This is a genomic window from Streptomyces sp. NPDC053513 (assembly GCF_044544765.1).
GTDB lineage: Bacteria > Actinomycetota > Actinomycetes > Streptomycetales > Streptomycetaceae > Streptomyces > Streptomyces litmocidini.
On record NZ_JBITXP010000013.1, the window covers coordinates 56,625 to 111,288 of the forward strand.

The 54,664-nt window shown below is 71.8% G+C and carries 56 protein-coding genes, 1 tRNA gene and 1 pseudogene (2 of these 58 only partly in view); 30 read left to right on the top strand and 28 right to left on the bottom strand.

What is annotated here, in order from left to right; all coding sequences use genetic code 11:
• The 3 genes from ACIGW4_RS22725 to ACIGW4_RS22735 form a co-directional block, all read left to right on the top strand.
• Positions 1 to 147, top strand: partial view of a TerD family protein gene (locus tag ACIGW4_RS22725; RefSeq protein ID WP_041129058.1) — the final stretch only. Its footprint begins 429 nt before the window's first position; only the last 147 of its 576 coding nucleotides appear in the window; its start codon lies beyond the left edge, outside the window; the stop codon is at positions 145 to 147.
• A 28-nt stretch (positions 148 to 175) separates the two neighbouring features.
• Entirely contained in the window at positions 176 to 1,318 is a 1,143-nt protein-coding gene (locus ACIGW4_RS22730; protein WP_399582528.1) for a DUF475 domain-containing protein, read from the top strand.
• 116 nt (positions 1,319 to 1,434) lie between these two features.
• Positions 1,435 to 2,172 (top strand): Tellurium resistance, encoded by a 738-nt coding sequence (locus ACIGW4_RS22735; protein WP_123451936.1) that lies wholly within the window; start codon positions 1,435 to 1,437, stop codon positions 2,170 to 2,172.
• A gap of 62 nt (positions 2,173 to 2,234) precedes the next feature.
• Here the strand turns inward: ACIGW4_RS22735 and ACIGW4_RS22740 are convergent, their stop codons facing one another.
• The gene (locus ACIGW4_RS22740; protein ID WP_399582648.1) at positions 2,235 to 3,092 is read right to left on the bottom strand and encodes a TerD family protein; all 858 of its coding nucleotides are present in this window, start codon (positions 3,090 to 3,092) and stop codon (positions 2,235 to 2,237) included.
• A 176-nt stretch (positions 3,093 to 3,268) separates the two neighbouring features.
• On the opposite strand from ACIGW4_RS22740, the gene ACIGW4_RS22745 reads away from it, so the two are divergent.
• The 3 genes from ACIGW4_RS22745 to ACIGW4_RS22755 are packed head-to-tail and all read left to right on the top strand — an operon-like array spanning position 3,269 to position 7,926.
• Positions 3,269 to 4,477 (top strand): HpcH/HpaI aldolase/citrate lyase family protein, encoded by a 1,209-nt coding sequence (locus ACIGW4_RS22745; RefSeq protein WP_399582530.1) that lies wholly within the window; start codon positions 3,269 to 3,271, stop codon positions 4,475 to 4,477.
• Between the two features lie 18 nt (positions 4,478 to 4,495).
• A complete protein-coding gene (locus tag ACIGW4_RS22750; RefSeq protein ID WP_399582532.1) occupies positions 4,496 to 7,105 on the top strand; it encodes a phosphoribosyltransferase in 2,610 nt (869 codons plus the stop codon).
• A complete protein-coding gene (locus ACIGW4_RS22755; RefSeq protein WP_399582533.1) occupies positions 7,102 to 7,926 on the top strand; it encodes an HAD family hydrolase in 825 nt (274 codons plus the stop codon). Before ACIGW4_RS22750 ends, ACIGW4_RS22755 begins: the two co-directional genes overlap by 4 nt.
• A gap of 36 nt (positions 7,927 to 7,962) precedes the next feature.
• On the opposite strand, the gene ACIGW4_RS22760 is transcribed toward ACIGW4_RS22755, so the two are convergent.
• From ACIGW4_RS22760 to ACIGW4_RS22770, 3 genes are all read right to left on the bottom strand, one after another.
• A complete protein-coding gene (locus ACIGW4_RS22760) occupies positions 7,963 to 8,175 on the bottom strand; it encodes a zinc ribbon domain-containing protein (protein WP_030688048.1) in 213 nt (70 codons plus the stop codon).
• 224 nt (positions 8,176 to 8,399) lie between these two features.
• On the bottom strand, positions 8,400 to 9,674 hold the full coding sequence (locus tag ACIGW4_RS22765; RefSeq protein WP_399582535.1) for a hypothetical protein: 1,275 nt from the start codon (positions 9,672 to 9,674) through the stop codon (positions 8,400 to 8,402).
• A gap of 160 nt (positions 9,675 to 9,834) precedes the next feature.
• Complete coding sequence (locus ACIGW4_RS22770) at positions 9,835 to 10,590, bottom strand: DUF4097 domain-containing protein (protein ID WP_260174340.1); 756 nt, start codon at positions 10,588 to 10,590, stop codon at positions 9,835 to 9,837.
• Between the two features lie 163 nt (positions 10,591 to 10,753).
• Here ACIGW4_RS22770 and ACIGW4_RS22775 point away from each other — a divergent pair.
• Positions 10,754 to 10,828: transfer RNA gene (locus tag ACIGW4_RS22775), tRNA-Val, on the top strand.
• A gap of 711 nt (positions 10,829 to 11,539) precedes the next feature.
• Here the strand turns inward: ACIGW4_RS22775 and ACIGW4_RS22780 are convergent.
• Positions 11,540 to 11,863, bottom strand: a complete 324-nt coding sequence (locus tag ACIGW4_RS22780) for a hypothetical protein (protein WP_386336920.1) — start codon at positions 11,861 to 11,863, stop codon at positions 11,540 to 11,542.
• Positions 11,860 to 13,071 carry a Shedu anti-phage system protein SduA domain-containing protein gene (locus tag ACIGW4_RS22785; RefSeq protein ID WP_399582537.1) on the bottom strand — a complete coding sequence of 404 codons (1,212 nt, stop codon included), beginning with the start codon at positions 13,069 to 13,071 and terminating at the stop codon, positions 11,860 to 11,862. Before ACIGW4_RS22785 ends, ACIGW4_RS22780 begins: the two co-directional genes overlap by 4 nt.
• Before the next feature lie 1,207 nt (positions 13,072 to 14,278).
• On the opposite strand from ACIGW4_RS22785, the gene ACIGW4_RS22790 reads away from it, so the two are divergent.
• Positions 14,279 to 14,527 carry a hypothetical protein gene (locus ACIGW4_RS22790; protein ID WP_399582539.1) on the top strand — a complete coding sequence of 83 codons (249 nt, stop codon included), beginning with the start codon at positions 14,279 to 14,281 and terminating at the stop codon, positions 14,525 to 14,527.
• An 88-nt stretch (positions 14,528 to 14,615) separates the two neighbouring features.
• Here the strand turns inward: ACIGW4_RS22790 and ACIGW4_RS22795 are convergent, their stop codons facing one another.
• Positions 14,616 to 15,149 (bottom strand): SMI1/KNR4 family protein, encoded by a 534-nt coding sequence (locus tag ACIGW4_RS22795; protein ID WP_399582541.1) that lies wholly within the window; start codon positions 15,147 to 15,149, stop codon positions 14,616 to 14,618.
• Positions 15,150 to 15,269: 120 nt separating this feature from the next.
• On the opposite strand from ACIGW4_RS22795, the pseudogene ACIGW4_RS22800 reads away from it, so the two are divergent.
• The 4 genes and pseudogenes from ACIGW4_RS22800 to ACIGW4_RS22815 all read left to right on the top strand — a co-directional run bounded on the left by ACIGW4_RS22800 (position 15,270) and on the right by ACIGW4_RS22815 (position 19,156).
• A pseudogene (locus ACIGW4_RS22800) lies at positions 15,270 to 15,654 on the top strand (DUF6578 domain-containing protein).
• 321 nt (positions 15,655 to 15,975) lie between these two features.
• Positions 15,976 to 17,562, top strand: coding sequence for a hypothetical protein (locus ACIGW4_RS22805; RefSeq protein ID WP_399582543.1), 1,587 nt, complete (start codon positions 15,976 to 15,978; stop codon positions 17,560 to 17,562).
• Positions 17,563 to 17,878: 316 nt separating this feature from the next.
• Positions 17,879 to 18,406, top strand: coding sequence for a flavoprotein (locus ACIGW4_RS22810; protein ID WP_398710795.1), 528 nt, complete (start codon positions 17,879 to 17,881; stop codon positions 18,404 to 18,406).
• A gap of 213 nt (positions 18,407 to 18,619) precedes the next feature.
• The gene (locus tag ACIGW4_RS22815) at positions 18,620 to 19,156 is read left to right on the top strand and encodes a DUF4231 domain-containing protein (RefSeq protein ID WP_359589936.1); all 537 of its coding nucleotides are present in this window, start codon (positions 18,620 to 18,622) and stop codon (positions 19,154 to 19,156) included.
• A gap of 92 nt (positions 19,157 to 19,248) precedes the next feature.
• Here ACIGW4_RS22815 and ACIGW4_RS22820 read toward each other — a convergent pair whose 3' ends face one another.
• Entirely contained in the window at positions 19,249 to 19,698 is a 450-nt protein-coding gene (locus ACIGW4_RS22820; RefSeq protein WP_123451869.1) for a lamin tail domain-containing protein, read from the bottom strand.
• Positions 19,699 to 19,824: 126 nt separating this feature from the next.
• Between ACIGW4_RS22820 and ACIGW4_RS22825 the strand changes: the two genes are divergently transcribed.
• Positions 19,825 to 20,622: an MBL fold metallo-hydrolase gene (locus ACIGW4_RS22825; protein ID WP_399582545.1), complete on the top strand. Its 798-nt coding sequence runs from the start codon at positions 19,825 to 19,827 to the stop codon at positions 20,620 to 20,622.
• Positions 20,623 to 20,686: 64 nt separating this feature from the next.
• On the opposite strand, the gene ACIGW4_RS22830 is transcribed toward ACIGW4_RS22825, so the two are convergent.
• The gene (locus tag ACIGW4_RS22830; protein WP_123451865.1) at positions 20,687 to 21,445 is read right to left on the bottom strand and encodes a GntR family transcriptional regulator; all 759 of its coding nucleotides are present in this window, start codon (positions 21,443 to 21,445) and stop codon (positions 20,687 to 20,689) included.
• 188 nt (positions 21,446 to 21,633) lie between these two features.
• Here ACIGW4_RS22830 and ACIGW4_RS22835 point away from each other — a divergent pair, with 188 nt between their 5' ends.
• Positions 21,634 to 21,858 (top strand): hypothetical protein, encoded by a 225-nt coding sequence (locus ACIGW4_RS22835; protein ID WP_093876317.1) that lies wholly within the window; start codon positions 21,634 to 21,636, stop codon positions 21,856 to 21,858.
• A gap of 73 nt (positions 21,859 to 21,931) precedes the next feature.
• Entirely contained in the window at positions 21,932 to 22,255 is a 324-nt protein-coding gene (locus tag ACIGW4_RS22840; protein ID WP_260174333.1) for a DUF2277 domain-containing protein, read from the top strand.
• Here ACIGW4_RS22840 and ACIGW4_RS22845 read toward each other — a convergent pair.
• The 5 genes from ACIGW4_RS22845 to ACIGW4_RS22865 all read right to left on the bottom strand — a co-directional run bounded on the left by ACIGW4_RS22845 (position 22,215) and on the right by ACIGW4_RS22865 (position 26,833).
• Positions 22,215 to 22,844, bottom strand: coding sequence for a DedA family protein (locus tag ACIGW4_RS22845; RefSeq protein ID WP_394297840.1), 630 nt, complete (start codon positions 22,842 to 22,844; stop codon positions 22,215 to 22,217). The two genes, ACIGW4_RS22840 and ACIGW4_RS22845, sit on opposite strands and share 41 nt — an antisense overlap.
• Positions 22,845 to 23,068: 224 nt before the next feature.
• Entirely contained in the window at positions 23,069 to 23,599 is a 531-nt protein-coding gene (locus ACIGW4_RS22850; RefSeq protein ID WP_359589939.1) for a DoxX family protein, read from the bottom strand.
• Positions 23,600 to 23,786: 187 nt separating this feature from the next.
• A complete protein-coding gene (locus ACIGW4_RS22855) occupies positions 23,787 to 24,437 on the bottom strand; it encodes an HNH endonuclease family protein (protein ID WP_123451861.1) in 651 nt (216 codons plus the stop codon).
• Positions 24,438 to 24,832: 395 nt separating this feature from the next.
• Positions 24,833 to 25,501: an HAD-IA family hydrolase gene (locus tag ACIGW4_RS22860; RefSeq protein WP_399582549.1), complete on the bottom strand. Its 669-nt coding sequence runs from the start codon at positions 25,499 to 25,501 to the stop codon at positions 24,833 to 24,835.
• 177 nt (positions 25,502 to 25,678) lie between these two features.
• Entirely contained in the window at positions 25,679 to 26,833 is a 1,155-nt protein-coding gene (locus ACIGW4_RS22865) for a peptidoglycan-binding protein (RefSeq protein WP_399582550.1), read from the bottom strand.
• Between the two features lie 277 nt (positions 26,834 to 27,110).
• Here ACIGW4_RS22865 and ACIGW4_RS22870 point away from each other — a divergent pair, with 277 nt between their 5' ends.
• Positions 27,111 to 29,174, top strand: coding sequence for a DHA2 family efflux MFS transporter permease subunit (locus ACIGW4_RS22870; protein WP_399582551.1), 2,064 nt, complete (start codon positions 27,111 to 27,113; stop codon positions 29,172 to 29,174).
• Positions 29,175 to 29,278: 104 nt separating this feature from the next.
• On the opposite strand, the gene ACIGW4_RS22875 is transcribed toward ACIGW4_RS22870, so the two are convergent.
• The 5 genes from ACIGW4_RS22875 to ACIGW4_RS22895 form a co-directional block, all read right to left on the bottom strand.
• On the bottom strand, positions 29,279 to 29,764 hold the full coding sequence (locus ACIGW4_RS22875; RefSeq protein ID WP_399582553.1) for a GNAT family N-acetyltransferase: 486 nt from the start codon (positions 29,762 to 29,764) through the stop codon (positions 29,279 to 29,281).
• Positions 29,765 to 29,856: 92 nt separating this feature from the next.
• A complete protein-coding gene (locus ACIGW4_RS22880; RefSeq protein ID WP_123451852.1) occupies positions 29,857 to 30,177 on the bottom strand; it encodes an antibiotic biosynthesis monooxygenase in 321 nt (106 codons plus the stop codon).
• A gap of 60 nt (positions 30,178 to 30,237) precedes the next feature.
• A complete protein-coding gene (locus tag ACIGW4_RS22885; protein ID WP_123451851.1) occupies positions 30,238 to 30,915 on the bottom strand; it encodes an O-methyltransferase in 678 nt (225 codons plus the stop codon).
• On the bottom strand, positions 30,912 to 32,006 hold the full coding sequence (locus ACIGW4_RS22890) for a DUF2330 domain-containing protein (protein WP_399582555.1): 1,095 nt from the start codon (positions 32,004 to 32,006) through the stop codon (positions 30,912 to 30,914). Before ACIGW4_RS22890 ends, ACIGW4_RS22885 begins: the two co-directional genes overlap by 4 nt.
• 160 nt (positions 32,007 to 32,166) lie before the next feature.
• Positions 32,167 to 33,450, bottom strand: coding sequence for a cytochrome P450 (locus tag ACIGW4_RS22895; protein ID WP_123451847.1), 1,284 nt, complete (start codon positions 33,448 to 33,450; stop codon positions 32,167 to 32,169).
• A 228-nt stretch (positions 33,451 to 33,678) separates the two neighbouring features.
• Here ACIGW4_RS22895 and ACIGW4_RS22900 point away from each other — a divergent pair, with 228 nt between their 5' ends.
• On the top strand, positions 33,679 to 34,848 hold the full coding sequence (locus ACIGW4_RS22900) for a steroid 3-ketoacyl-CoA thiolase (RefSeq protein ID WP_123451845.1): 1,170 nt from the start codon (positions 33,679 to 33,681) through the stop codon (positions 34,846 to 34,848).
• A gap of 97 nt (positions 34,849 to 34,945) precedes the next feature.
• Here ACIGW4_RS22900 and ACIGW4_RS22905 read toward each other — a convergent pair whose 3' ends face one another.
• From ACIGW4_RS22905 to ACIGW4_RS22930, 6 genes are all read right to left on the bottom strand, one after another.
• Entirely contained in the window at positions 34,946 to 35,347 is a 402-nt protein-coding gene (locus ACIGW4_RS22905) for a transglycosylase SLT domain-containing protein (protein WP_123451843.1), read from the bottom strand.
• 287 nt (positions 35,348 to 35,634) lie between these two features.
• Positions 35,635 to 36,501, bottom strand: coding sequence for an ECF transporter S component (locus ACIGW4_RS22910; protein WP_399582558.1), 867 nt, complete (start codon positions 36,499 to 36,501; stop codon positions 35,635 to 35,637).
• Positions 36,498 to 38,297 carry an ABC transporter ATP-binding protein gene (locus ACIGW4_RS22915; RefSeq protein WP_399582560.1) on the bottom strand — a complete coding sequence of 600 codons (1,800 nt, stop codon included), beginning with the start codon at positions 38,295 to 38,297 and terminating at the stop codon, positions 36,498 to 36,500. The genes ACIGW4_RS22910 and ACIGW4_RS22915 overlap by 4 nt, the downstream gene beginning before the upstream one ends.
• Positions 38,294 to 39,445 carry an energy-coupling factor transporter transmembrane protein EcfT gene (locus ACIGW4_RS22920; protein WP_359589952.1) on the bottom strand — a complete coding sequence of 384 codons (1,152 nt, stop codon included), beginning with the start codon at positions 39,443 to 39,445 and terminating at the stop codon, positions 38,294 to 38,296. The genes ACIGW4_RS22915 and ACIGW4_RS22920 overlap by 4 nt, the downstream gene beginning before the upstream one ends.
• Complete coding sequence (locus ACIGW4_RS22925) at positions 39,442 to 40,098, bottom strand: SCO2322 family protein (protein WP_359589997.1); 657 nt, start codon at positions 40,096 to 40,098, stop codon at positions 39,442 to 39,444. Before ACIGW4_RS22925 ends, ACIGW4_RS22920 begins: the two co-directional genes overlap by 4 nt.
• A 68-nt stretch (positions 40,099 to 40,166) precedes the next feature.
• Positions 40,167 to 41,414 (bottom strand): prenyltransferase/squalene oxidase repeat-containing protein, encoded by a 1,248-nt coding sequence (locus tag ACIGW4_RS22930; protein WP_359589953.1) that lies wholly within the window; start codon positions 41,412 to 41,414, stop codon positions 40,167 to 40,169.
• Positions 41,415 to 41,799: 385 nt separating this feature from the next.
• On the opposite strand from ACIGW4_RS22930, the gene ACIGW4_RS22935 reads away from it, so the two are divergent.
• Entirely contained in the window at positions 41,800 to 43,497 is a 1,698-nt protein-coding gene (locus ACIGW4_RS22935) for a serine/threonine-protein kinase (RefSeq protein WP_399582563.1), read from the top strand.
• On the opposite strand, the gene ACIGW4_RS22940 is transcribed toward ACIGW4_RS22935, so the two are convergent.
• Complete coding sequence (locus tag ACIGW4_RS22940; RefSeq protein ID WP_398710807.1) at positions 43,487 to 44,548, bottom strand: MBL fold metallo-hydrolase; 1,062 nt, start codon at positions 44,546 to 44,548, stop codon at positions 43,487 to 43,489. The two genes, ACIGW4_RS22935 and ACIGW4_RS22940, sit on opposite strands and share 11 nt — an antisense overlap.
• A gap of 550 nt (positions 44,549 to 45,098) precedes the next feature.
• Between ACIGW4_RS22940 and ACIGW4_RS22945 the strand changes: the two genes are divergently transcribed.
• Both ACIGW4_RS22945 and ACIGW4_RS22950 read left to right on the top strand, forming a co-directional pair.
• Positions 45,099 to 45,494 (top strand): hypothetical protein, encoded by a 396-nt coding sequence (locus tag ACIGW4_RS22945; RefSeq protein WP_399582564.1) that lies wholly within the window; start codon positions 45,099 to 45,101, stop codon positions 45,492 to 45,494.
• Complete coding sequence (locus ACIGW4_RS22950) at positions 45,491 to 45,760, top strand: hypothetical protein (protein ID WP_399582566.1); 270 nt, start codon at positions 45,491 to 45,493, stop codon at positions 45,758 to 45,760. The genes ACIGW4_RS22945 and ACIGW4_RS22950 overlap by 4 nt, the downstream gene beginning before the upstream one ends.
• Positions 45,761 to 46,054: 294 nt before the next feature.
• Here ACIGW4_RS22950 and ACIGW4_RS22955 read toward each other — a convergent pair whose 3' ends face one another.
• Entirely contained in the window at positions 46,055 to 46,744 is a 690-nt protein-coding gene (locus ACIGW4_RS22955) for an HAD family hydrolase (RefSeq protein ID WP_399582568.1), read from the bottom strand.
• A complete protein-coding gene (locus ACIGW4_RS22960) occupies positions 46,734 to 47,600 on the bottom strand; it encodes a GntR family transcriptional regulator (RefSeq protein WP_399582570.1) in 867 nt (288 codons plus the stop codon). The genes ACIGW4_RS22955 and ACIGW4_RS22960 overlap by 11 nt, the downstream gene beginning before the upstream one ends.
• A 668-nt stretch (positions 47,601 to 48,268) precedes the next feature.
• On the opposite strand from ACIGW4_RS22960, the gene ACIGW4_RS22965 reads away from it, so the two are divergent.
• The 10 genes from ACIGW4_RS22965 to ACIGW4_RS23010 all read left to right on the top strand — a co-directional run.
• Complete coding sequence (locus tag ACIGW4_RS22965; RefSeq protein ID WP_399582571.1) at positions 48,269 to 48,535, top strand: DUF6284 family protein; 267 nt, start codon at positions 48,269 to 48,271, stop codon at positions 48,533 to 48,535.
• On the top strand, positions 48,532 to 48,816 hold the full coding sequence (locus tag ACIGW4_RS22970; RefSeq protein ID WP_399582572.1) for a hypothetical protein: 285 nt from the start codon (positions 48,532 to 48,534) through the stop codon (positions 48,814 to 48,816). The genes ACIGW4_RS22965 and ACIGW4_RS22970 overlap by 4 nt, the downstream gene beginning before the upstream one ends.
• On the top strand, positions 48,816 to 49,082 hold the full coding sequence (locus ACIGW4_RS22975) for a hypothetical protein (protein ID WP_399582574.1): 267 nt from the start codon (positions 48,816 to 48,818) through the stop codon (positions 49,080 to 49,082). The genes ACIGW4_RS22970 and ACIGW4_RS22975 overlap by 1 nt, the downstream gene beginning before the upstream one ends.
• Entirely contained in the window at positions 49,079 to 49,948 is an 870-nt protein-coding gene (locus ACIGW4_RS22980) for a protein spdB (protein WP_399582575.1), read from the top strand. Before ACIGW4_RS22975 ends, ACIGW4_RS22980 begins: the two co-directional genes overlap by 4 nt.
• A gap of 60 nt (positions 49,949 to 50,008) precedes the next feature.
• Positions 50,009 to 50,392, top strand: a complete 384-nt coding sequence (locus tag ACIGW4_RS22985; protein WP_399582578.1) for a DUF6251 family protein — start codon at positions 50,009 to 50,011, stop codon at positions 50,390 to 50,392.
• A gap of 76 nt (positions 50,393 to 50,468) precedes the next feature.
• Positions 50,469 to 50,675, top strand: coding sequence for a DUF6257 family protein (locus ACIGW4_RS22990; protein WP_399582579.1), 207 nt, complete (start codon positions 50,469 to 50,471; stop codon positions 50,673 to 50,675).
• An 88-nt stretch (positions 50,676 to 50,763) separates the two neighbouring features.
• Positions 50,764 to 52,938, top strand: coding sequence for a cell division protein FtsK (locus ACIGW4_RS22995; protein ID WP_399582581.1), 2,175 nt, complete (start codon positions 50,764 to 50,766; stop codon positions 52,936 to 52,938).
• Positions 52,939 to 53,164: 226 nt separating this feature from the next.
• Complete coding sequence (locus tag ACIGW4_RS23000; protein ID WP_365028432.1) at positions 53,165 to 53,353, top strand: hypothetical protein; 189 nt, start codon at positions 53,165 to 53,167, stop codon at positions 53,351 to 53,353.
• Between the two features lie 134 nt (positions 53,354 to 53,487).
• Positions 53,488 to 54,327 (top strand): bifunctional DNA primase/polymerase, encoded by an 840-nt coding sequence (locus ACIGW4_RS23005; RefSeq protein WP_399582582.1) that lies wholly within the window; start codon positions 53,488 to 53,490, stop codon positions 54,325 to 54,327.
• Between the two features lies 1 nt (position 54,328).
• Positions 54,329 to 54,664, top strand: the 5' portion of a protein-coding gene (locus ACIGW4_RS23010; RefSeq protein ID WP_399582584.1) for an ATP-binding protein. Its footprint extends 1,140 nt past the window's final position; only the first 336 of its 1,476 coding nucleotides appear in the window; the start codon lies at positions 54,329 to 54,331; its stop codon lies off the right edge, out of view.

The window sequence follows — 54,664 nt, forward strand, 5'->3', positions numbered from 1 at the left end:
CTCTCGGAGGACGCCTCCACGGAGACCGCGATGATCTTCGGCGAGCTCTACCGCTACAACGGCGAATGGAAGTTCCGGGCGGTGGGCCAGGGGTACGCGTCCGGGCTTCGGGGCATCGCTCTAGACTTCGGGGTCAACGTTTCGTAAAGCCTGTAATTTCACGATGGGGTAGACAGTGATTCTGAAAACCTTCGGCTGGTCGTTCGCGATCACTGTGCTCGGCCTGGCCGTGGCGGTGGCCTACGGGGGGTGGGAGGCGTTCGGGATCGTCGCGATCCTCTGCGTCCTCGAAATCTCCCTGTCGTTCGACAACGCGGTGGTCAACGCCGGAATCCTGCAGAAGATGAACGCCTTCTGGCAGAAGATCTTCCTCACGGTCGGCGTGCTCATCGCCGTCTTCGGCATGCGTCTCGTCTTCCCCGTCGTGATCGTCGCCATCAGCGCGAAGATCGGCCCCGTCGAGGCCGTCGACCTCGCGCTGAACGACGCCGACAGGTACCAGGAACTGGTGACCGACGCGCACCCGTCGATCGCCGCCTTCGGTGGCATGTTCCTGCTGATGATCTTCCTCGACTTCATCTTCGAGGACCGTGACATCCAGTGGCTGCGCTGGATCGAGCGCCCGCTCGCCAAGCTCGGCAAGGTCGACATGCTGTCGGTCTGCATCGCGCTGGTCGTCCTGCTCGTCACCTCCATGACCTTCGCGACCCACGCCCACCAGCACGGCGGCGCGCACGTCGACAAGGCGCAGACGGTCCTGATCTCCGGCATCGCCGGCCTCATCACGTACCTCGTCGTCGGCGGTCTCTCCGGCTACTTCGAGAACAAGCTGGAGGAGGAAGAGGAGCGCGAGCACGAGGCCGAGGAAGAGGCCAAGCGCAGCGGCAAGAAGGTCTCCGCGGTCCAGCTCGCGGGCAAGGCCGCCTTCTTCATGTTCCTCTACCTGGAGGTCCTCGACGCCTCCTTCTCCTTCGACGGTGTCATCGGCGCCTTCGCCGTCACCAACGACATCGTGCTGATGGCGCTCGGCCTGGGCGTCGGCGCCATGTACGTCCGTTCGCTGACGGTCTACCTGGTCCGCCAGGGCACCCTCGACGACTACGTCTACCTGGAGCACGGCGCCCACTACGCCATCGGCGCCCTGGCCGTGGTCCTCATGATCACCATCCAGTACGAGATCCCCGAGATCGTCACCGGCTCCATCGGCGTCCTGCTCATCGCCTGGTCCTTCTGGTCCTCCGTCCGCCGCAACAAGCGGCTCGCGGAGGCCGAGGGCGGTTCCTCGCAGGACAAGACCGAAGTGCCGTCCGGGGTGTGACACCCCCGGCGACGAGGAATGCTTCTCTGCGGGGCGGCCGGTGCATCCGGCCGCCCCGCAGGCATGTGCGCGGCTGACGGCCGCGGTGTTGACGACCAGTGGGGGGTGGAGGCGACATGGCCTTCTGGGACAACCTGTTTCCGACGAGGACGGCGCAGTTCGACTCGGGCAGCGCCGCGTCGAACGCGATCGACCTGACGAAACGGCGCCCGACCGTCTCGCTCACCAAACAGGGCGCCGCCACCGGCAACCTCCGGGTCAACCTCTCCTGGCGGATGCGCACCTCCGACATCGAGGGCCGCTCCCGGCAGAGCGGACGGCTGCTGCGGAACCCCGCCCAGCTCTTCAAGCCCGAGGTCGTCCAGGCCCACACCCAGGGCATGGTCAACGTCGACCTCGACCTCGGCTGCCTCTACGAGCTCACCGACGGCAGCAAGGGGGTCGTACAGCCGCTCGGCAACTTCTTCGGCGACCTCAACACGGCCCCGTACGTGAAGCTCAGCGGTGACGACCGCTTCGGCGGCTCCTCGGGCGAGACGGTCTTCGTCAACCTGGACCACCGGGACGAGATCAAGCGCCTGCTGTTCTTCGTGTACATCTACGACCAGACGCCGGCCTTCGACCGTACGCACGCCAAGGTCACGCTCTACCCGAGCAACGGCCCCCGGATCGAGATCGAGCTCGACGAGCGCGCCCCGCAGGCCCGCTCCTGCGCCGTCTTCTCCATGGAGAACGTCAAGGGCGAGCTGATCGTCCGTCGCGAGGTGCGGTTCGTGTACGGCTTCCAGGCCGAACTGGACCGGCTGTACGGCTGGGGGCTCCAGTGGGGGCGCGGCTACAAGACGAAGGCGTAGGGGGCGTCCCCCGGATCAGGCCGGAGCCGGAGGACGGGCCCCGGCCGTCGCCCCCGCCGCCCTCACGACCGGACGAACTGGGGGCCCATCGGCGGCATGCGGAACTCCGGCGCCGGGTTCTGCTCGGGGGCGGTCACCGGCTGCGGGTAGCCGTACGCGGGGGCCGGGGCGTTCACCGGCTGCTGCGGGTAGCCGTAGGCGGGCGCCCGGTCCGGCATGGGCGGCACGGCCGGCTGGGGCGGCAGGGCCGGCTGCGGCGGCACGGGGGTGTGGACCACGGTCAGGTCGGAGTCGGAGGAGCCCCCGGAGGCCGCCTGCGCGCCGCCCTGGAGGTCCTGGTCGTCCCGGTCCCCCGAGGCCTCCGCCGCGTCCTCGTCGACCGAGATGCCGAAGTCCGTGGCGAGACCCACGAGCCCCGTCGGGTAGCCCTGCCCCACCGCGCGGAACTTCCAGCCGTCTCCGCGCCGGTACAACTCGCCGCAGATGACCGCCGTCTCCTCGCCGGTCTCCGCCGTCACGTCGAACAGGGCCAGCGGCTCGCGCTCCGCCCCCGCCGCGTCGTACAGCAGGATCCGCAGGTCGGCGACGGAGCGGAAGGTGCCGCCATCGGAGGAGGCCGCGATCACCACCCGGTCGACCGAGACGTCGAGCGCGGCCAGATCGGCCTCCACGGTGTCCGTCAGGCCCTCGGAGTCCCGCTTCTTCGGCAGCCGCCGCACCAGCCCCGAGGGGTGGCGCGGCTGGTTGTAGAAGACGAAGTCCTCGTCGGACCGCACGCGGCCGGAAGGCCCGAGGAGCAGGGCCGAGGCGTCCACGTCGGGGACCCCGGGGCCCGGGGTCCAGCGGAGCACGGCCCGTACGGCCGCGGTGTCGAGAGGGACGTTGGAGCCCTTCTGCATCGCGTGCGTCATGACCGCAATCCTGCCCTCCCGCCCGACCCGCGGACAACGCGGGGGCACTCCCGATACCGGGACGGGGCGACGGATGCCGGTGGGTTACCTGAATTTCACGCGCCCAGGGAACTACGGACACCCGCACCTACGTACTATTACCGGCCACATGTCATCAGGGCCGGAGAGGCAGACGGGGGACTCACATGCGTCATTTCGGGCACATCCCGTCCGCGGTGCGGACCGGGCTGTTCCATCGGGAGCCGGCCGAATTCACGGCCGACTCGCCCGCGCGCACGCTCGCCGTGGCCCTGGGCGCCACGCTCTACAGCCCGGCCACCCGGCCCCGGCTCGCCGACGCCGTGCGCAAACAGGCCGGACGCGGAGTGGTCTCCATGGTGCTCTGCCTGGAGGACTCCATCAGCGACGCCGACGTCGAGGAGGGCGAGGACAACCTCGTCCGGCACTTCGCCGACCTCGCCGCCGGGACCGGGACGGACGCCGACGCCGCCACCGGGACGGACGCCGACCCCGCCCCGGACCTGCCCCTGCTCTTCATCCGGGTCCGCGAGGCGCACCAGATCACCGACCTCGTCGACCGCCTCGGCGCCTCCGTCCGCCTGCTGTCCGGATTCGTACTGCCCAAGTTCACCGAGGCCCGCGGCCGCGCCTTCCTCGAAGCGCTCACCGAGGCCGAGCGGACGACCGGCCGGCGCCTCTTCGCCATGCCCGTCCTGGAGTCCCCCGAGCTCCTCCACCTGGAGACCCGGGCCGAGACCCTCGCCGGCATCGCCGCGATCACCGACAAGTACCGCGACCGCGTCCTCGCCCTCCGCCTCGGCGTCACCGACTTCTGCTCCGCCTACGGGCTGCGCCGCTCGCCCGACATGACCGCCTACGACATCAAGATCGTCGCGAGCGTCATCGCCGACGTCGTCAACGTCCTCGGCCGCTCCGACGGCACCGGCTTCACCGTCACCGGACCCGTCTGGGAGTACTTCCGCCCCGGCGAGCGCATGTTCAAGCCCCAGCTGCGCCGCAGCCCCTTCCTCGAAGGCCGCGCCGAGGACCTGCGCACCGCCCTCATCGAGCACGACCTCGACGGCCTGCTGCGCGAGATCGAACTCGACCGGGCCAACGGCCTCCTCGGCAAGACCTGCATCCACCCCACCCACGTGGTGCCGGTGCACGCCCTCTCCGTCGTCAGCCACGAGGAGTGGAGCGACGCCCAGGACATCCTGCGGCCCGAACAGGACGGCGGCGGCGTGCTGCGCTCCGCCTACACGAACAAGATGAACGAGGTGAAGCCGCATCGCGCGTGGGCCGAGCGCACCCTCCTGCGCGCCGAGGTCTTCGGCGTCGCCAAGGAGGACGTCGGCTTCGTGGATCTGCTCACCGCCGGCCTGGCCGGCTGACGAAGGGACGTCGACGACGTGGTGTGGACCGGAACGTGGGTCGCGGAGCGACTGGGCGTCGAACTGATCGGCGGCGAGGAGCTACCGGCCCTGTTGGGCCTCGCACTGCGTCGCAACCCCAAGCGCGCGCACCTGCTGGTCTCCAACGTGCTCGGCAAGCACGTGCCGCAGCGGCCCTCCGTCGTGTACGGCTCCGGCCTCGACCTCGGCCGGAGCGTCCGCGAACTCCTCGGCGACGAGGAGGCCGCCCGGTCCGTCGTCCTCGGCTACGCGGAGACCGCCACCGCCCTCGGGCACGCCGTCGCCGACGGCCTCGGCCTCGCCCCGTACCTCCACTCCACCCGCCGCCCGGTGGCCGGCGTCGCCCGCGCGGGCGGCTTCGAGGAGTCCCACTCCCACGCCACCTCGCACCTCCTGCTGCCCGAGGACCCCGAGCTCCTCGCGGGCGACGGCCCCCTCGTCCTCGTCGACGACGAGTTCTCCACCGGCAACACCGTCCTCAACACCATCCGCGCCCTGCACGAGCGCTACCCGCGCGAGCGGTACGTCGTCGTGGCCCTCGTCGACATGCGCTCCGCCGCCGACGCCGACCGCCTGGACGCCTTCGCGAAGGAGATCGGCGCCCGCGTCGACCTGATCGCCGGCGCCGCCGGCACGGTCCGCCTCCCGGACGGGGTCCTGGAGAAGGGCCAGGCGCTGGTGGCGGAACACGAGAAGACGCACGGGACGGAAGCCGGCCCCGTGCGCGGCGTGCCGAGGGAGGCACCCGTACGGGTGGAACTCGGCTGGCCCGAGGGACTCCCCGACGGCGGCCGGCACGGCTTCACGCCCGAGCACCGGGAGCGCCTGGAGAAGGCACTGCCGGGGATGGCGAACAGACTCGCGGAGGCGCTCGACACCGCGGCGGGGGCAGAGCCCGGGGCCCGGGCCGAGGGTGCTTTCCGGGCTCAGCCCGCTCCCCATGTCCAGGACGGGGCGCAGGCCCAGGACGAGGACCAGACCCGGACTCAGCCCGCCCCCCAGGCCCAGGACGGGGCGCAGGCCCGCCCCTGGCCGCCCTGCGCGGCCCCCCGCGTGCTCGTCCTCGGCTTCGAGGAGCTGATGTACGCCCCGCTGCGCCTCGGCACCGCCCTGGAGGACGCCGGCCACGACGTCCGCTACTCCACCACCACCCGCTCGCCCGTCCTCGCCGTCGACGACCCCGGTTACGCGATCCGCACCCGGCTCGTCTTCCCGGCCCACGACGACCCCGCCGACGGACCCGGCGAGCGCTACGCCTACAACGTCGCGGGCGCCGGCTTCGACGCCGTCGTCCTCGTCGTCGACTCCACCGCCGACACCCCGGCCCTGCACGCCCCGGACGGCCTGCTCGCCCAGCTCGCCGCGCACATCCCGCGCGTCGTGCTCGCGGTGGTCCCGTCCCACACCCCCACGGTCTCCGTCACCGAAGCTCTCCAAGCTCCCGAAGCTCCCGAAAGGAGCTCCATGCTGCCCGAGCCCCTCCGCGGCCCCGCCTTCTCCTCGTACGCACCCGAAGAGGTCGGCTGGCTGCTCCAGGACCTCTCGGACGTCGAACTCGAGGCACCCACCGAGGAACGGGAGGAGGCCATCCAGAGCGGCGGCGCCCACTACGCCGAGTCGCTCCCCGTCGAGTACCAGCCCAGCGAGCGCTACCAGGAGCTCTTCCACACCGCCCTGGAGAGCTCCGCCGCCCGGATGGCCCGCGCCGTCGGCACGGTCACCGAGACCGTCCTCGCCGAGCGGTCCGCCCGCCCGGTCCTGGTCTCCCTCGCCCGGGCCGGCACCCCCGTCGGCGTCCTCATGCGCCGTTGGGCGCAGGCCCGCCACGGCCTCGACCTCCCGCACTACGCCGTCTCCATCGTGCGCGGCCGCGGCATCGACGCCAACGCGCTGCGCTGGCTCGCCGCCCACCACGACCCGGCCGACGTCGTGTTCGTCGACGGCTGGACCGGAAAGGGCGCCATCACCCGCGAACTCGCGGAAGCGCTGAAGGAGTTCGAGGGCTTCGACCCGGAGATCGCGGTCCTCGCCGACCCCGGCTCCTGCGTCCGCACCTACGGCACCCGCGAGGACTTCCTCATCCCCTCCGCGTGCCTCAACTCCACGGTCTCCGGCCTGATATCGCGTACGGTCCTCCGCTCCGACCTCGTCGGACCCGACGACTTCCACGGCGCCAAGTTCTACCGCGAGCTGGCCGGGTCCGACGTCTCCGGAGCCTTCCTCGACGCCGTCGCCGCCCGCTTCGACGAGGTCGCCGCGACCGTCGACACGGACGTCAAGGAGCTCCTGGCCGCCGACCGCACCCCCACCTGGGAGGGCTGGGCGGCCGTCGAGCGGATCAGCGAGGAGTACGGCATCCACGACGTCAACCTGGTCAAGCCGGGCGTCGGCGAGACCACCCGCGTCCTGCTCCGCCGCGTCCCCTGGAAGATCCTCGCCAAGCGGGGCGCCGAGGCCGAACTCGCGCACGTCCGGCTGCTCGCCGAGCAGCGCGGCGTACCGGTCGAGGTGGTCGACGAACTCCCGTACAGCTGCGTGGGCCTGATCCACCCCCAGTACACGAGGGGCGCGACAGGCGCCGACGGCAAGGCGGTGGCGTCCCGATGAGCACGCCCACACCTGCCCGGATCCTGGTCGCGAGCGACCTCGACCGCACCCTCATCTACTCGACCGCGGCCCTCGCCCTCGGCATGCCGGACGCCCAGGCGCCCCGGCTGCTCTGCGTCGAGGTCCACGAGTCCAAGCCGCTCTCGTACATGACCGAGGACGCGGCCGACCTCCTCGCGCGGCTGACCGCCGAAACGGTCTTCGTGCCGACGACGACGCGGACGCGCAAGCAGTACCAGCGCATCCAGCTCCCGGGCACCGCACCGGCGTACGCGATCTGCGCCAACGGCGGGCACATCCTCGTCGACGGCGTCTCCGACCGCGACTGGCACCGGTCCGTCCTGCGCAGGCTCGACGACGAATGCGCGCCGCTCTCCGAGATCCGCGCCTACCTCACCGCCACCACGGACCTGTCCTGGGTGCGCAAGCACCGGGTGGCCGAGGACCTCTTCGCCTACCTCGTCGTCGAGCGGGAGCGGCTCCCCGAGGACTGGCTGGACCGTTTCGGCGGCTGGGCGGGCGACCGCGGCTGGACCGTCTCGCTCCAGGGCCGCAAGGTGTATGCGGTGCCGAAGCCGCTCACCAAGAGCGCGGCCGTCCGCGAGGTCGCCCGCCGCACCGGCGCGACGCTCACCCTGGCGGCCGGGGACTCCCTCCTCGACGCCGACCTGCTGCTCGCCGCGGACCGGGCCTGGCGGCCGGGCCACGGCGAACTCGCCGACAGCGACTGGACGGCACCCCACCTCGACGTCCTCGCGGAGCGCGGGGTGGCGGCGGGGGAGGAGATCCTCCGCCGCTTCCGGGCGGCCGCCGCCGGCTGACCCGACCGAGGGGCCGGGCGCGGCAGCTCCGCGGGCTCAGCCGCAGCAGCCCCCGCCGCAGCAACCGCCGCCGCCCCCGCTCGGGGCGGGGGCGGCGCCGGCGGAACCGCCGACGGCCACGGCCGACAGCAGCTTCACGGTGTCGTCGTGCCCGACGGGGCAGGCGGCGGGAGCGGAGGACTCGGCCATGGGGCGGCTGAGCTCGAAGGTGTCGTCGCAGGTGCGGCAGCGGTATTCGTAACGAGGCATGGCACCAGGCTAACGGCGGGGGACAGGCACCACCGGTGCCCGCCCACGGCCCGGAGGCCGCGGGAGGCACAGGGCACCCGTGCCGGAAGGCCGGGAGACAGGCGCCGTCGGTGTCCGGAGGCCACGGAGGATCGCCGCCATCGGTGTCCGGAGGCCACGGCGAATCCGAGGGCCGGGCACCGTCAGTGCCCGGAGGCCACGACGAATCCGAGGGACGGACGCTGTCAGTGCCCTGAACCCCGCTCCTCCCGGATCTGCCCGACGACCCGCGCGGCGGTGGCGCGGACGGCCTCCAGCTCGGTCAGGAAGTGCCAGTAGTCCGGATGGCGGCCCTCCAGCCCGTCCACGGCCCGGTCGAGCCGGGCGACGGCGTCGTCGAGGGGCCGGGCGTGGCGGGGGTCGGGCGTGTTCCGCCCGGCCATCGCGAGCCGCTGGGCGTCCCGCACCGCGAACCGCGCCCGGTCGGTCTCCGCCTTCGGGTCCTTCGCGACGGCGTCCAGGCGGCGCAGCCGGTCACCGGCGGCCGAGACTGCCTCGTCGGTCGAGTCGAGCAGCGCGCGGGCCGTGGAGAGCAGCGAGGTCGCGTCGGGCCAGCGCTGCTCGGCCCGTGCCTTCCCTGCCTCGGCGAGCCGCTCCTCGGCCTGCCGGAGGGTCGTGGCGGCGTGCTCCGGCACGTGCTGGAGGTCCTGCCAGCAGGCGGCCGAGTACCGCCGGCGCAGCTCGGAGAGGACGGGTTCGACGCCTCCGGCGCGGGTGGTGAGCGCCTCGGTGCGGGTGCGCAGCGACACCAGGCGCTTGTCGATCTCGGCGGCCCGCTCGGGCAGCCGCTCGGCCTCGGCCCGTACGGCCTCGGCGTCCCGCAGCACCCGGTCGGCGCGCTGGAGCGTCTCGGCGACGCCGTGCCGGCCGGCGCCCTCGTTGAGGCGGGTCAGCTCGGGCCCGAGCTGAGCGAGCTGCAGGGCGAGGTCATCGGCGCGCAGCCCGCCCTCCCGTACGGCGTCCAGGGCGTTGCTCGCACCGCGCAGCGCCTGCCGGGCCCGCTCGACGGCGGGCGCGAGGCGGGCGAGCTGGGTCTCGGCCCGCCCGAGGAGCGGGGCGAGCCCCTCCTCGAACCGGTCCAACTCGCCCTTGACGCGGTCGAGCTCCTCCTTGGCCCGGCTCAGCTCGGCGCGGGCGCGGGAGGCGGTGGCGGCATCCAGTTCGTCCCGGTCGAGATCGTGCGCGTCCACGGCACCGATGTAGCCGTGACTGACCTCGTCGATCCGCCGCCCGAGCGCCTCGAACCCCTCGACGGCGCGGCGCGCCTCCGGGGAGCTGTCCACGGCGGTGATCGTCTCGATGGAGATGCGGAGCCCGCGCTGGGCGGTGTCGAGCTCGTAGAAGGCGGCCGCGGCGGCGTCCTTGGCGGCCTGTGCCTCGGCCCGCTGCCCCTCCCCGCGCCCGCCGAACCAACGGCGGGTCCCGCCACCGGCGAAGGCCTGCGGCAACAACGCCCCCATCAGCAAGGGCAGCGCGAGAGCCAACCGGAACGCGGAGGAACCCCTGGGCGCCGATGTGCCCCTAGCATCGCTCGCCGCCACCTACTACTCCCCGTGCTGTGTCCGCCGTGCCCGGTCAGGGTTCATTCTCCCACCCGGTAAGGACGAACACACGGCCCGGTCAGTTCACCGTACGAACGGTGACGTCCCCGTTGTCGCTGCGCAGCCTCACGACGTGCCCGCTCCCGTCGCGACGGGGCACGTCGATCCGGACGTCACCGTTGTCACTGGCGCCGGAGGCGGCGTACTCGGCCCTGGGCACGGTCACGGTCACGTCGCCGTTGTCGGTGACGACGTCGACCTTGCGGGGGACGGACCCGAGGGCGATGTCCACGTCCCCGTTGTCGGACCGCACGGAGACCTCGGGCGAGGTGACGGAGCCCTCGACGCTCACGTCCCCGTTGCTTCCACCGAGATCGAGCACCCCGCTCACCTTCCGCACCCGCACGTCCCCGTTGTCGGACCGCACCTTCAGGGGCGTGGCGAACCCCTCGGCGGTCACGCCCCCGTTGTCGTCCTCGACGGTGACGGCGACACCGCGGGGCACCTGGATCCGGTGCACGGCACCGCAGCTGGCCGCGACGGCGTCGCACTCCACCCGCAACGTGAGCCGCCCGTCCACCAGCTTCCAGCTCGCCTCGGGCCCGGACCCCATGAACACCCACCCGTCGACCTGCCGCTCCACGCGCACGTCGTCGACGTCGGCGGGCGTGATCACCAGCTCGGAGTCGTCCGAGTCGACGGTGAGCGCGTCCCCGTCGAACGCGAACGTCCTCCGCTCCACCGGCGCCCCCTCGGCCTCGGCCCCGCACCCCGCGAGCAGGAGCACGGCGACACCGGAAGCGAGCAGCACACGGAACGGGCGACCTACGGCCATGACGATCATTCCCCCAGCAACGACACCGACGACCCCCCGACCGTAGAACCCCACCACCCCCCGTCACGATCCGGCGACCCACCGTCCAGGGGGTGGGGCTCCCCCCGACCCCATCCGTTTGCGACACCCACCCACCGGCCATGTAGGCTGTTGCCTCTTCCACGGGTGCGTAGCTCAGGGGTAGAGCGCTGCTCTTACAAAGCAGATGTCGGCGGTTCGAAACCGTCCGCGCCCACCAGCACAAAGGCCCCTCGCCGATCATGGCGAGGGGCCTTTGACATCTATTTCTGACATCAACGTCCATGGTCACTGCGGCTGGGGTTCCAGGGCCGGGACTCCACGAGGGGGAGCGGTGGAGGACGTCTTCGACACGACCGGGAGACCGCTGAAGGGCTGGATGCACGCCGTCTTCCGCGGCGGCCCGTACGGGGAGGACGTGGGCCGCTGCATCCCCGGCCCTCCCGCGCCGGCCACTCTGTCGGCCCCGCTGCCAGGGGGCGGTGTCCACGTGTACCGCCTGTGGACGGTGGGCTCATGGTCTGCCCCGGACGACCCGATAGCCGTGTACAACCCCGATGGCCCTCCGGTTCCGCCGACTCTCCTGACCGCCCAGGAGCGGCAGTGGACCCAGGAGGGGCAGCGAAGGAGGGGCCTCAGGCCCATCAGGCTCGTCGCGCTGACCGACGACGGACAGATGGCATACGACCCTGATGCCCCTGCCGTCGAGGCGATGCTCGCCGGGCTGCGGGAGCGGCAGTACGTGGTTCTCCAGCGGCTGACCGACCACGATGAAGGCGACTGCTACTTCCAGGTCCTGTTTGCCGAGGACGCCGTCTACGAGGTGGAACACGGAGCGGGTACGACCGGTGAGCGTCATCGGACGAGATCGGCTTCCCAGACGGAGGTCCGTGACACCGTCCTCCGCTGGCTGTTGGGCGCGAGGAAGGGGTCAGGCGCGTCCCTGCCGCAGGTGGCGGGAGGCGGAAAGACAGGAGGACAACCATGTTGCCTCCTCGCGGTTGATGATCAGGCCGGCGACAGTGATCATCCCGTTCAAGGGGCCGTCGAGCCGAATTGAGTGGTCGCCCACATGGAACATCTCCCAGTCCGCGTCGCTGTGCCAGAGCCGGGCGGTCTTCTGACCCCGGCGCTGGGCGAAAACGAGCTGCTCTCCGTGCTCGTTCATGAAGTATCCGATGTAGTCCTTGTCGGTGATCTCACCACCGCACAGGCGGGCCAGGAGCGGTTCGATGGCAGTCGGCGTGTCAGTCATGAGGCGGGCTCCTCGTCCGGCTCGGCGTCCTGTCGTGCCGATGACAGGGCAAGCATGCGGGAGGCTGAATCCAGCAGAGCCTCGTAAGTGATCACTTCGATGCGTGTTTGGTGCGCGTTGTAGGTGCGCAGTGACTCCGCGATCTCCCGAGGGGTCACGCCCCCGGTCACGTACTGCGGGTGTCCGATCACGACGGTTGCCGAGGCTCGGCGAGTGTCGACTCCGTGCTCGGCCAGGATGCCCGGACGGTTCTCGTCCATGGCTCGGAGGTAGTTCTGTGCTTGGGAGACTGCGCGGTGCGCCGCGGCACCCAGCATGAGCTGACCGGAGCGCCGTATGACCAGGTCCTGAATGTTGGCGCGCTTGAGCTCCACCACGTGCAGAGAGCCGTCGCCTCGCAGGAGAGGGATGTCGAGGATGGTTTCCGGGGTGTACTGACGACGTGCCAGCTCAGCCACGTATGCACCGCCGAAGATCCATTCCTGGTTCTTCAGACAGGCATGGAGGGCGCTCTCGGAACTGTCCGGGTCCTCCACCACGGTACGTAGGCCCGTCAGGCTGGCCTGTCTGGCCCTCAGCTCGAGTATCTGTGCCAGCATGCCGGCGTCGGCATCGGTCAGGACCTCGGTCATCATCCGTGCGACCTCGGAGGAGGCGGGCCGAGGCAGGGCGCGGAGGACTATCTCCATGTGCCCGTACTGTTGAAGTCGCCTGACCTCCCGGGTTGAAAGCCGGATCCCGCCGTCGCCGTCCCCCAGGCTCAGGTAGTCGGCGGACCGGGCAATGCCGCGGAAAAGGTCACGCGCGTCTGCTGCGGTCGCATCGGGTCTGTCGCTGCACAGAACGTCCAGGGCGGCGGCGGCCCTGTCAGCACCCATGGCAATCATCCTCCGCATGTGTTCCTCACTGCGCTGCCGGGCCTCGTCGTCGTAGTGGTTTTCCAGGATTTCAAGAAACAGCTCACCTCCGGCATAGGCCGCGAAGCGCTGGAAGCGCTGAGCGAGCGCGAAGTCCCCGTGAAGGATCGCCTCTCGGGCCACTTCCTCCAAGGCGTCCACCAGGGACCGGCCCTTGCCGTACGTCCCACCAAGGTCGCCCATGATGTGCAGCACCGCGTCGACGCGCGCCCGGACGCGCTCATCCGCAGTGAGTTCGCGTGCCGTCTGGACCATCTGCCAGAGCGTGAAGCCGGACCGAAATTTCGCCACGTGGGCACCCTAGGACCTGGCACTGACAATCCCGCTTGGCGGCAGTTTCGACTGGCCCCTGGCACAACACGGCTCAGGGGGAGGCATCAACGACCATGACCGCGGTGGTTGCCGATGTGCTGCCGTCCGCCGCCGTTGCGCCCTCCCCGGTCTGCGTCGAGCGCTGGAAGCATCTCAGCGTCCGACGACGAAGGGGACAGGATGGTTCAGCCGAAGTGCAGTGCTCCTACCCAGAGCGGAGGCCGCTGCCAGAACAAGGCGATGACGGGTACCTCGCGGTGCTCCAAGCACCAGGGGGCGTGGTCCCCGTACGGGGTCGAGCAGCGGAAGAAGAAGGAAGCCGAAGCCAAGATGAAGAAGCTTCGGAAGAAGCGGTAGCGGGCTGTCGAGTGAGGCCGACTGACATCCAGAACTGACATCAACGGCGACGGATGACAGCGGTCGCACACGAACTGCCGTGGCGGTGATGACCAGCGATCCGCCCTTGGTGAGAGCGCTCCGCACGAGCTTACAAAGCAGATGTCGGCGGTTCGAAACCGTCCGCGCCCACCAGTGACGAAGGACCCCAGCCGATCATGGCTGGGGGCCTTTGGCATCCACCTCTGACGTCAACGAAGACGGTCGCCCGACCTCTGGTCCCCGGGAAACGTCAGGGCTGCGATTCCGTCGGAGGGGGAACGGTGGAGGGCGTTTTCGACACGACCGGGAGACCGTCGAAGGGCGGGATGCACGCCCTCTTCCACGGAGGTCCGTACGGGGAGGACATGGGCCGCTGTATTCCTGGCCCTCCCGCGCCGGAAACCCTCGCGGTGCCGTCGGCCGAGGGCGGTGTCCATCACGAGGGCCCGATCAAACGGTAGGGGGCTGACGGATCAGGGCTGCCCTCAGCAGCCCATCACGCCGGGTCGGCCAGGTCAGGGCCCGGACCAGGCCGTTGGTCACGACCCAGTACCCCGGGTGCACCCAGCCTTCTTCCTTCGACAGGAGCCCCGGACCCTCGTCGCGGTACAGGTGTCGCATCAGGCGTTCGTACGCCGGGCCGCCGGCCACCAGCAGCAGGGGTGCGGTGAGAGCCGCACCGACCCAGACGCCGCACCGAAGGGCCACCTGAGCACGTCCGTCTATGCGCACGCGATGAGTATGGCGCCCACGGCTCGGGTATCGTCCGGCCCTGTCGATCAGCAGAGCAGTCGGTAGTGGGGGCGGCATGCACAACGAGCGGCTCGACGAGCCTCTGTCGGACGAGGAGCTGAAGCTCTTCATCCAGTACCTGCACCGGTTCGCCAACCATGACGTGGACATCTTCCTGAGCATGGAGGTCGGGTATCCCGAGCACCCCGTCTACATGGTGCTCGGCAGGGACTACCCCCCGGTCGGGGACGCCTCGGACTATCGGCGGCCGTTCACGGATCGGCGACAGACGACATCCACACCTGGCCTCGTCGACGGTGGATGACAGCGGTCCTCACGGCCCCTTGTGACCTTCGCCGGCTGCGGCCCGACCCCGCAGGTGTGGCAGCTCGATCCGGCTCACCTGGGAACGTTCAGCGGCACAGCCCCATGATGATGTCGTCGAAGTCGGGGAACTCCTGTGTGGCCTGCGCGACGATCGTCGCCGCCGACGCACGGCAGGCCGGAGCGTACTGCTCCGCGATGGCCGCCAGGTCCTCGTTGGCCTGGGGAGCCCAGTCGGGTTCGGGTTCGTAGAAGGCGGCCGCTTCCCACGGGCCGAAGCCGTCGGCCAGCAGCCAGAGGAAGGTGCCCAGGTCGCGGGCGACGACGGCGGTCTCTCCTTCGGAGCCCATGAAGACGACGGGCTGCTCTGTCAGGTCCCGGCCGGGACGGACGAGCCAGAAGGCTGCGTACCCGCCGGTGCCGTCCTGGCCGAAGACGCGGAAGTCATCGCCGGTCAGATCGCTGTTGCCCGTCCACGCACGGAGCCAATCCGTTGTCTCCTCAGCGGACAGGAAGGACTCGTGGGGTTCGAAGTCGACGCCGTCCTCGCCTATGCGGTCGAGCCGGACCGCCATGGCAGCGGCGAGCGCAGCGGGAAACCGGCGGTCTTCGTTCTGGATCACGCGGACAGATTAGCGACCGCCCGGGGGCCCACGAGGTCGCTGGCCTCACCGACCAGCAGCCGCCCGCAGGCGGCGGACAATGGCGGCATGACGTTGACGATCTGGGTCGATGCCTGGCAGATGCAGTGCTGCGGAGAGAGCTTCGTGCCAAGGGACGTTGTCTCGTGGACGCTGCTGGAGGTCGATCCGGAGGACTACGCCGACGTCGTCGGCAGTGAGCGCGCGCAGGGGATCTCCTTCCGTGAGGAGCACCACGGCCAGGACGAGGGACGCGCCCACCTCGGTGGAAGTGGTGTCGATCGCCGAGGTGCACTGCCGTTACGGGGTGCTCCCGGGCGCCACGGACAAGGCGAACCGCCCCGTCCCCGGCACGACCGTACTCGTACCGGTCGAGAAGGCGGACAAGTGGGCGAAGGCCAGGCCGGACGTGGGTTTTGCGGGCTACCTGGTGACCGCACGGCGTGTCAACGGCCTGCCGGAGGGCGCGGCTGCTCGCGGTCGATGAGGGAGTCGGCGGACGCGTGCCAGATGCGTGTCAGATCGAGCGGTCGGCCGCGGTCGCCGGGGGATCGTTACGGCGTCCGCGGCTTGTGACAGCCGTCGTCGTGCACAGAGGGGCTGAGCTGCGGTGACCGGCCGGCTTTCGATGCCAGAGCCTGGGAGCGGTGTATCCGTTGCCCTGTGGAGCCTGCTGATGGTGCTGAATCAGCCACCTCTTCAGGTCAGGTTCCGTTGACGGGTATCGATCTGTTCAGCTGTGGACGGCCACGCACTACGGTTGCGCCAAAGGTGTGGTGATCAGTGCGCCCTGTGCACAGGAGTGTGGATGCAGCCTCTGTATGCGGTCGATTTCGACGTGTCGTCGACGCGTGGTGATTCCTTTGACGTGCTCGGGCGACTGCGTGAGCACCTTGCGGCGTGGCTGAACAGCCCTCCGAGTGGCGGCCCCACGGCAGCGGACCTTGTCGTGGCAGGGGAAGCACTGCTGGCTGCCAAGCCGCCCGGCCGTGAGCAGAGGCAGGTGCGCTGGTGGGTCGAAGCCGGCGATGACGCCCAGGCGCTACGGGTCCGCCTGTCGCATCCGGTCGAGAGCGGGGCGCAGTTCGTCACGCAGGTGACCATGGCCAAGGTCGCTGATCAGGTGTCGCTGCGGGTGATGATGGGGCAGGAGATCCCGAGTGGTTGGCTGGCTCCGATTCAAGACCCGTCGTTGTACCGGCCGAACGTGTTGGGCAGGGTGTGCGGGGACGAAGCGCTTGGTCTGCGCACCCTGAGTCAGTTGGTGACCGGCCGGTTCGAGCCGATCCGCCAGAGTGAGCAGGTGGCGGTGCTTGCCGAGTCACTGGCCGCTCCCACTCGTCTGCCGACTCTGCTCCTTCAGCCGCGGGACGAGTCGGCGTGGCAGCTCGCCAGGCGGGCGTCGTCCCAGCTCGTCGGCCTGGCCCAGGTCGTCACCCTCAACTATGCGACGAGCAGGGCCCTTTCGCGGGAGCTTCCTGAGCTCCAAGTACCCGACGGCGGGGCCCTTCTGGTCTGGCCCGACCTTCGGCTGTCTCATCCGCGTTACTCCCGGCCGGAGATCAGGCTCGAGGGAATGGTCGAGCACTGGATGCGGACCCTGGCGGAGCTGTCGGTGCTTGCGCGGGGCTCTGACCGGGGGTGGGACGCGGCGCGGCAGTCGGCACGCGCGACCGCTGCCCGACGGGCGGCTGCTCAGGTCGAGGAGGCCCGCCGCCTCGGTGACGCGGCGGCGGAGCGGGCGGCTCTGGAACAGCGTGTACGTGAGCTTGAAGAAAGTGTCAGCGAGTGGGAAGGGCTGGCCGTATCGGAGGCGGCCCGGGCGGACGAGAACATTTCCAAGGCGGCTGACGCGGCGAAATTCGAGGAGGATGCGACACGATGGCGCAAACTCTACGAGCAGGAACGCGCCTCCAGCGGTTCCCCTTCAGCGCCGGTGGACCCCTGGGAGTCCATCCCCGATTTGCAGAAGGGGGTGTCGGCTCCCACGTACCGTGCCCTGGAGGAGGCGTCAGAAGGTCGGATCGTGTTCACGCCCAATGCCGAGCGGAGCTGGAAGTCGGATCAATACCGCTTCCACGGAGAAATGACCGAGCAGTTGGTCCTGCTCGCCAAGGCGGCCGCGGACCTCTATGAGCAGTCGCCGACGTCCATGCCGTACCTTGACGAGTGGTTCTCCACCCAGCACGGGCTGAAAGTCGCCACGAGCGATCTGACCATCAAGAAGAATCCCAAGATGCGGTACGCCTCCTACGGTGGTGCGCAGCACGACACCCTTCCGCACGTGAAGGTACGGGACGGAGTCGCCCACAGTGATTGCGGACGCATTCACTTCGCCCTGGACCCCGACAATCGTCGCTTCGTCGTCGACCACGTCGGCGTAAAGAAGTATTGACCGATTCCGTGGAGCCGGCCATGCGGTGCCTCTGGCATCCATGGCCGACACCGACGCGGGTGGACGAGGGCGGTGCCACGAGGTCGGTGGGGGAGATCGTCCCGGGTGCGACCGTCTTCCCCGCGCCCGGGTACCGCCGTACTGGTGTCGGTGGGGTCGGGCGGGGCGGGGGGTGTTTGTTTCGGGGGTGTTCGGTGAGTGTCCGCCCGGTGTAAGGGCGTAAGGGAACGGGTTTCGGACCGGGTGGCGCGGAGTTTCAGTCGATCATGGTCGGGTGGTTTCGGCGTGGTGGGAGCGGGTGTGGTCGGATGAGGGGATGAGCACCCTGTACTTGTTTGCCAGCGCCGCCGAGCCCGTTTTCGACATCGCCCGCGTCATCGAGGACGCGCAGGCCGACGGCTGGGACGTCTGCCTCGGGCTCACCCCCACGGCGGCTCGCTGGCTCGCCGGGTCGCTCGACGGGCTCGCCGTGCTCACCGGGCATCCCGTGCGGTGGGACTACGCGCTTCCCGGCGAGCCGGACGTGTGGCCGGAGGCCTCGGCGGTCCTCGTCGCGCCGGCCACCTTCACCCTGGTCAACCAGTGGGCGCTCGGGATCGCCGACAAGTTCGTCGTCGGCGTGGTCGCGGAGGGGATCGGCAAGGGGATCCCGATGGTGACCGTGCCGTGTCTGAGCGCCGCCTCCGCCCGGCACCCGCAGTTCGAGCGGTCCCTGGAGACCCTACGCGGTGCCGGGGTCTCGGTGTTGCGCGGCGGCGAGGACGGGTTCCTGCCGGATCCGGCGGAGGGGTTTCCGTGGCGCCTCGCCCTCGACGCCGTTCGTGAGCGGGTGGCCGTGGGCTGAGGCCGTGACCGTGGCTGTGGCCGTGGCTGTGGCCGTGGGCTGAGCCCGTGGCCCCGTGGGGCTCAGCCCGTGGCCGTCGGCTGGGCCCGTCGCCGTTGGATGGGCGGGCGGTCGTCGGACGGGCGGGCGGTCACTGGACGGGCGGGCGGTCGTCGGGCGAGTGGGCGTGGCGCGAAGTTGACGTGGGCGCGCCCTGGCCGGTGTACTCCGGGCATGTCTGACGTGGGGGACGCGCCCGAACCAGGGGCGCAGGGCGGCGAGATGACGCCGCAGCGGTACATCGAGACCAGGATCGCGCAGTACCAGGAGTGGTACGACACCAAGGCGACCCGGATGAAGACGATGCACCTGCGGATGCGGACCGTGTCCGTCGTCGGCGGCGCCCTGGTGCCGGTCTTCGTCAATCTCGACCTGGGGTTCGCACGGATCACCGCCACGGCGCTGAGCGTGATCGTCGTCGCCGCCATCTCGCTGGAGAGCGTGTACCGGTACCGGGAGCAGTGGAAGAACTACCGGTCCACCGAGCAGTTGCTCGGGCACGAGCGCGTCTTTTTCGAGACCAAGGTAGGGCCGTACCGCAACCTGGGCCGGCGCGAGGCGTTCTCCGTCCTCGTCGCCCGCGTCGAGAAGGCCATCGCCAACGAGAACTCCGCCACCCTGAACGTCATGACCCTCGGCGGCCAGGTCGACGCCGATGTGCGGCCGCAGGGGATTCCCGCCGCCCGGCAGGAGACGGAGCAGGCCGCGTAGCCCCCTCCCCCCGCGGGCCCCGAGACCGCGCGGCCCGCCTCCCGCGGGCTCCGGAGGTCCGAGGCCCGCAGGGCGTCAGCCGATCCGCGCGGTCAGCACCACTTGTAGTCGACCCGCGTCGAGTTGTACGAGCACGTGTCGACCGTCGTGCCGTTCGACCTGCGCAGCTTCGCCGTGTCCCGGTCGTTGTTCCAGACGTACGCGCCACGGTTCTGGTACACGTTCGCCGACGTGTTCGTGCCGCGGCCCGTGCGGACCGTCACGATCTTGCCCTTGCCGAGCGTGTAGTTGCCGAACGTGTACTTGTGGTTGGCCGCGTCCGTCAGCGTCCAGCCCCGCAGGTTGACCGCCGCGCCGGTCGTGTTGCGTATCTGGACGTACTCGGCGTTGAGGCTGCTGTTGGAGCGGTTGTCCGTCCCCGGGCTGTCGTAGTAGATCTTGTACAGGTGGACCGAGCCGGCGGCCTGGGCCTGCGAAGGCAGGAGGAGGAGGCCGGAGGCGGCGGCCGCGGTCACGGCCGCGAGCGTGCGTACACGAAGCATGAATGTCCCTCAGTTCTCTGCCGGACGCCCGCCGATGGGGCCCGGCGAGCACACAGGATATGCATGATCTTCACTTCTTCAGCACGACTTCCGGTCAGTCTCGGTCATCCGTCCTAGACTCGTCGCATGGGCAGCGAACCGCTGCGGATCACCGTCCTCGGGTCCGCCACCCCCTTCCCCCGGCCGGGCAACGCCTGCTCCGGCTACCTCGTCGAGGGCGGCGGCGTCCGCCTCTGGGTGGACGCCGGGACCGGCACCCTCGCCGAGCTCCAGCGGTACGTGTCGCTCGGTGACGTCGACGCCGTGTGGATCTCCCATCTGCACGCCGACCACAGCGCCGATCTGCTGACCGCCTTCTACGCGCTGCTGTACTCCGGCCTCGAACTCCCGCTGCCGGTACCGCTCCTCGGCCCGCCCGGCATCGCCGACCGGCTCGCCGGCTTCCTCACCAACGGGCCCGACCGCAGTCCGATCGAGAAGGCCTTCGCCGTCGAGGAACTGCGCGACGGGCACCTCGCCCGCGTCGGCGGGCTCACCCTCCGGTCCCGCGCCGTCGACCACGGCGGCCCGCCCGCCTTCGCCCTGCGCGTGGAGGACCGGGAGGGGCGTTCGCTCGTCTACTCCGGGGACTGCGAGCCCTGCCCCGCCCTCGTCGACATCGCCCGCGACTGCGACCTGTTCCTCTGCGAGGCCGACGGCGCCGTGCCCGGACACCACTCGGCCGCGCAGGCCGGGCGGAGCGCCGCCGACGCCCGCGCCGGCCACCTCGTCGTGACCCACGTCGGGCCGGGGACCACTCCGGAGGAGGCTGTCGCCCTCGCCGCCGCCGAGTTTTCCGGCGCCGTCGGCCATGCCGATCCCGGGATGCGGTTCGTGGCCGGGGGCGGGGTCGGGGACGGACTCGGGGGCGGGGCTGGGGCGTAGGCCGGGCCGGGGCGGACTCGGGGCTGGGGCGTAGGCCGGGCCGGGGGCGGACTCGGGGCCGGGCTTATGCGTCGAAGTCGTACTCCAGGACGTACGACGACGAGTCCAGCGTCATCTCGTTGAGCTCCACCGCCGTCCCGGGCCCCGTGAACGCCGTGCGGCCGATGAGCACCACCGGCGTCCCGAACTCCAGGGAGAGCCGGTCCGACTCGTCCGCCGTCGGCATCCTGCAGCGGATCTCCTCCCGGAACCGCACCGGCCGGTGCCCCAGCTCCGTCAGCCGCGCGTAGGTGCCGCCGGGGCCCGTGTCCGGCTCGGTGATCCGCGTACCGCGGACGAGCTCGGCGGAGAGGTACGACACGGAGAGCAGCACCGGTTTCGTGTCGAGGACGAAACGGCGGCTCCGGACGCAGACCGGCGCCCCCGGCGCCAGGTTCAGCGCCCCCGCGACCCGGTCGCCGGCCTCCGCCTCGACCACCTCGATCTGGTCGACGACCAGCTCCCGGTCCTCGACGTCCGCCGACCAGACCGAACGGCCGTTGCCCCACCGGTCCCCGGCGAGGCGCGGGATGCCCCGGCGGCGCAGCGGACGGAAGACCCGGACGAAGACCCCGGCGCCCTTGCGCGCCTCGGCGAGCCCCTCCGTACGCAGCACCGACAGGGCCTGGCGAGCGGTCATGCGGGCCACGTCGTAGGTCGTCATGAGGTCGTTCTCACCGGGGAGGCGATCGCCCGGCGCGAAGGCGCCCGACTGGATCGCGGTTCTCAACTCGTCGGCGATGCGCTGGTACTTGGGCCGGCGAGCGCTGTCCTGGTCAGTCACGGGTGGACCACTCCCTTCGTCTGCGGGACACCCTACGGCGCGCTCCTCAGCCCCGGTCCACGCCTGTACGCCGTCCCGCCCGGCCGATCCATCCATCGGGGGACATCTCTAGAGATACGTTGACAGGGCCCGGTCGCCGCGCTTCCCTGAGTGTCCCCAAGCTTCAGGTACCGGGACGGAGGGGACGCGTGCAGCCACTGCCCGAGGTCGGTGACCTCGTCCGCGACACCGCCACGGGGCGGGTCGGTTTCTATGTGGAGAGCGTCTCCGGACGCTTTCTGATCCGCGCCGTCCACGGCGGCGTCGAGTGGGAGGCCGAGCCGGTCGACGTCCAGCTCGCCACACCCCTCCACGAGCTGCGTGCCCGCACCGCCGAGATCAACGCACGGAGCAGACGCGGTCTGGGCGGGTGAGAGGAGGGAGGGGAGGTCGCCGGGGCCGGCCAGCGTTCGGGCGGTTGTCAGTGGGGCGCGTCACACTGGGGACATGTGCCGCAGCATCAAGACGCTCCGCCCGCCCGTCCTGCCCGAGGAGGCGACCGAGGACGACATCCGCGCCGCCGCCCTGCAGTACGTCCGCAAGGTCTCCGGCTTCCGCGCCCCCGCCGCCCACAACCGCGAGGTCTTTGAGCGGGCCGTGGACGAGATCGCCGACGCGACCGCGAGACTCCTCGCCGACCTGGAGGTGCGCGGCGCGCACTCCGCCGCCGCGAGAGCACGGGAACCCCGGCCGGACGCCGTAAGGGCGCCGGAGGCCCGGCCCGCCACCGTCAGGACGCGGGCGCGGGAGCCGCAGCCGGGCGCCGTATGAGGTACGCGGCGAGGCCGCCCGCCAGGAAGAGCGCGAGGGTCGACACCCCCGCGCTGAACCAGGTCGCGCCCAGCCACTGACCGCCCAGCCAGCCGAGCCCCACGCTGTACGAGGCCCAGGTCACGCCCGCCAGCGCCGACCACGGCAGGAACTCCTCGGCCCTTCGCTTCGCCGCGCCCGCCCCCAGCGAGACCACGGAGCGGCCGGCGGGGGCGAAGCGCGCGAGGACCACGAGCAGTCCGCCGCCCCGCGCGAGCGCGGTGCCGAGACGTTCCTGCGCCAGTGAGAGGCGGCGCGAGCGTCCGATCGCCCGGTCCAGCCTGGCCCCGCCGCGCAGCGCCAGACGGTACGCGAGGAAGTCGCCGAGCACCGAGGCGCCGGCCGCGCAGAGGAGCAGGGGGAGGAGCGACGGCACGCCGGTGGACGCCCCGGTGGCCGTCGCCGCCGCCGTGGCGGCGGTGATCACGAGGAAACCGCTCGGCAGCACGGGCAGGAAGACGTCGAGCAGGATCGACGTCGCCACGACCGGGTAGATCCATGGACCGGCGGTGAGCGACCGCAGCGAGCCCAGGCTGTCGAGCAGATTCACAAGCCCAGAGCCTACGCGGGGGCGGGGGCCCGACAGCCGGTGGGTGCGGGGCCGGCATCGGCGTCGGACTGCGGGGGACGCGTGGGGGTGGTGGCGGTGGGGTGGGCGCCGATGGGAGAGGGCCGGAAACCGTGCCACGGTTTCCGGCCCCTTCCGGTGGTCATGCTCGTGCGTCAGGCCCGTGGTCGTGCTCGTGTGTCAGACCCCGTGGTCGTGCTCGTGCGTCAGGCCGCGACCGGTGCGCCCCGGTCCTCCCGGGTCTTCGCGGCCGTCGCCTCCCCGGCGCCGAACAGTCGGTCGAGGGCCAGCGCGCCCGGGCCCGTGAACACGAGCAGGGCGAAGGCCCAGCAGAACATGGCCGCGCTCTCGCCGCCGTTCTGGATCGGGAGGAGCGACTCCGGCTGGTGGACCTTGAAGTACGCGTATGCCATCGAGCCCGAGGCCAGGAAGGCGGCGCTCCGGGTGCCGAGGCCGGCCAGGACCAGGATGCCGGCGCCGAGCTGGATGACGGCCGCGTACCAGCCCGGCCAGGTGCCGGCCGGTGTCGCGCTGCCGCCGAGGACGCCGAAGAGCGAGGAGGCGCCGTGGCAGGCGAAGAGCAGGCCGACAACGATGCGGAAGAGGCCGAGCGCGTAGGGCTGGGCCTGGTTCAGGCGGGCGGTGAGGCTCGCGGGGGCGTCAGGGGAGGCGGGGACGCCGGGGGCGCCGGGGGTCGTGCCGGCCTTGGCGGTGTCCGGGGCGTTCGGGTCGGTCATGGGGTGGGACTCCTTCGGTCTGGCCTCGTCCGTGGGGAACGGGGCGCGGGGGGACGGAAACCGATGAGGCCGTAAGGTTAGGCACCCCTCACTAGTACTTGCAAGTTCAACATTCAGCCACCGGGGAGCGTGTGGTGAGGCTCACTCCCCGGCGGCCGCCGCTGACGCGGGCTCAGCGGAACGGTCGTCAGCAGCCGTTGAGGACGGACTGGAGGGCGCTCTTCTCGGCGGAGTCGACGCTGAGGTTCCAGTAGTACTTCACCTGCACCCACGCCCGGACGTACGTGCAGCGGTAGGCCGTCCGCGGAGGCAGCCACGTCGCCGGGTCCTGGTCGCTCTTGGCCTGGTTGACGTTGTCGGTGACGGCTATGAGCTGCGGCCGCGTGAGGTCGTTCGCGAAGGCCTGGCGCTGGGCGGTGGTCCAGGAGTTCGCGCCCGAGCGCCAGGCCTCGGCGAGCGGGACCATGTGGTCGATGTCCAGGTCGGAGGCGGCGGTCCAGGTGGCGCCGTCGTACTCCGAGTACCAGCTGCCGCTGATCGCGGCACAGTTGGAGTCGGTGACGACGTTCACGCCGTCGCGCTTGAGGACGGTCTCGCGCGTGTTGCAGGTGCCGGACTGGGTGATCCAGTGCGGGAAGAGGTCCCGGCTGTAACCCGTCGTGGAGCCTGCCGCCTTGACCGTGAGGGCGGCCAGGTAGGTACGGGCGGTCGCGGCGCTGACCGGGGTCGGCATGGCGGCCTGCGCCGCCGGTGCGGTGGCGAGGAGCCCGGTGACGGTGAGGGCGGCGGAGGTGGCGAGAACGGCGAGTCGACGCGCGTAGATCATGCCGACGGGCATGTGAACTCCCTTGATGTGGGGGGACCTTGGCTGTCAGCCGTCCCCGCGGGGTGCCGGGCGGTCGGGCCCGGTCATCGTGGCGGCGCCAGGTTTCCGTAGGGGGTGCGCCAGGTAACAGAGTGGCGACATGGACACGTCACATCAAGAGGTGTGCGGGTCCTGATGGAGCGCCAGATTCCGCCCGCGTTCGGGAGTTGGGGAGTTCGGGAGTCCGGGGGTTTGAGAGCCGGGGGGTTCGAAAGCTCGGGAGTTCGGGAGTCGAGGGTGGAGTGGGGTGTGAATGCGGGTGGGGGTGCGGATGCCGGTGGGGCGCGGGGCCCGTGGTCCGTCCCGGAAACGCCTCGCGCGCGGCCGGGAGACTCCGGTCGCGCGCGAGGGGGGAAGTGGTGGGGCGTCTACGGCAGTACGGTCAGGGTGATCGAGCCGTCCTCCGCGCGTTCCACCCGCAGGTGGGTCAGGTCGGCGACGTGCACGTCCGGCGCGAAGGCCGCCGCGCGCGGGCCCACGCCCACGACCCGCATGCCGGCCGCCCGGCCCGCCTGGATGCCCGCCTCGGAGTCCTCGAAGACCACGCAGTCCGCCGGCTCGAAGCCCAGTGCCGCCGCGCCCTTGAGGAAGCCTTCGGGGTCCGGCTTGCTGGCGCCGACGCTCTCGGCGGTGACCCGGACCTCCGGCACGGGGAGCGCCGCCGCGCCCATCCGGGCCTGGGCGAGGGCCTCGTCCGCCGAGGTCACCAGGGCGTGCGGGAGGTCCGCGAGCGCGGCCAGGAAGGCGGGGGCGCCGGGGACGGGCACGACTCCGTCGAGGTCGGCGGTCTCCTCGGCCAGCATCACCCGGTTGTCGGCGTGGTTCTCCGCCATCGGGCGGTCCGGGAGGAGGACGGCCATCGTCGCGAACCCCTGGCGGCCGTGCACCACCTTGAGCACCTCGTCCGGGTCGAGCCTGTGCCGGTCCGCCCAGCGGCGCCAGCAGCGCTCGACGACGGTGTCCGAGTTGACGAGGGTGCCGTCCATGTCGAGGAGGAGGGCGCGGGCGGTGAGCGTTGCCGGGGTGCTGGCAGGCATCGGGTCTCCAGAGGGGGTGGCGCGGAGAACGAAGCGGTTCCGCCCACCGGTCAGGGAGTGCGGGCGGAACCACTTTGTTCTTTCACGATACAAAACCGGGAGCCGTCTGGCCAACCAGTCCGCTTACTGGGACCTCGCGGACCGCCGCCGCAGGCCCCGCCGCCCGTCGCGCCGCCCCTAGAGCCAGGTGCTCCGCTCCAGGGCCTCGCGGGTGTGGGGGCCGTACACGCCCTTCGGGTCCCCCTTGATGTACATCCAGGACTGGTAGTTCTTCACCGCGCGCCAGACCTCCTGGTCGTACTCCCCGTCCACCTCCCCGTGGTACGCCCCCGCCAGGGTCAGCCGAGCCTGGAGTTCGATCACCTCCTCGCCCGTCGAGCCGAGGCTCAGCGTGACCGCCGCCTCCTCGGTCGGCCGCGCGGACGGCGTGGCCGTCGTCGGTGCCGCGGTCGTCGGAGCCGTGGAGGGGGTGGCGGCCGGAGGGGCCACCGGGCTCGTCGAGGCGCTCGGGCTCGCGGCGGTGCGGCTCGGTGAGGGGGTGGGGGACGGGGACGCGGACGTCCGCTGCGGGGTCGGGGAGGACGTGGTCGGCTCGGGGGTCTCCGAGGAAGGGGACGGCGCCTCCGACACGGCGACGTTCAGGGACGCGCTCGTGGTGACCTCCGGGACGGCCGCCCGGTCGTCGGTCTCGTCCGCGCCGCCGAGGACGGCCGCCGCCAGGGCCGCGGTGCCCGCCACGGCGACGGCGGCCACCGCCGCGACCGTCATGCCGCGCCTGCGGCCCCGGCCCCGCGCCTGCTCCCGGTCGCGCGCGGGCGGTACGTCGCCGACGCCGCGCAGCAACAGCGGCATCGTCTCGGAGGGGTCGCCCGTGGCGCCGGGGTGACCCTCCTCGGGGTACGCCCCAGGCCCGGTGGGGTACGCCTCCGGTCCGACGGGGTACGCCTCCGGCCTGGCGGGGTGCGCCTCCGGCCCCGCGGGGCGCACCGTCGGCATCGGTGCCGTGAGGTCGCTCTCCGGCCGGATCGCCGTCAGCTGGGTGGTCGGCGGGTCCTCCGTCGAGTACGGCGATGCCGCCGAGTGCGCCGGGTCCGTCGGGTGGGCCGATGCCCCCGAGTGTGCCGGGTCCGTCGGGTGGGCCGATGCGGCCGAGTGCGCCGATTCAGCGGATTCCGCCGAGTGCGCCGGTCCTGTCGGGTGTGCCGGTTCCGCCGAGTACGCCGGCAGATGCGCGGTCGGCTGCCCGTCCGGCCCCGTCGCGCCCGCCCCGGTCCCGTGCTGCCCGTACGGCCCGTACGCCCCGCCCGGTTCCTCGGCCGCGTCCAAGGTCACGTACGGCCTGATCCGGAGCGGATCGAAGTCCTCGGCGGCTGCCGTCTCCGCAGCCGTTCCCGCCGCCCGGGCGCAGGCGCAGCCAGGTCTGTGTACACCGCATTCAGGACAGACGTGTCCGGTCATGATGGGTCCCCTCCCCGATACAACTGCGAGCGATTATGCAGCCCGCCCCTGTACGCCGGGCGAACGACCGTGCCCTTCCGCAGGCCATAACCGGACATTCGGACCAGGATGGAGGGGCTGCTCAGGGAGCGCTCAGGGAGACGGAGACCCCATGGCCCAGGACACAAGCCCGTCCCAGCTCGGCGACGCCCCCGCGCCCGGGGAGGGGCAGAGTCACCGCACCGTCCTCGTCGCGATCGGCGCGCTGCTGCTCGGGATGCTGCTCGCCGCACTCGACCAGACCATCGTCTCCACCGCCCTGCCGACCATCGTCAGCGAGCTCGGCGGCATGGAGCACCTCTCCTGGGTGGTCACCGCCTACATGCTGGCGTCCACGGCCGGGACGCCCCTCTGGGGCAAGCTCGGCGACCAGTACGGGCGCAAGAAGCTCTTCCAGGGCGCCATCGTCATCTTCCTCGTCGGCTCCGCCCTCTGCGGCATCGCCCAGAACATGCCGCAGCTCATCGCCTTCCGCGCGCTCCAGGGCCTCGGCGGCGGCGGCCTCATGGTCCTGTCGATGGCGATCGTCGGCGACCTCGTCTCCCCCCGGGAACGCGGCAAGTACCAAGGCCTCTTCGGCGCCGTCTTCGGCGCCACCAGCGTCCTCGGCCCGCTGCTCGGCGGGCTCTTCACCGAGCACCTCTCCTGGCGCTGGGTGTTCTACATCAACCTGCCCATCGGCGTCGTCGCGCTCTTCGTGATCGCCGCCGTGCTGCACATCCCGGTGCGCTCCACCCGGCACACCATCGACTACCTGGGCACCTTCCTCATCGCCTCGGTCGCCACCTGTCTGGTCCTGGTGGCCTCCCTCGGCGGCACCACCTGGGCGTGGGGATCGGCACAGATCATCGGCCTCGCCGTCCTCGGAGCCGTGCTCCTCGTCTGGTTCCTGTACGTCGAGCGGCGGGCCGCCGAACCCGTGCTGCCGCTCAAGCTGTTCCGGATCCGGACCTTCAGCCTCGTCTCGGTCATCAGCTTCGTCGTCGGCTTCGCCATGTTCGGCGCGATGACCTACCTGCCGACCTTCCTCCAGGTGGTCCAGGGCGTCACCCCGACCATGTCCGGCGTCCACATGCTGCCCATGGTCCTCGGCATGCTGATCACCTCGACCGCCTCCGGGCAGATCGTCTCGCGCACCGGCCGCTGGAAGGTCTTCCCCATCGCCGGCACCGCCCTCACCTGCCTCGGCCTGCTCCTCCTCCACCGGCTCACGGAGACCAGCTCGACCTGGACGATGAGCGTCTGCTTCTTCGTCTTCGGCGCCGGACTCGGCCTCGTCATGCAGGTCCTCGTCCTGGTCGTGCAGAACGCCGTCTCATACGAGGACCTCGGCGTCGCCACCTCCGGCGCCACCTTCTTCCGCTCCATCGGCGCCTCGTTCGGCGTCGCCGTCTTCGGCACGATCTTCACCAACCGGCTCACCGGCAAACTCGCCGACGTGTTCGCGAGCGTCCCCGCCCGGGAACTCCCGCCCGGCACCGGCCCCGGCCAGGTGGCCGCCGACCCGCGCGCCGTCGACCGGCTCCCGACCGAGCTCCGGCCGGCCGTCCTGCACGCGTACGCCACGTCCATCACGGACGTCTTCCTGTACGCGGCGCCCGTCGTCCTCGTCGCCTTCGTCATCTCCTGGTTCCTGAAGGAGGACAAGCTGCGCGCCTCCGTCACCGCGCCCGACACCAGCCAGACCCTGGCCTCCAACCCGGTCGAGCGGTCCTCGTACGAGGAGTGCGCCCGCGCCCTGTCCGTCCTCGGCTCCCGGGAGGGCCGCAAGGCGATCTACGTGAAGATCACCGAGCGCGCCGGGCTCGACCTGCTGCCCGCCGCGAGCTGGCTGCTGCTGCGCATCCGACGCCACGGGACCGTCGAACCCGCCCGGCTCGCCGAGGTCACCCCCGTGCCGCTGCGGGTGGTCACGGAGGCGTCCCGGCAGGTGGAGGAGCGGCGGCTCGTGGCCCGGGAGGGCGTCCAGCTGGTCCTCACCGAGGACGGCGTACGGGCGGCGACGGTCCTGGCCGAGGCCCGGGAGGATTCGCTCGCCGAGCTCCTCGGCGACTGGTGGGGGCCCGACCGGCCGACCGACCTCGTGCAGCTGGTGGAGGAGCTGACGGCCGAGCTGTGCGGCTCGGACGGGGAACGCCCCCACCGGCCCGAACCGCCCCGGGACCACCGGTCCTGAACCCGCGGAGCACGGGAGCGGTCCGAGCCCGGGGGCACGGGCCGTCCGCGCCCGGGACGTCCGGGACGCTCGGGACACCCGGGGCACCCGGGACGCGTGGGGGTTCAGAGTTCCTTGCCGTACCAGATGTCCATGTACGGCCCCGTGCAGTACGCGGGGATCTCCGCGTACCCGTGCCGCGCGTACAGGGCCCGTGCCTCGACCAGGTCGAGGCGCGTGTTGAGGACCATCCGGCGCGCGCCGAGGTCGCGCGCCTCCTCCTCCAGCCTCCGCAGCAGGGCGCCGGCGCCGCCCGCGCCACGGAATCCGTGCCGCAGGAAGACCCGGGTCAGCTCGGCGCGCTCGCCGTCCAGCATCAGGACCCCGCCGCAGCCGGCCGGCTTCCCCTCGAACCGCGCGACCAGGAACTGCCCGGTCGGCGGGGCGAGCAGCTCGACCCCGTCGTTCGCCAGGCCCTCGTCTATCTCGGCCTCGGTCGCGGGCCGTTGCCAGTAACGGCCGGCCACGTCGCCGTAGTAGTCGCGCCGGAGGGCGGTCGCGTCCGGGGTGTCGACGCGCTCGGGAGAGAAGGTCCAGGTCATGCGGGTCATTGTGCGACCCGCACGACCGGCCCCGCCGCCGAATTACTCCGGCTCGATCGGGCTCGATCCGGCTCGGTTCGGCTTGATCCGGCTTGCTCGGCTTACTTCGGCGACGCCTGCTGGACGACCTCGAACGACCACAGGGTCGAGCCGGAGGCGGCGGGCTTCGGCCGCTCGCCGCCCTCGCCGCCGCCCTGGTGGGCGGACTTCATGGGACCGTTCATCCAGTTCTGGAAGTCCTCCTCGCTGCGCCAGCGGGTGTACACCAGGTACTGGTCGGTGCCCTCCACCGGGCGCAGCAGCTCGAACCACTCGAAGCCGTCGGACCCCTCCACGGCCCCGGCCCGGGAGGCGAAACGCCGCTCCAGCACCTCGCGCTGCTCGGCCGGCACGGACAGGACGTTGATCTTCACGATGCTCATGAAGGGCAGGATATGACCCACGGCTCCGGTGTCCCCGCGGTGGACGGGGTCGCGTCCGGCCTATCCGACCACGCGGGCCAGGAGCAGGCCGTCGTAGCCCTTCGTGCCGACCGTCTGGAGGGCCGTCGCGTCGAGGCGGGGTTCGCGGGCGATCAGGTCGAACATCTCGCGCGTGCCCGTGATGGCGGGGTCGTCCGGGTCCGGGGTGGCGACCTTGCCGTTCCGCACCACGTTGTCGACGATGATCACCGTGCCGGGGCGTGAGAGCTTCAGGGCCCAGGCCACGTAGTGCGGGTTGTTGACCTTGTCGGCGTCGATGAAGACGAGGTCGAAGGGGCCCGCTCCCTCCGCCTCCAGCCGCGGCAGGCTGTCCAGGGCCGCGCCCGTGCGGACCTCGACGATCTTGTCGAGGCCGGCGCGGGCGATGTTGGCGCGGGCGACGTCCGCGTGGGCCGGGTCGTACTCCAGGGTGATCAGCCTGCCGTCGGCGGGCAGCGCGCGGGCCAGCCAGATCGTGCTGTAGCCGCCGAGGGTGCCGATCTCCAGGACGTTCCGCGCGCCCTGCGTCGCGGCGAGCAGATGGAGCAGCTTGCCCTGGTTGGGGGCGACGGCGATCTCCGGGAGGCCCGCCGCCGCGGAGTCGGCGAGCGCGGCCGTGAGCGCCTCGTCGGCGGGGGCGATCGTCTCGGTGATGTACTGGTCGACCGCGGTCCACCGGTCTTCCTGAGAGTTCGTCATGCGGGCGAACGTACACCCGCGGCCTTGCGGGAGCGGCGCCTTGACCCCCGTACGGCGAACAGCGCCGCGAGCAGCAGACCGCCGCCGACCGTCAGGAGCCAGACGGGGACGCCGCCGCCCACGGTCAGCAGCCGGTCGGTGTACTCGACTTCGCGGTACGGCGTGTCGGCGACGGTCCGCAGGTGGTGGTCGTCGTCGATCCGCTCGGGGTGGGGGAAGCGCTGTTCCAGGACCGTCAGACGGACGGGTGCGTCGCCCGCGAGGTCCGCCACCGCTCCCTCGGGCTGCTCGATCCGGCCGGCGAAGGTGACCTCGGGGCGGTCGCCGCCGATGGGGGAGCGGGGCTCCATCCGGTGCTCGGCGAGGATGCGCAGACCGAGGGTCTGGGGCGTGCGGGCGAGGCGGGAGAGCCGCATGGGGTAGACGAGTTCGGGGGACGGGAAGGCGATCCGCAGCGGGGTCAGTTCGCCGTGGAGCATCGCGCCCTGCTCCTGCGGGGCCAGGCGGACGGCGACGTACTCCCACTTCCGCTCGACGTACGGCCGGAGCGCGCCGGTGAGCCGCTCGGGCAGCTCGAAGCCGTTGGCGCGCAGCCAGTCGCCGAGGGCTTCGGGGTCGGTGGCGGTGAGCCGGGCCACGTCGAAGGGGCCGAGGCGTTCGCGTCCGACGACACCGACGCCGGAGCCCGCGCCGGGCGGGGCGGCGGCGGCTCCGTCGCCGTAGCCGCCGTCGAAAGGCCAGTCGCCCTCGCGCGGCCAGAAGTAGTGGCGGTCGCGCTGCTCGGGCTCGGCGAGCCGGTCGAGTTCGTCGAAGAGCGCGGGGTCGCCGAGACGGACGTCGGCGCGGCCCGGCACCGGCATGATCCAGGCCGCCCGCCGGGCGTTCCCGTGGACGTCGAAGCGCATGACGACGGTCTCGGTGCGCCCGTCCCAGCGGACGGCCGACTCCTCCCGGTCGACGCCGATGCGCTCGGCCTTGTCCGGGATCATGGCGCCGCAGCCGCAGGCGTACGCCGGTGCGACGAGCGAGCCGAGCTGGAGCGCGAGCAGCGCGACGATGGTGGTCAGGATTCTGCTGTGTGTCCCCCGCATGGGAGGTCAGACGCGGTCGGTGGGATTCCGGTTCCGTGCGGACACGCCGTGCGCGGACACGCCGTGCGCGGACACGCCGTGTCGAGGTGCGGACATGGCATGTCGAGGCGCGGTCACGCCATGTCGAGGTGCTGCCGTGTCATGCCGGGGCGCGACCGTGTCATGCCGAGGCGCGGACGCGGAGTTCCTTCACGCCGTTCAGCCAGGCGGCCCGCAGCCGGCGCGGTTCGCCGGCGAGGGTGAGGTCGGGCAGGGCGTCGGCGATCGCGTTGAAGATCAGCTCGATCTCCTTGATCGCGAGGGACTTGCCGAGGCAGAAGTGGGGCCCGCCGCCGCCGAAACCGAGGTGGGGGTTGGGGTCGCGGGTGATGTCGAAGCGTTCGGGGTCGGTGAAGACCTCGGGGTCGTTGTTGGCGGAGGAGTAGAAGAGGCCGACCCGGTCGCCCTCGCGGATCTTCTGTCCGCCGAGTTCGGTGTCCTGGGTCGCGGTCCGCTGGAAGGAGACGACGGGGGTCGCCCAGCGCACGATCTCCTCGGCGGCGGTCGCGGGCCGCTCGCGCTTGAAGAGCTCCCACTGGTCGGGGTGGGTGAGGAAGGCGTGCATGCCGTGGCTGATGGCGTTGCGGGTGGTCTCGTTCCCGGCGACGGCGAGCAGCAGCACGAAGAAGCCGAACTCGTCGGAGGAGAGGTTGCCCTGGCCCTCGGCGGCGACGAGCTGCGACACGATGTCCTGGGCGGGGCACGCCTTGCGGGCGGCGGCCATGTTCATCGAGTAGCCGATGAGTTCCATGGCGGCCTCGGCGCCGATCTCCTCGGTGATGGCGTATTCCGGGTCGTCGTACGCGACCATCTTGTTCGACCAGTCGAAGATCCGGGAACGGTCCTCCTGGGGGACACCGATGAGTTCGGCGATGGCCTGGAGGGGGAGTTCGACGGCGACCCGGGTGACGAAGTCGAAGGTGCCGTCGGCGTCCGCGCCGCGCCGCGCCTCGTCGACGATGGCGTGGGCGCGGTCGCGCAGGGCGGTCTCCAGGTTCCGGATCGCGCGGGGGGTGAAGCCGCGCTGGACGATCTGGCGGACCCGGGTGTGCTCGGGCGGGTCCATGTTGAGCATGATCAGCTTCTGGACCTCGATCTGGTCCCGGGTGATGTGCTCGTTGAAGCGGATGACGGCGGTGTTCTCGTTCGAGGAGAACAGCTCGGGGTGGGTGGAGACGTACTTGACGTCCGCGTGGCGCGTGACCGCCCAGTACCCGCCGTCCGCGAAGCCGGTGACGCCGGCCGGCTGGGGGCACCACCACACGGGTGCGGTCTGCCGCAGCCGGGCGAACTCCGGGAAGGGGACGCGGTCGCGGAGCAGATCGGGGTCGGTGGCGTCGAACCCGACGGGGAGCCCTGCGGGGAGCCCCTGGGGGATCCCTTCGGGGATGTGGGGGCAGGCCATCGGCAACACTCTCCATATCTGATGGACCATCAGAAGTTGCCGGGAAAGTTAGTAACGAGTTCTACAAGTAGCAAGGGGCGGGGCGGGAACTGTTGCGTCCCGGACCCTTGCGTACCGGCGGTAGCAGTCATAAGACTGCAGTCAGAACTAGAACGCGTACTAGTTCCCCGTGACGCCGACCGGACAGGGTGCCGGGACACCCCGTCCGGTCGAGGAGAGGACGAGCCCATGGCCGCGGAACCCGTCGTCGTCGAAGCCGTACGCACCCCCATCGGCAAGCGCGGAGGCGCGCTCGCCAACCTCCACCCCGCCTACCTCCTGGGCGAGACCTACCGCGAACTCCTCGGCCGCACCGGCATCCCCGCCGACTGCGTCGAACAGATCGTCGGCGGCACGGTCACCCACGCCGGCGAGCAGTCCATGAACCCGGCGCGCACCGCCTGGCTCACCATGGGCCTCCCCTACGAGACGGCCGCCACCACCGTCGACTGCCAGTGCGGCTCCTCGCAGCAGGCCGGTCACATGGTCGCCAACATGGTCGCGGCCGGCGTCATCGACATCGGGATCTCCTGCGGCGTCGAGGCCATGTCCCGCGTCCCGCTCGGCTCCGGTTCCAAGCACGGGCCGGGCAAACCGTTCCCCGACGAATGGAACGTCGACCTCCCCAACCAGTTCGAGGCCGCCGAGCGCATCGCCCGTCGCCGCGGACTCACCCGCGAGCGCGTCGACTCCCTCGGCCTGCTCTCCCAGGAGCGGGCCGCGACCGCCTGGGCCGAGGAGCGCTTCAAGCGTGAGACCTTCGCCGTCCAGGTCCCCACCACGGAGGCCGAACAGGCCGCCGGGCAGGGCATGTGGCGGCTCGTCGACCGCGACGAGGGCCTGCGCGACACCACCATGGAGGGCCTGGCCCGCCTCAAGCCCGTCATGCCCACCGCGATCCACACCGCCGGGAACTCCTCCCAGATCTCCGACGGCGCCTCCGCCGTCATGTGGGCCTCCAAGCGCATGGCCCGCGCCCTCAAGCTCCGCCCGCGCGCCCGGATCGTCGCCCAGGCCCTCGTCGGCGCCGACCCGCACTACCACCTCGACGGGCCGATCGACGCGACGCGGGCGGTGCTGGGGAAGGCCGGGATGTCGCTCAAGGACATCGACCTCGTCGAGATCAACGAGGCCTTCGCCTCGGTCGTACTGAGCTGGGCGCAGGTCTTCGACCAGGACCTGGAGAAGGTCAACGTCAACGGCGGCGCCATCGCCCTCGGCCACCCCGTCGGCGCCACCGGGGCCCGGCTCGTCGCCACCGCCCTGCACGAGCTGGAACGCGCCGACAAGGAGTTCGCGCTCATCACCATGTGCGCGGGCGGGGCGCTCGCGACCGGGACGATCATCCAGCGCCTCTGACGGGACCCCGCGCGGAGAACGCCGCAGGCCCCGCCCCTCCGTGAGGAGGGCGGGGCCTTGCGGGTGCGCGGTGCGGCAGGTGCGGCAGGGACCGCTCTTAGTACCAGCCGTTGGCCTGCCAGAACGCCCAGGCGGCGTTCGGGGAGCCGTAGCGCTCGTTCATGTAGTTGAGGCCCCACTTGATCTGGGTGGCCGCGTTGGTCTTCCAGTCGGCACCGGCCGAGGCCATCTTCGTGCCCGGCAGGGCCTGGACCAGGCCGTAGGCGCCGCTGGACGAGTTGGTGGCGCTGGGGTTCCAGCCGGACTCGTGCTCGACGATCTTGCTGAACGAGGCGTACTGCGAGGCGGGGACGATCTGACGAGCGAGCTCCTGCGGGCTGGCGGCCGAAGCCGAGCCCGTCGTGCCCAGCACCGCACCCGACGCACCCAGCAGCACGGCTGCGGAAACGGCGATCTTCTTGTTGCGGGCAGAGACACGAGTGGTGAGCGAGCGGATCAAGGTATCGACCTAACGTCGGGAACAAGGGACGTGCCGGGCGTTTTCGGCATGCCGGAACCAGAGCCCGGGAGACCCGGGAGCTGGGGGGGAACCGGCCGGCCGGGGCGCTGCGACGAGCACCGGCTGCCTGGCGACGTCCACCAGAGAAGCAGGGCCGGAACGACCGGGCAAGGACCCCCTGTACGAGGGAGGTTCGGACCCGGGGGCCCGCGACGGACAGGCGGGCGGGTGGTGTTTCCGCAGGTCATGGCCGAGTGTGGGGCGGTTTGGCCCGGTCTGTCGGCCTACTATTCCGGCTCGTACGTGACGTAGGTCCTGTGGGGCGCCTCACCCGGAGAGGGCTCTTCCGGGGCCCCGAATGTGACCTGGGCCTCGAAGTTCGCCCGCCGCGTGGCCCGCCGCAGCGCCCTCAGAAGCGTCCCGCCGACCGTGAGGGTCAGGACGACGGTGAGAGCGGCCCGGCCGAGGTCCCAGCCGAGGGAGGTGGCGAGGACGTAGGCGAGGAAGCGGACCAGGTTCTCGTGCAGCGGCGCGCCCGGCTGGAAGGAGATCCCGCTGCTCAGGCCCTGGAGCAGGACCCAGCCCTGCAGGTTCATGACCGTGCCGTACGCGAACGCCGCCAGGAATCCGTACGCGGACAGCATCAGCAGCTCGCCCCGGCCCCGCAGCCGGTCCGGCCCCGGCAGCAGACCCGAGCCCATCGTGAACCAGCCCATCGACAGCATCTGGAACGGCATCCAGGGGCCCACCCCGCCCGTGAGCAGCGCCGACGCGAACATCGTCACCGCCCCCAGGACGAAACCGAAGCCCGGCCCGAGGACCCGGCCGCTCAGGACCATCAGGAAGAACATCGGCTCCAGACCGGCCGTCCCCGCCCCCAGGGGCCGCAGGGCCGCGCCGACGGCGGCCAGCACCCCCAGCATCGCCACCGCCTTCGCGTCCATCCCGCAGTCCGCGATCGTCGCCACCACCACCGCGACGAGCAGCGGCAGCAGCGCCGCGAACAGCCACGGCGCGTCCCCGGCGTGCGAGGTCACGGCGGAGCCGGCGTCCGCGAAGAGCGGCCAGCAGAACGCCAGGACCCCGACGAGGGAGACGAGGACCAGCGCCGCGACCGAGCGGGGACCCAGGCGGACCGGGCGGGACGTCCTCACAGCGCCGCCTCCACCTGCTCGACCGTGAGCCACGGCTGCGGCGCCAGGATCTTCGCCACCTGCGGCGAGAACGCCGGCGAGGACACGACGACCTCGGCCGTCGGGCCGTCCGCGACCACCTCGCCGTCCGCGACGATCACCACGCGGTGCGCCAGCTCGGCGGCCAGCTCCACGTCGTGCGTCGCCAGCACGATCGCGTGCCCCTCCGCCGCGAGCGACCGCAGCCGGGCCACCAGCCGGGCCTTGGCCGCGTAGTCCAGGCCGCGCGTCGGCTCGTCCAGCAGGAGCAGCGGCGGGCGGCCGGTCAGGACCACGGCCAGCGCGAGCGCCAGCCGCTGGCCCTCGGACAGGTCGCGGGGGTGCGTGTCGTCCGCCACTCCCGGCAGCAGCTCCTCCACCAGCGCCCGGCAGGTCCCGGGCGTCGCGTCCGCGTCCGCGTCGGCCGCCGCGCACTCGGCGGCGACGGTGTCCGCGTACAGCAGGTCCCGCGGCTCCTGCGGAACCAGGCCGACCCGGCGGATCAGCTCGCGGGGATCGGTGGCGTGCGGGGCGCGGCCCGCGACCCGGACGGTGCCGCTCGTCGGCTCGATCATGCCCACGAGCGTGGAGAGCAGGGTGGACTTGCCGGCGCCGTTCCGGCCCATGAGCGCGACGGTCTCGCCTGCGGTGACCTGGAGGTCGATGCGGCGGAGGGCTTCGACGCGGCCGCGGCGCACGGCCAGGGCCGTGACGGTCACGAGGGGGTCGGTGGGGGCGGGCGCGGGGTGGGTGCGGCGCCGTCGGAACAGGGAGAAGCCCCCACCCCGTCCCTCCCCGTAACCGGAGGTTCCGCCCCCGGACCCCCGCGCCTCAAACGCCGGCGGGGCCGGAAGACCAGCCCGTCCGGCGTTCGAGGAAGCGGCCGGAGGCCGTACGGGGTCCGGGGCCGAGCCCCGGTCTCGGGAAGGGGCGGGGTGGGGGAGGAGCCCCGCGGGGTCCCCCTCCGTCAGCCGCCCCGCCAGCCTCGTCTTCAACGGCGCGGCCCTCCGTCGCGCGTCTCTCACCGTCAGCGGCAGCGGATCCCATCCCGCCAGGCGGCCCAGGGCGACGACAGGCGGATGCACGGGCGACACGGCCATCATCTCCGCCGGCGGGCCCATCACGCCCTCCGGCAGCAGCAGCACCTGGTCCGCGTACTGCACCACCCGCTCCAGGCGGTGCTCGGCGAGGAGGACCGTCGTGCCCAGGTCGTGGACCAGGCGCTGGAGGACCGCGAGGACGTCCTCCGCCGCCGACGGGTCGAGCGCGGAGGTCGGCTCGTCGAGGACGAGGACCTTGGGGTGCGGGGTCAGGACGGAGCCGATCGCGACGCGCTGGCGCTGGCCGCCGGAGAGCGTGGCGATCGGGCGGTCGCGCAGCGCGGCGAGGCCCAGGAGGTCGAGGGTCTCCTCCACGCGGCGGCGCATCACGCCGGGCGCCAGGCCCAGCGACTCCATTCCGTACGCGAGCTCGTCCTCGACCGTGTCGGTGACGAAGTGCGCGGACGGGTCCTGCCCCACCGTGCCCACCAGGTCGGCGAGCTCGCGCGGCGGATGCGTGCGGGTGTCGCGGCCGTCGACCGTCACCCGCCCGGTCAGGGTGCCGCCCGTGAAGTGGGGGACCAGGCCCGAGACCGCGCCCAGGAGGGTCGACTTGCCGACGCCCGAGGGGCCGACGAGGAGCACCAGCTCGCCCTCGGGGACGGTGAGGTCCACGTTCCGCAGGGTCGGCCCGGTGTCCTCCCCGTACCTCACCGAGACGTTCTCGAACCGGATCACGTGTTCTTCTCCTTCGGCGAGGGTACGGGCGCCACGAACGCCGGGACCAGGCCCACCAGGACCGACACCGCCGGCCACAGCGGCAGCTCCGGCGCCTCCAGGGGGACGACCCCCGGGTGCAGCGCCTCGGGCGCGTACGCGTTCGCCCGGATCATCAGGACCGCGACCGCCGCCCCGGAGCCCGCGACCAGCCAGGCCCGCGGGCCCCAGCGGTCGGGCCGGTAGCGCGTACGGACGGTCCGGCGGCCGCCGAGCCGGAGCCCGGCCGCCGCGGCGAGGAGCCCGGCGACCAGCAGCGGCAGCCCGTACCCCGCGCCCTCCGCCGCGAGCAGCCCGTACGAGCCGGCGCACACGCCGAGGAGCCCGCCCAGGGTCAGGACGTTCGTGGTGCGCCGTACCGCGGCAGGCACCCGGGCCGTGCGTCCGTAGCCGCGCGCGTCCATCGAGGCCGCCACCGCGATGGACCGTTCCAGCGCCCCCTCCAGGACCGGCAGGCCGATCTGGAGCACCGCCCGCACCCCGCCCGTGGGCCGGCCCCGCAGCCGCCGGGCGGTCCGCAGCCGGGCCACGTCGGCGACCATGTTCGGCGCGAAGGTCATCGCCACGACGACGGCGACCCCGGCCTCGTACAGCGCCCCCGGCAGCGACTTCAGCAGCCGCGCCGGGTTGGCGAGGGCGTTCGCGGCGCCCACGCAGATCAGCAGGGTCGCCAGCTTGGCGCCGTCGTACAGCGCGAACACCAGCTGCTCGGCCGTCACCCGGCCCCCGATCCGCACCCCCTGGGCCCAGTCGGGCAGCGGCACCTCGGGCAGCGTGAACAGCGGGTGCGTGCCGGGCACGGGCGAGCCCAGCAGCAGCGAGAACACCACCCGCAGGGCCACGACGAACAGGCCGAGCTTCACGAACGCGCCGTACGAGCGGGCCCAGGGCGCGTCCGTGCGCCGGGCCGCGACGACGTACCCGGCGACCCCGACGAGCAGCCCGAGCAGCAGCGGGTTCGTGGTCCGGGAGGCGGCGACGGCCAGGCCGAGCGCCCACAGCCACCACGCGCCCGCGTGCAGGGCGTTGGCCCGGCTCGCCTCGGGGGCCGTGAGCACGGAGGCCGCGGACGCCCGGAGGCCGCGCGGGACACGACGGGCCGCACTCATGCGCGCCGGCGGGCCTTCCAGATCGCCGCCCCGCCGAGGGCCAGGACGGCCGCCCCGCCGGCGAGCACACCGAAGGACGGGCCGCCGCCCGAACCCTCCGCGGCGGCCGGGGAGGCGGAGCCGGCCGGGGCCGGGGACTTCTCCGCGACCTGCTCGCCGCAGCCGTGCGCCGGGTAGCCCGCGATCCCGCACAGCATGGCCGAGCCGTCGTACCGCAGCGGCTTCGCCACCGCGGCCAGCGCCTCCGCGCCCGTCGCGTCCTCGCGGACCTCCGCGCAGCCGACCTCGACCGGCTTCTTCGGCGGGGCCTCCCCGGGCGGCGCGTCCGCGGGGCCGCCGAAGTCGACGACGACCGCGATCCGCTTGGTGCCGTCCTTCTTCGCCACGCCCCCGCAGATCCCCGGGAAGTCGGGGGCGACGGAGGGCAGGGAGGTGTCGTCCGTGCCGTTGCTGACCGCGAAGCGGAAGCCGAGGGCGTCGCCGTCGGCGGGCCGGGCGGTCGCCGGGCCCTGCGTGGCGTACGCCCACGGCTTCCCGCCGTCGCTCTCCCAGAACGACCAGTAGCGGTAACCGGCCGCCTGCGCCGGGGCCGCCGCGACCGAGACCAGGGCGAGCAGCGCCCCGGCGGCGGCGCCCGCGACCCGTATCGGCATCCGTGCGGTCACGGTCCGTGCGGCCCCTGTTCTTGCGGCCCCTGTTCCTGCGGTCGCCGTCCTCGCGGTCACTTCTTGCGGCCGCTCACGAGGAAGCCGACGCCGACGCCGACGAGCGTGCCGATGCCGATGATCCACCAGAGGTCGAAGCCGGACTCGTCGTTGCTGGTGGAGGCCGCGGAGGTGTCCGGCGTCTTGGGTGCCGGGCCGGTGGCGTTCAGCTGCTCGACCAGGTCCGCCGTACCGAACTCGCGCGGGTCGGTGTCCGTCGCGCGGGCCGCCAGGATCAGCTGCGCGTACGCGGCCGGGCCGCCCTCCTTCGCCCAGGCGGCGGAGTTCTTCTCCAGCCACGCCAGCGCCGGCCCGGCCTCCTTCACGGCGCCGGACGCGGCGAGCGCGACGACGGCGTCGGCGGTGTTGCCGATGTCGGGCTGCCCGGTGGTGTCGGTGGCGCCCGGCATCGGCGGCAGGGTGAGGTGGCCGGTCTTCGCGAGCGCCTTCGACAGGTAGGAGGCGCCGTTCAGCGCGGCCCGCTCGACGGTCGGCTTCGGCAGGTCGGTGCAGGTCGGCGGCTGCTCGGGGGAGGCCTTGGTGGCGACGACGCTCTTGCCGAGCCCGGCGAGGGTGGCCGCCGCGGTGGCGTCGGCGTTGGCGAGGAGCCTGCCGGTCTTGTCCGGCTGGTACGCGAACGCCCCGGCGCCGTCCTTGTCCGAGCAGGGCAGGGCGAAGGCGAGGAGCGCGTCGTACGGGGTGCGGCCCTCGGCGGAGGTGAACGAAGTGGGACGCACGCCGATCGCGGCGAGCGCGCCGACGACCACCGAGGTGGAGTTGGCGTCGCTCGCGCCGCCGGCGCCGTAGCCCCAGCCGCCGTCCTTGTTCTGCACGCTCCGCAGCCAGTCGGAGCCGGCCTTGACGGCCTTGTCGATCGCCTCAGGGGCGGCGGCCTGGCGGCGCACGGCCCGGAGCGCCTGCACGGCGACGGCGGTGGCGTTGGTGTCCCGCATCGTCTTCGCGTCGCAGGGCTTCGACACGTCCGCGCGGTACGAGGCGAACGAGCCGTCGGCGCACTGCTGGCCCAGGAGCCAGTCCACGGCCCGGTCGGCGGGCTGGTAGCCGGTGCCGCGCTGGGCGAGGAAGGCGAGCGACTGACGCCAGACACCGTCGTACGTCGGGTCCTTCGTGCCGTACAGGCCGGACGGGAGCGTGCCCGTGGACGGCGACGGCGAGGGCGCGGCGGAGGCCGCCCCGGCTGTTCCGGTGCCGAGCACGACTGCGGCGGCGGCGAGCGCGGCGGCGCCGCGGCGGACGGTGTTCATGGGGGCCTCTCCTGCGGCCGGGCACCGGCACGCCTCGGGGGCACCAGGCTCCGGCTCCGTGTTCCTCGACGGTGCCGGCGGTCACGTCCCGGGCGGGGCACTCCGGCTTCGCCGCGTGCTGGAGGCGGCTCACGGTTGCAAGGTCAGCACCGGATCTCCACCGGCTTTCCCCCGTACGGGCATGATGACGACGGGCCCACTCTACCGACCCGTAGGAACGCCTCCCCGGGGTGGGAGGCACCTCACGGACCAGCGTCCGGACAGGCCCCGGACGGGCTTCGCGGGCACGCTGCCGAGGGGCCGGTCGCTGTGCCATGCTGACGCCGCCGCCCACGCGCGCGTGGCCGGCGAGGACAGGACGACGGCGTCTTCACGGGGGTGCGGAATGCGGGCGTTGACCGAGAGCGACCCGCGGAGGGTCGGTCCCTACCGGATCCTCTACCGGCTGGGCGAGGGCGGCATGGGCCGCGTCTACCTGGGCCGCTCACGGGGCGGCCGGACGGTCGCGCTCAAGGTGGTGCACGGAGCCCTCGCCGGCGACCCGGGCTTCCGGACGCGCTTCGCCCGCGAGGTGCGGGCCGCCCAGTCGTTACGCGGTGCCGGCACGGTCCCGGTCCTCGACGCCGACCCGGACGCGGAGGTGCCCTGGCTGGCCACCGCGTACGTGCCGGGCCCCGCGCTCTCCGACGCGGTCCTGGCGCACGGACCGCTCCCCGAACCGGCCCTCTGGCGGCTGCTCTCCGGCCTCGCGCACGCCCTCGACGGCGTGCACCGGGCGGGGCTCGTGCACCGGGACGTCAAACCGTCCAACGTGCTGCTCTCGCCGTCCGGCCCCCTGCTCATCGACTTCGGCATCGCGCGCTCCGCCGACGAGACGGCCCTGACGGGCACGGGGCTGGTCGTCGGCTCACCCGGTTTCATGTCGCCGGAGCAGGCGGAGGGGCGGACGGTCGGTCCCGCCGCGGACCTCTTCTCGCTCGGCGCGGTGCTGGCGTTCGCGGCGACCGGCCGCGGACCCTTCGGCGGCGGCTCGGTGGCGGAACTGCTCTACCGGCTCGTCCACCACGAGCCCGACCTCGCCGGGGTCGAGGGGCCGTTCGCGGAGCTCGTACGGGGCTGCCTGGCCAAGCGGCCGGACGACCGCCCGGCGGTGGCCGAACTCGCCGCGGCCGCGGACGCCCACCGGGAGGAGTCGGGGAGCTGGCTGCCGGCCCCGGTGGTCGCGGCGATCGCGCAGAAGGCGGAGGAACTGCTCAACGCGGAGGCGGAGTTCGAACCGGAACCGGAGCGAGGGCCTGGGCCGGGGCGGGGATCGGAGTCGGGGCCGGGGCCGGGGCGGGGATCGGAGTCGGGGCGGGAGCCGGGGCCTGGGCCGGGGCGGGGAACGGAGCCGGGGCCGGAACCCGCTCCTCCGGCAGCCGGCACCGGCACCGGTACGAGCACGCCCACCGCCGTCACCACGGTCCTCCCGCAGTCGGCCCCGCCACCCCCGACCGCCGTCCTGCCCACCCCCGGGCCCGCCCGCGCGCCCGTCCGGGGGCCGGCCGCCGTGCCGCGGGCGCGGGCCTCCTCGACGGGGGTGCCGTCCGCGCGGGCGCGTGCCGTGCGGGTGCTGACCGCGGGGCTGGGACGGCCGCTCCTCGGCCTGTTCTACCTGGTGCCGATGGCCGCCTTCCTCGTGGGCGGGGTCGACCTGCTGAGCCGGGCGGCGGAGTACCCCTCGCTCTCCGACCAGGCGCAAGGCCCCTACCAGTGGGCGATGAACGACTGGTGGCGCGTCCCCGCGACGCTGCTCCTGGTCGCCGCCATGGCCGGCCTCCAGAGCTACCGGGGACGGCTGCTCACGGTCCGGCCCGGCCGGGTCAGGCTGTGGTCGGCCGGGGTCGCCCTGTACTGGATCGCGCTGATCGCCGTACTGACCCTGCACCTCCTCTGGTTCCTGTTCGTCGAGAACGGCTACGACTCCTACGACCACGGCGGGGAGCACTGGCTGTGGTGGGTGGCCATCCCGGTGATGCTGCTCGGCGGCGGCATCTCCCCGCTGGTCCTGGTCATGGCCCTCGTCCGCCTCTTCAAGGCCTGAGGGCGGGGTCTCGCACCGCGACGTACGCGACGGGGTCCGTGCCCGCCACCGGCTCCGCACGCCCGAGCTTCACCAGGCGGCGGACATGGGCCTCGGCCTCGCTGACGGCGATGTTGCGGGAGCCGTGGGGGATCTGCTCCCAGGGGCGGTTCCACTCCATGCGCTCGGCGAGCTGCCAGGGCGTGAGCGGGGTCGCGAGGAGGGCGAGGAGGCCGGTGAGGCGTTCCTCGTGGTGGCCGAGGAGTTCGCGGACCCGGCCGGCGGCGTCCGCGAAGGCGTGCTGGTGGGCGGGGAGGACCTCGGCGACGCCGAGCCGGCCGATCCGTTCGAGAGAGTCGAGGTAGTCGCCGAGGGGGTCGGTCGTCTCGGTGGCGTCGTCGGGGTCCTCGTACAGGCCGATGTGCGGGGAGATCCCGGGCAGCAGGTGGTCGCCGGAGAAGAGCCGGCCGTGGCCGGGCAGCCGGGAGGGATGCTCCTCCTCCAGGTGCAGGCAGACGTGCCCGGGGGTGTGGCCGGGCGTCCAGATCGCGCGCAGCCGCCGCCCGGCCAGGTCGAGGAGCTCGCCGGGGACGATCTCGCGGTCGGGGAGGGCCGAGCGGAGGCCGGGCAGGGTCCGTGTCCGGCCGGAGGCGCGGGCGGCCCGCAGCGGGGCGATGTGCTCCTCGGGGGCGCCGACGGCGGTGAGTTTGCGGGCGAGGTAGTCGAGCCAGGTGCCGGGTTCGGACGCGCGGGTGCGGCGGACGACGGCCGTGTCGGCGGCGTGCATGGCGATCCAGGCCCCGGACTCCTCGCGGACCCGGCCGGAGAGGCCGTGGTGGTCGGGGTGGTGATGGGTGATGACGACCCCGTGGACCTCCCGTACGGACAGGCCCAGGGCGGTGAGCCCGTCGGTGAGTTCGGTCCAGGAGGCCGGGTCGTCCCAGCCGGTGTCGACGAGGACCGGGCCGCGGCCGGTGTCGAGGACGTGGACCAGGGTGTGGCCCAGCGGATTGTCCGGGATGGGCACCCGCAGGGACCAGACGCCTCCGCCGTGCTCGGTCACCTGGGTCATGAGCGTCCTCGTCTCTGCTTACCGGTACGACCATTGCCCACCATAACTAGAACTGACTGTTCGTCAGAAGGGCCTGATGTGATCGGGCTTCAGTCCGCCTGTGACCTGCGTTCCGGCCGTCGTGGTTGGCTGTTGTTGGTTGATGCCGGCCCCCCTCGCACGGCCCACAGGCGGCCCGGTGGGTGGCTTCTGATCGGACTGCTGTGGGCTGGCGTGGCTACCTGCCGATGGTTCGCAACTGGGGTATCAGTCCATGGGATTCGTCGCGCCGGCTGAACCTCCGTCTGAAGGTGCCTGCCAGAAGTACACTCAGCGATCGCACACTTGGGCTGCGGGAGGGATGTGCAGATGAGGCCACGTGTTTGGGTGGGGGCGAATGTCTGAAGCTACACACTCTCAGCAGGGTCCGGGGGCGTCTGCTACGGCAACGAGTCAGCCGGATTCACCGCAGGGTGGTGTGACGCCGGGCGGCGTTGCTGCGCAACCCTCAGCGGACTCGTCGGCTACTCCGCCTAGCTCGGTCAGCTCCCGAGAAGAAGCGCTAAGTAAGGTGATGCACTGGCTTTTCTTCGGCGTAATTTTCGCGATCATGCCAATTGTGGCGGGAATGCTGATCAATGCCAGTCGTGGTCAAGGTGTAGGATTTTGGGATCTTATTGGTCGGGGTGAGCTGCTCATCGTAACGGCTGGCTTGGCTGCGGCTGCCTCGGGCCAGATCCTCACCAAAAAGTCATCAAATCGCAAATTGTTTTCGAATGTGCTGGCGTTCGTTAATATCGTTCTCGCCTGCCTGACTTCGATTGTTTTTGCGAATATATCCTCTGGCCTTCAGGATGGCGATGTGATCGATCAGCATGCCGTTGGAGTGCTATCCCTGTGGTTCTTTGGGATTACGTTCCTGACGGCTGGCAGCAGCGCTCTGATCGTCGAACTGGAGGAGCTGTGATCCTGGCTGGTGGGCTGGTCGATGTCTTGCTTGCTGCTTTCGGCAGCAGCCTTTCTTTCGTGACCCTCGTGGCTGCCATCGTGTCCTGGAGGCGGGCGCGTACCCCAGCCACCAGGATCACGATTCAGAAAGGTGACTCGCGAATCACGCTAGATGCGAAGGATATCGACCCGGCGATCCTTGAGTCGCTTATGCAAGAAATAGAGAAGAGCGGGGGTTCTGGTGACGATGCGACTTCGCGGGATGACTCCCCTGGACCTACTTAATGCGTAGTCGCCGGGAGGCTGCCGCTGCGGTACGGGTTCAGGGGTTGCTCGTTTTTGTGGGGCCCTGCGCTAAGTGATCATCGCGAATGGTGATGGTGAGTGGGGTAGGGGCGAGGAAGCGTCAAAAAACGGCGCACTAGATCAGGTTGAACCCCCAGGCGTAGCCCCTGGGGGTTCAATCTGTTGGGCGCAATGAGGGAAGGTGCCCACCAATGGGATCCCCTTCCGGGGGCGGGCTGCGCATCTCTTGGCGCTGTATGCACCGGGTCGCCTGTGAGGCGCTGGCGGACACGGTCAGGTCGCACTGAAGGTGCGAGCGATGGCTCTCATGTCAGCGACCACGGCGCTCGCGCCGGCAGCGGTCAGGGCCTCTTCCTTGCCCGGTTTGTTGGCGAAGCCGATACTGCCCGCGCCTGCTGCTCGTGCGGCTTCGATGTCGGTGACGGAGTCACCCACCAGTGCCGACCGCTTTGGCGATACGCCGAGGATCGCCGCGGCTTCCAGCAACGGGTGCGGCGACGGCTTCATGAGGTCCGGTCGCAGCGCCGGTCGGCCGACCACGGTTTCAACGGCTCCAGGCAGCCCCTGCGCCGCGAGGTAGGCGCGCACGCAGTCGGCGGAGTTGTTGCTGACGATGGCCACGCGTCGCCCTGAATCGCGTGCGGCTGCCATGGCCTCGACGGCCCCGGCCGTCGGGGCTCCGGCGACACCGACCGCTCGAATCTCCGCGTCCGTGAGCGCCGCCTCGACGGTAGCCAGGACGTCCTGCCCGGCCTCGCGCGCGAGTTGGTGAACCATCATCGGATCGTCCGTCGCGTGGGCCGCGTCGGCGAGCTCCGGGGCGAGCGTGGCGAGCAGAGCCGAGAGGTCGTTTGCGACCCCGGGGGCGGGCAACCCCTGGAAGACATGGCAGATCGGGCCGTCGAAGTCGAAGAGGATCGCGTCGTACTCCGCGAGCACGCTGGTCAGTTCGTCAGAGCGCATCTGCGGTGGTCTCCCGTCCGATCGTCTCCCACACGCTGTCGAACCACATCTGTGCCTGCTCCACCTGCTGGGCCCCGCTGGACGAGGCGCCGTCGTTGAGGGAATGGTGAAACAGGATGGTGTCCTTGCCCACCAGGTCGTAAATCTCGATGGCTTCTCCCTGCGCGACCACCTTGTTGGGGCGGATCGGGTAGTAGCCGAAGAAGGCGTCTTCCTTGTTGACGATGTAGAGCTTGAAGAACTGCGTGCTGCGGTGGGTGCGCACGCTGACCTGGCCTTCCTGGACGAGTCCCAGGTGCTCCAACTCGCTGATCGAGTCCGTGATGCTGCGGGTGTAGCCGACCATGATGTCGTGCATGCGCACCCGGAGCCGGGGGTCGTCGGCGCAGTCCTCGCGACGTACGGGCGCCGCCTGCGGGACGCTCATGTCGGGAACGAGGATGCGCACCCGAATGCTTGTGGGCGTGAGTCGTCCGGTGCGGATCTTGTCGAGTGGTTCCTGTAGGGCGCCGTGGAGAGTTTCGCTGGAGAACCCGGCGAAGTCGATCGTCACGTTCCGGCTGGCGAAAGCCTGCTCCACGTAGGGCCGAAGCCCCGCCGGCCGTTCGGTCCGGTGGCGGACGAACACACCGCTGCCCTTGCGCGAGACAACGAGCCCTTCATCTTCCAGGTCGCGGAGCGCCCGCTGAATCGTGGCGCGCGCGAAGCCGTAGTGCTCCGTCAGCTTCGCGTGCGACGGCAGCTTCTCCCCAGGTCCGAGCCGCCTGGTGCGAATGGCCGCGCCCAAGCTGCGGGCCACCTGCTCATACGGCGGTCGGTCGTCGTCGGGGTCCAGCGGCTCAAGCTCAAAGGTCATGCCTCGATGCTACGGCGAACCTGACTATTTGAGCAGCCTGGCTAGTCACATGTTGACGTGACTAGCCAGGCTGGCTATGTTCTTCCTGTGCCCACCGGGCTAGCCAAGTGAGTCAGGCTGAACGGGTGAGCTGCGCCCTAAAGCGCAGGTCAGGGGTGCGCACGCACGACCGATTAGCGCCCGGAGGAGCCCGTGAAACGGCTTTGAAGGAAGCGTCCGTTGGCTTGAGAACTGAACAGTGGACAAAGAAGAGCAAGTCAGGCACCTGCGACAAGCCGTAGGGCCCTGCCGCACGCGAGCAGTAAGCACCTTTTCCCTGGTCGCGCCCCTTGTGGGGCGGACAAGCGATCCGTACGTGCGGTGAGACAAGGGCAGAGATCGCGATCTACACCACGTACCCATGTCCGGCCCTGGAGGCCGACGTGAAGCGACGAAGACCTTGGGCGCCACCGCCGCTGGACCGGCGGACTGGCCTCGCCCACCGCGTCACATGACCTCCGCAGCCTCTTGGCTGCGGCCGGTTGCCTCCTCCGCCCGTCCGGGCCCCGTATGGGGTGCCGTACGGGCGGGGCTGAGGGGAGCCGGATGGTTCCAAACGGCGAGACCCCCCGGTGTTCGAGCACCGGGGGGTCGGTTCGGGCCGTTCCTGACTGGAAGGAACACACCCAATGAAGTCCATCGCTGCACTTCAGGCCGTTGTTACGGCCCTCCCGTTCGACGGTGAGCCGTCGGACGCGGAGCTGGACGCGGTCGAGCGGGAGATGCCGCTGATCCTGGCGGAGGTCGACCTGCTCGACGCGCAGATCATGACGATCGACCGTCCGGCCACGGAGCTGGACATCCGGCGGATCCGCCGGGCCCGCAACCGGGTCATGGCGGCCCGCCGGGACCTCACCAACCGCGCCGGCCTGGCGCAGGCGGGCGGTGCCGCGTGAACCGGCGGACCGGCTTTCCCAGCGACCTCACCGGGCTGCTGACCGCGATCGTGGAGGCCCTGGACGTTCCGATGCCGTCGGTCGATGAGGCCGACGAGCGGGAGCACTACTGGCTGCTGGAGCGCCGCGCGTCGGACGTGCGGATCGGGCTGTCGGTCCTGCTGGAGTACCTCGACGTCGACGTCCTGGAGGACACCGTCCGGGAAATCCGCCACCGGACGGCGAGCAACCCCATCACCTACACCCCCTTCACCTCCGGCAAGACGGACGGTGAGGCGTGATGGGTATCCGGGACCGGATCCGCGACCTGGCGATCGGCCACCTGACCGACCCGAATGGCACCCCGAACCTGGCCCGCCGTGCCACGCAGGCCGCCGGGGTGCTGGCGGACACGGCGGCCGACCACAGCACGCTCGCCGCCACCGGCGTCTCCCTGATCGGCGCGACGGCCGTGGCCGCCGAGGGCGCGCTGAGCAACTACGTCTACCCGCCCGGCGAGTACGCCACCTTCACCGAGGAGCCCAAGAAGCGGGGGTGGCGGCGATGAAGAAGCAGCTCGTCACCGTGGCGCCGGCCGTCGCCATGACGGTGGTGTCCATGGTCCTCACGCTGGCCGTGGTGGTGATGTGGCTCGGCGGCTCGATGCCCTGGCAGATCGCCCTGGTGGTCGGGCTCGGGCTCGACGGCGGCTGGCTGGCCACCCTCGCCTACGAACGGCGCCTGGCCGCCCAGGGCGACCACTCCACCCCGGTCACCGTCGTCGGGTGGGCGTTCGGGCTCGCCGCCACCGGCGTCCTGGTCGCCCACGCCCTCGGCGAGGCGTCCACCGGCGCGTGGCTGGCGGTGTCCTGGCTGCCGCTGGCGGCCAAGGCCCTGTGGCTGGTCCACGGCCTGTGGGAGCGCACCGCGCTCACCCCGGTCGCGCTGGACGCGATCCGGGGCATCCAGCAGGAGGCCCGGGACGAGGCGGCCGTGGCTCGGGCCCGGCTGCGGGCGCAGGCGGGCACCGAGGAGATGCGGCTGATGGCCGTGACGCAGGCCGGGGCACGCGTCGCACGGGTCCAAGCGAAGACCGCCGAACGGCTCTCCGGGGCCTGGGCGACGCTGGAGGCGGCCCGGCAGGGCGAGGGCACCGCACGGGCCCTGACCTGCGTGACGGACCGCGTCACACCCACGTCACAGCCCCGCTGGGACCTCCCCGTCTGGGGTCCCTTCGAACCCGTCCCCGCCCTCGACGCGGCACCCGCCCTGAGCGACGCCGAGCTGGACCGGATCGTCACCGAGCTCCACACGAGTGAGACCCCGCCGCTGTCCTACCGCGAGCTCTCGCTCCGCTTCCGAGCCGCCGGTCACAGCGCGAGCGAGACCCGGCTGCGGGCCGCCTGGCGACGCGTGACCACCACCGCCTCCTAAGCACCCTCCCCGTACATCCCGACACCGCCGCCTGAGCGGCCGCGAGAGGACGTGACCCCCGTGCACCACCTCCCCGACCCGGTCCGGGTCGTACAGCTCCCGGACGGCACCTACACCTACACCGACCACCTCCCCACCCCCACCCAGCCCGCGCCGGTGCCGCAGGTGGTCCACCAGCACATCCACCAGGCCCCGCCCGACCGCACCGTCCAGCGCATCGCCCTCGGCTCCGGCATCGGCGCCGGCACCGTCGCCGCCGGCGTCTACTTCGGCCCGCTGCTGGTCGGGGCGCTGACCACGATGGCCGCGAATCTGGCCCTGCTCGCGTTCCTCGCCGCCGTCCTGGCCTGGGGCGTCGTCACGGTCGTGAGGTCGGTCGGCGGCCCGGACGGCAGGGCCGCCGCCAAGACGCTGGCCAAGACCCGCAAGCGCCGCCGCGGCTGACGGCTGCCTGCGACCCCCGCCCAGTGCGGGGGTCGTGGGGAGTCGGGACAGCCCCGGCCCCGGAAAGGACCGTGTCGTGGCCAGCAAGAAGAACGCCGAGTTCGACCTGAAGAACCCCAAGCTCACCGCCGGGGAGTACGTCCAGGTCGCCTGGAACGTGGCCCGCATGTGCAAGCGCGGCATCGCGGGCGAGTCCGTCTACCAGGGCGACCTGGAGGCGAAGGTCGACCGCGTCATCGACCGCGCCCGCGAGCGCGCCGAGAAGAACGCGAAGAAGAAGTAGCCGTGCCCCGGGGCGGCCGACAGCCGGCAAGCATCCCGACCGCCCCGGGCCCCTCCCACGCCCTTTCGAGCAGCAGGAGAACCCCATCATGACCGAGCCCGCGACGACCGAGGCGAGGGTGGTCAGCCTCGCCGACCACCGTGCCGCCCGCACCGACGAGGCGCCGCCGATAGACCTCACCAAGCCCACCAAGACCCCCGAGCTGGACAGCACCGAGTCGGAGGAGTCGGAGGGCGACGTGGTCGATCTGCCCGGCAACCCCCTCGCCGACTGGCTGACCGTCCCCGACACCCCGGTCCTGCCGGTGTGGGCCCGGTCGGTGCAGTCCATCCGGGAGAACACCGCCGCCCTGGGGCGCCTGGCGTGGTGGCACTTCCGCTACCACGGCGTGCGCACCCCGAAGTACCTGCTCAAGACCGTGCTGCTGGCCGCGCGCGGCTTCTACCGGGCCGCCAAGGGCCTGTGGCCGACGCTGTCGGCGCAGGAGCAGTCCGCGACCGTGAAGGCTCTCAAGGCGCAGTCGAAGCTGCGGCCGGAGGACATCGAGCTGGCGGCCCGTCACCAGGCCGCCTACGCGGAGCGCACCCAGAGCCGCCGGTGGCGGTTCGGGCTGGCCGCCGTCGGCGTCGCAGCCGCCGCGACCGGCATCCTGCTCGCCGACCCGCTCCTCCAGACGGCGATCGGCGCCGCCGTCACCATCCCCCTCGCCCACCTCGGCCGCGGGGAGGAGACGCGGCTGCTGGATCAGGCGGCGCCGCCGATCCGGGTGGACATGTCCGCCCAGCAGCTCAACGACGCGCTGCGGGCCGCCGGCCTCCTGAAAAGCGGCAGCGGCAAGGACGAGAAGGACCTTCCGCGCGTGTCGTGCACGATGGGCCCCGTCCGCGACGGCCGCGGCTGGTCGGTGATCTTCGACATGCCCAGGGGCGGCGGCAAGACCGCCTCCGACGTGCTCGCCAAGCGGGAGGTCATCGCCCAGGAACTCGGCGTGGACGAGATCCAGGTCATCATGTCCCGCGTCCGCGCGGCCAAGGGCGGCAACGCCGGCCGCGTCTCGATGTGGGTCGCCGACGACGACCCCTACCTGGGCACGCCGAACCCCTCGCCGCTGGAGAAGGCCGAGACGTTCTCCATCTGGGAGCCGGTCCCCTTCGGCCAGGACGCCCGCGGCACCCGCATCAGCGTCCCCGTCATGTGGCAGTCGATGTTCTTCGGCGGCCTGCCCCGCCGGGGCAAGACCTTCTCCCAGCGCCTCCTGACCGCCGCCGGCCTGCTCGACGCCTATGTGCGGCACTACGTCGCGGACGGCAAGGGCGGCGCCGACTGGATGCCCATGAAGGCCGTCGCCCACCGGCTCGTGATGGGCGCCGAGGACGACGCCATCACCGCCCTGAAGGCCATGCTGGCGGAGCTGCTGGCGGAGATGGAGCGCCGCTTCGCCCTGCTGCGGGACCTGCCGCCGTCGGTGTGCCCGGAGGGCAAGCTCACCCCGGAGATCGTCGCCCGCTACAACCTGCCGGTCATCTTCGTCACCATCGACGAACTCCAGGAGTACTTCACCGCCATGGAACGCGAGGACCGCGAGCAGGTCATCAACGACCTGTGCCGCATCGCCCGCCGCGGACCGGCCGCCGGGTTCATCTCCAACTTCGCCTCCCAGCGCCCCGACGCCGAATCCGTCCCCGCGAAGCTCCGCGAGATCATCACCATCCGCTACTCCACCCAGGTCGTCGACCGCACCAGCTCCGACATGGTCCTGGGCAAGGGCAAGGCCGCCCAGGGCGCCGACGCGTCCGTGCTCTCCGAGGAGCACAAGGGGGTCGGCGTGCTGGTGACCGGTCCGGCCTCGTACGTGACGGTGCGGGCCGACTACCTCGACGGCCCCGCCTTCGCCCAGCTGTGCCGCAAGGGCCGCGCCCTGCGCGAGCAGGCCGGGCAGCTCACCGGGGACGCGGCCGGGGACGTCACCGCGGCCGCCGACGCGGCCGGCGTGTCCGTGGCGCCGATCGTCTCCGACGTCCTGGAGGTCATGCGGCACTCGCCGCGCATGTTCACCACCGACCTGCTCGCCGCCCTGGTCAACATCGACGAGGACACCTACGGCGACTTCAACGCCGAGGCCCTCGCCTCCGCCCTGGAAGCCGCCGGAGTGAAGCGGACCAGCAAGCAGGTCAAGATCAGCGGCACCAACGGCGCCGGGTATCAGCGCCGCGACATCGAGGCCGCCGTGCCCGCCGAGATCCTCCTGTCGGCCGGCCGGTAGAGGGGTCCCCCGCTACCTACCCCCACCTCACCACCCCGCCCACGGCCCCTCCCGCGCATGCCCGGAGGGGCTCGGAAGTAGAGGGGGCCCTTTACCCCGGTCAGGGGGGTGGTAAGGGCCTCTGACCTGCAAGGTAATGCCGGTAAAGGGGGCCCGTCCGGCCTCCTTCCCGGCCCCTCTCAGGCCCGGTTTCCGGGCCTACAGCCTCCCGGGGAGACACCACCCGATGGTCGTCACGGTCTCGCTCATCCTCCTGTTCGGCATCGCCCTGTTCTTCCTGCTGCGGTCCAAGGAACTCGGCCCCGGCTCCGCCTTCACCGCCGTCATGTTCGGCTTCCTCCTCGCCTCCACCGGAGCCGCCGAACCCATCAACCGCCTCACCGCCTCCCTCGCCGACGCCCTCTCCAACCTCTGACCCGCCACAGCAAGGAGGGCGGCCCCCGTCTCGCCAAAGCCGGGGCCGCCCTCAATCCAGCACTCTGACGACGAACTGGAGACACCCAGCATGACCCATGCCAACCGGATCCGACGAGAGCGCGGGGGGATCGCGTGAACAGCATCCCCACCACCGCCCTCGGCCTCGCCGAGCGCGGCCTGCCGGTCCTGCCCCTGCGGGCCGACAAGCGCCCCTTCGGTAACTGCCGCGCGTGTGAGGACCTGGCGTGCGGCGGGCGGCCGAACATGGCCACCCCCGGGCCGTGCGTCTGCCCGTGGCCGTGCCACGGCTGGGCCGCCGCCACCACCGACCCGGCCGTCCTCGCCTCCCCGCAGTGGACGGCCGCATGGCGCCGGGCCCGGGCCATCGGTTACCACCCCGGCGGCGCCGGCGTCACCGTCGTCGACCTCGACAACCCCGCCGCCGTCGGCTGGGCCCGGGAGAACCTGCCGCCGACCGCGACCGTGGCCACCACGCGCGGGGAGCACTGGATCTACCGGGGCGCCCTGCGGTCGGTGAACGCCGTTCGGCCCGGTGTCGACCTGAAGTCGCTGATGTCCTACGCCCGCTGGCTCGGCCCCGGCACCGGCACCCTGGCGGACCTGCCGGAGACCGTCCGCGCGCTCGCCGAGAAGACGCCCACCACCGCCCGGCCCGCGCCCCGCCCCGTCACGGTGCCCGCGCCCGCCGGCGGCGGGCAGTGCCGGCACCGCTCGCCCGCCTACCTGGAGCGCGGGATCGCCATGGCCGAGCAGCGGATCACCGACGCCACCAGCGCGGTGCACGCGACGGTGTACGCCACGTTCCTGGCGGTGCTGTCCGCGCACGGCCGGTGCGGCTGCCTCACCGAGGCGCACATCGGCCGTCTGTTCACCGCCGCGCAGGCCAAGGGGGAGTCCCCGCGGCACTGCACGGACGCCTGGTCCAACGCCACCACGGCTCTGGGGATGTGACATGGCCGAGGACGAGAAGAACCCCGCCCGCGAGGTGATCACCACCTACGCGCAGGAGCACTTCCGGTACTTCCGCACCGTCGACGGCACCGTCTACGCCCAGCGCAACGGCCACCCCGTCGCCCGCCCCATCCGCTCCCAGGGCACCACCGGCAGCCACCGCCAGGAACTCATGGTCGGCCTGTTCCGCGACGGGCTCGGCGTCTTCAACGGAACCGCCCTGAAGGAGGCACTCGACTTGATCGAAGCACTCGCGCTCACCGAGGACGTCCAGCCCGTCCACATCCGCGTCGCTCCCGGCTTCGACGGCGCCACCTGGCTCGACCTGGGCCGCGAC

Excerpts from the sequence above, each read along its gene's own strand:
- ACIGW4_RS22930 (WP_359589953.1), bottom strand. The coding sequence starts at position 41,414 with ATGAACACCGTCCGCCGCGGCGCCGCCGCGCTCGCCGCCGCCGCAGTC.
- ACIGW4_RS22825 (WP_399582545.1), top strand. The coding sequence starts at position 19,825 with ATGGGCAGCGAACCGCTGCGGATCACCGTCCTCGGGTCCGCCACCCCC.
- ACIGW4_RS22880 (WP_123451852.1), bottom strand. The coding sequence starts at position 30,177 with ATGAGCATCGTGAAGATCAACGTCCTGTCCGTGCCGGCCGAGCAGCGC.
- ACIGW4_RS22960 (WP_399582570.1), bottom strand. The coding sequence starts at position 47,600 with ATGACCTTTGAGCTTGAGCCGCTGGACCCCGACGACGACCGACCGCCG.
- ACIGW4_RS22735 (WP_123451936.1), top strand. The coding sequence starts at position 1,435 with ATGGCCTTCTGGGACAACCTGTTTCCGACGAGGACGGCGCAGTTCGAC.
- ACIGW4_RS22980 (WP_399582575.1), top strand. The coding sequence starts at position 49,079 with ATGAAGAAGCAGCTCGTCACCGTGGCGCCGGCCGTCGCCATGACGGTG.
- ACIGW4_RS22925 (WP_359589997.1), bottom strand. The coding sequence starts at position 40,098 with ATGCCGATACGGGTCGCGGGCGCCGCCGCCGGGGCGCTGCTCGCCCTG.
- ACIGW4_RS22760 (WP_030688048.1), bottom strand. The coding sequence starts at position 8,175 with ATGCCTCGTTACGAATACCGCTGCCGCACCTGCGACGACACCTTCGAG.
- ACIGW4_RS22745 (WP_399582530.1), top strand. The coding sequence starts at position 3,269 with ATGCGTCATTTCGGGCACATCCCGTCCGCGGTGCGGACCGGGCTGTTC.
- ACIGW4_RS22900 (WP_123451845.1), top strand. The coding sequence starts at position 33,679 with ATGGCCGCGGAACCCGTCGTCGTCGAAGCCGTACGCACCCCCATCGGC.
- ACIGW4_RS22935 (WP_399582563.1), top strand. The coding sequence starts at position 41,800 with ATGCGGGCGTTGACCGAGAGCGACCCGCGGAGGGTCGGTCCCTACCGG.
- ACIGW4_RS22890 (WP_399582555.1), bottom strand. The coding sequence starts at position 32,006 with ATGCGGGGGACACACAGCAGAATCCTGACCACCATCGTCGCGCTGCTC.
- ACIGW4_RS22870 (WP_399582551.1), top strand. The coding sequence starts at position 27,111 with ATGGCCCAGGACACAAGCCCGTCCCAGCTCGGCGACGCCCCCGCGCCC.
- ACIGW4_RS22995 (WP_399582581.1), top strand. The coding sequence starts at position 50,764 with ATGACCGAGCCCGCGACGACCGAGGCGAGGGTGGTCAGCCTCGCCGAC.
- ACIGW4_RS22895 (WP_123451847.1), bottom strand. The coding sequence starts at position 33,450 with ATGGCCTGCCCCCACATCCCCGAAGGGATCCCCCAGGGGCTCCCCGCA.
- ACIGW4_RS22770 (WP_260174340.1), bottom strand. The coding sequence starts at position 10,590 with ATGGCCGTAGGTCGCCCGTTCCGTGTGCTGCTCGCTTCCGGTGTCGCC.
- ACIGW4_RS22940 (WP_398710807.1), bottom strand. The coding sequence starts at position 44,548 with ATGACCCAGGTGACCGAGCACGGCGGAGGCGTCTGGTCCCTGCGGGTG.
- ACIGW4_RS22860 (WP_399582549.1), bottom strand. The coding sequence starts at position 25,501 with ATGCCTGCCAGCACCCCGGCAACGCTCACCGCCCGCGCCCTCCTCCTC.
- ACIGW4_RS22755 (WP_399582533.1), top strand. The coding sequence starts at position 7,102 with ATGAGCACGCCCACACCTGCCCGGATCCTGGTCGCGAGCGACCTCGAC.
- ACIGW4_RS22875 (WP_399582553.1), bottom strand. The coding sequence starts at position 29,764 with ATGACCCGCATGACCTGGACCTTCTCTCCCGAGCGCGTCGACACCCCG.
- ACIGW4_RS22820 (WP_123451869.1), bottom strand. The coding sequence starts at position 19,698 with ATGCTTCGTGTACGCACGCTCGCGGCCGTGACCGCGGCCGCCGCCTCC.
- ACIGW4_RS22790 (WP_399582539.1), top strand. The coding sequence starts at position 14,279 with ATGCACAACGAGCGGCTCGACGAGCCTCTGTCGGACGAGGAGCTGAAG.
- ACIGW4_RS22965 (WP_399582571.1), top strand. The coding sequence starts at position 48,269 with ATGAAGTCCATCGCTGCACTTCAGGCCGTTGTTACGGCCCTCCCGTTC.
- ACIGW4_RS22805 (WP_399582543.1), top strand. The coding sequence starts at position 15,976 with ATGCAGCCTCTGTATGCGGTCGATTTCGACGTGTCGTCGACGCGTGGT.
- ACIGW4_RS22955 (WP_399582568.1), bottom strand. The coding sequence starts at position 46,744 with ATGCGCTCTGACGAACTGACCAGCGTGCTCGCGGAGTACGACGCGATC.
- ACIGW4_RS22855 (WP_123451861.1), bottom strand. The coding sequence starts at position 24,437 with ATGCCCGTCGGCATGATCTACGCGCGTCGACTCGCCGTTCTCGCCACC.
- ACIGW4_RS22780 (WP_386336920.1), bottom strand. The coding sequence starts at position 11,863 with ATGACTGACACGCCGACTGCCATCGAACCGCTCCTGGCCCGCCTGTGC.
- ACIGW4_RS22885 (WP_123451851.1), bottom strand. The coding sequence starts at position 30,915 with ATGACGAACTCTCAGGAAGACCGGTGGACCGCGGTCGACCAGTACATC.
- ACIGW4_RS22920 (WP_359589952.1), bottom strand. The coding sequence starts at position 39,445 with ATGAGTGCGGCCCGTCGTGTCCCGCGCGGCCTCCGGGCGTCCGCGGCC.
- ACIGW4_RS22850 (WP_359589939.1), bottom strand. The coding sequence starts at position 23,599 with ATGACCGACCCGAACGCCCCGGACACCGCCAAGGCCGGCACGACCCCC.
- ACIGW4_RS22975 (WP_399582574.1), top strand. The coding sequence starts at position 48,816 with ATGGGTATCCGGGACCGGATCCGCGACCTGGCGATCGGCCACCTGACC.
- ACIGW4_RS22765 (WP_399582535.1), bottom strand. The coding sequence starts at position 9,674 with ATGGGGGCGTTGTTGCCGCAGGCCTTCGCCGGTGGCGGGACCCGCCGT.
- ACIGW4_RS22840 (WP_260174333.1), top strand. The coding sequence starts at position 21,932 with ATGTGCCGCAGCATCAAGACGCTCCGCCCGCCCGTCCTGCCCGAGGAG.
- ACIGW4_RS22815 (WP_359589936.1), top strand. The coding sequence starts at position 18,620 with ATGTCTGACGTGGGGGACGCGCCCGAACCAGGGGCGCAGGGCGGCGAG.
- ACIGW4_RS23000 (WP_365028432.1), top strand. The coding sequence starts at position 53,165 with ATGGTCGTCACGGTCTCGCTCATCCTCCTGTTCGGCATCGCCCTGTTC.
- ACIGW4_RS22810 (WP_398710795.1), top strand. The coding sequence starts at position 17,879 with ATGAGCACCCTGTACTTGTTTGCCAGCGCCGCCGAGCCCGTTTTCGAC.